Below are 57,671 nucleotides of genomic sequence, written 5' to 3'. Positions count from 1 at the left end.
TCTTTGGAACGGGAGTAAACTGTCTTCTTTGATCGAAAAAAACCTTCTAAACGAGAATGTCTTCTTCGAGGACGTGCGCAAAAAGATGCGCCGAACACTAGTTGTGCTATCGGATTATGGTTACGACCTTGTCCACTACCGTGAGATGCTCAACCAATTCCTTTTTAATGATGATTGGAAGAATTTGACTGGCGCGGCTATAGAAAAGAAAGCGCTAAAAAGTCTTTCGACCATTCCGGTCTGCCTAGGAATGATTCACGAGTATTCAAAAGAATCTAACAATTCCAAGCATCCGCTTATGGCCGCAGAGTTTGCATTACTGCGAGTCTGGGATTTCATTCGAATCCACAAGTTGGAACAGAACGAAAAGGTATTTGCAATTTATCATCAGCTTTTTGCCATGTACGAAAAGTTCGGCGCAGAGTATTTTGAAAAAACAAACCCCATGCGTACGTACCAGATGGTATAACCATTCATTGTCGAAACTCGATAAATGCTTCGGAAGTTGTATTTGAACAAATCGGCATTTTGAGTTCATTGGGTCTTTCTCAGGTCCTCTGGGGTCTGGCCGCAAAAAGCCAGACGCATTTGGATAATGCAAAGGCCATTTCTGAATCGTTGAAGAATGTTATTTCAAATAACGGTATTTCAGGATCGCCGTGTTTCGACGAATTGACGACTGATCTCTCACTCGCAGCGTTCTTTTTATACATTTGTGGTGAGAACACTTTTCTTAAAGACTGGTTCTTCAAGCTCGTACAACGCTTCTCGTATTCTTACTGCGTGATGAACAAGGGATTTCCAATCAGTTCCGATTCGATAGAAACGCTTGTTGAATTCGAGAAAGAAAAAGGCCAAACGAAAGAGGAGATGTCTTCAACCTCAACATTATTGGCGCTTGTTGGTTACTGGTGCGTAATACTCGAAGATGAAGAGTTGTATCTGCAACTCGTAGACTTCATTGAAACCAAATTGCCTCACTGTACAGTGCAAATGTGGTTTCCAAGAGTCGGAATCAAAGATCACTTTTTTAAAGGAACCGTCTCCCACGAGTTCGGAATTGCTGAGGCACCCATTCATTTTCCAAAAGATCTCGCGGAATTGCGACAGCGCCTGATTAAGTTCATCGGATTCGCAAAGCAATCGGATGAATTCGAAACTGACTGGAACGAGTCACCTCCGGCCATCGAGCTCATCGCCTCTCGGCACTTTCGAACTCCCGTCGTTCCATTTTTTTGGTTGAATCACGTAGCGGAACAAAAGGAGCCAGCAGCTGTATCTCCCTATTTGGTCACCTAGGGGCTAAAAAAATGAAGCTCAGGACGGTAATGGAGACTGCTGAATTGGCCAGATATACTCTGTATCCGCTGCTGATTCCACGGAGACGCAGATACAGAGCAAAAGATATCGGCTCTTACTTGCTTGCAAAAACGCACATAACTTTGGAGCTGATTGCCGTTCAATGCACCGTTTACTTTACACTCGCCAATCACAAACTTCCCATCGAGGTTGGCAATAAGATCCACCTCCATAATGACTTTGTTTTGGGCGTCGAGGATCTCAATCTCGGTTTCGGCTTCTAAGTACCATTTCGCAGTCTTTTTCAGAGAATCAATTCCAAGAATCGTCAACTCACTTGTGTTGTCGAATAAGCCGTAAATCAGAGGGTTCAGGCCGTACAAGAACCTTGGTTCAATCGCGCCCATTGTTTTGAGATTTCTTTTCCACTTCGCGGAGCATCTGTCGCACGTAAATTGTCTGCTATATTCTTCCTCAGAATAAAAATCTGCCCAGCCGCATCTCTGGCATACGAGGCGCTCGCCCCTAAGGATGATCCCCTTTTCAATCCACGAATCCACCTTTTCTTCATTCAGGTCGGCAAGTGCTGGGGTGAACGCACCGGCTATCGGATGACTAAAGTAGAACTTTTGTGCCAGCTCGAGCCCAGAGGAGTTCAGTAAGCCAATTGAGTTCCGCTGTTGGGCCCGCGTTTTCTTGTCCATGCGGAATACTTCAAAAATTCGCTTAGTATCACGCCTAAAAAAATCATCGCTAAAATTTTCAGTGGAACCCCACAGATCAAGAACTGAACTCACATTCAGCGTTTTGATTGTTTTTCTTGGTCGCAAACTGAACTTGCTGAGAATAGAAGTGAAGTCGTCAAAAATTGAAGGTTTGATCAACTTCGGGCCGTGCTGAACGCTGTCTATATCTTGACTGCCGTAAATGAGGTGCTGGACAGAATTGAACGAGACTCCGCCATCGCATGAACGTCGAATATCTCCGGTTAAAATAGCCCGTGGGTTCTTCCAAGCCGCCGTAGGTGCATCAGTCAACGGGTGTGAAAGATAGGAGTAAGAGTCTGAAACTAAAACCGACATGAACTTGGCGGTTGTAGCCGTCGGCTTGAAGTGTTTTGGTCCAACAATTGGAACTCTTTGTACCGATTTCTTTTCCTCGAAGATCAGGGACGACTCTGTAGAGTTATTGATCTCGGCCAACTCTTTCCAGTTAGCTAAATCATCGAAGTCACTGAAATACCGAAAGCGGCCATTGCGAAACCCCGAATACGTTTGACCAATCCATCCGAGGACGCCATTTACAAGAGTTTCAACCTGAGCTTGAGGTAAAGAGGCCGAGATCACATAAGCGTCATCTTGCCTGGAATCGTCGCTTAAAATATGATGAAGAAGATGCTCGAAGTCTCCGGGGAAACCAGTTTGGTTGGCTGCGAGCATACTGGGCTTGATCCAAAATACTCCGTCATAAAGATATTTGAGAGAAGTAAACAATGCCCAATCCGCCGTCGAATCACCGATGACTACAAAGTACGGTAAGAAATAATCCACCTGCGGCCCTGCCGCCCAACGTCCCCCAAGAAATTCTAAGGAGTGCAATAGCGGACTTGCAGAGAAGTTATTTCCGAATCGGCTGTAGGCGATTTCTCTTGCGGACTGTTCGATTTGTTGTGGAGTGATTTGAGCTTGATTGACAATAATTTTTTGCCCCGCACAGTTCGCGGAATGACGCCCGAATCGTCCAAATTGAGAGAAAAACCAGATGTCGTGATCAGCACTGCCGGTCAGTGGAAATTCATCTAAGGTCAGGGTACTAATCGAGGCCCCAATAACATCCTCGATTTTCATTCCGTGAAATCCACGATGAATCATGTTTGGAGTAGTGACTGTTTGGGCATTGAATTGAAACCACTCTGTTTTTGAACTTGTGTGACTCAGAATCGTATCCAATAGCGTATTGGGGAAATTCCCAATGCTCACTACGAAGTCAGGGTCATATTTTTTCAGAAGTCTCAACCACCGATCAAAATCTGGATGAGCGTCACCTTGTGGGAAAATTGGGAAGAAAAACTGGTTTGCACCTGACCAGTGACTCGAAGTCCATGGCAAAATGTGATCCAAGATGAAGGGAGTCGGAAGGTCGTGTGGAACTAGAAATACATTTCTGAGTGGACGAAGAAATGCATAGAAATCATTGGCGCTGAGCGACTGCTGAGACATGAGAACTAGCCTCCGACTTCATCAAACGCTTGCCTGATAAATTTCTTCGCCTCTTCGAGATCAGTCTCTGAACGAATGATATATTCGAAATTCCCTGTACCATAGTGACCAATTTCGCTTACATCGCGGGCATTCTCTGGCATTGGTGAGAAGTCTTTCGGATTGAGCTTGAGAAATAGGGTGACCTTGTTCTTGCCTGTTTGCAGGCAAGTGAAATTTTGAGCCGTTTTATAGGCAACATAGAATTTCTTCGGAGCTTCCTCGATCGCGGCGTCGATTGAAAGAATGTATTCGCGAAGGTCATGAACCCATTCCACAACTTCTTTGTCTAGGTTTTCGATATGCTCTTCAAAAGTGTAAATTCCATTGGCGCGTGAAATTGCTGCTTTTTTTCCCGCTTCGACAGAGACTGGATTTTTACCTTCTCCATTCGAAAAGGAACTTTTTCGAAAGACTTCCTCAAGGTAGAACGTACCATTTTCAAATAATTTATATTGCCAGAGTTCGATATTGGCGCCCATCGCTTTCACGGCATGAAGATCATACTTTTTATACCCTGGTGCTATGCAAATGACTCTGATTTCTGACCAATCTACTTCCACACCTTTTCCTAGCGTCCGCTCTGTGACTACTTGAAAGTCGCCTCTGTGATCTTGCATCCAAGATAAATAGAAAAGACTTTGATTGATTAAATCCGAGGACTCTTCTTTTTTGTATTCGATAATCACGGGATTGCTGTCTTCAGAAAGAGCTAAAGTATCTATTCGTCCAGCATGCTCAGTCCCAGTTGGGAACTCAGACGCAACAAAACGACAACTGAAAACGGCATCAAGGTTCTTCTCAACGAGTGCCTGAAGATCTTTCTCCAATTTGAAGTTTATGAGCTTTACTGACTCAAGGCTTTTGCCTTTGACGTTGAAAATGGGCATCGCTGCAAATTCCTCCAGAGCAACCTTTCGACATTCCTTCGGATTCTCTGGAGACTAGATCCACCTTTGCGCCTGTCAGCACCACACTTTTAACCCTCTTTTTTGAGCGCAATATACAAAGGTCCAGTGGATTTTGCGCCTAATTTCAAGCGGTACGAATCTTTAGAGTATCCGGGCAACCCCCGGCCTTTCTAACCCTTAGGAGCTTTTCGCAAGTTGAACGATTTGTTTGATTGAGTGCCGTCTATGATTTGTGGCTTTCGGCCATGACCCGTCGGACTTCGCTCATTAAAAATTCTCTGCCTTCGTCATCAAGGTCATCGAAGGTGACTACACAGTCGCCCACAATGTTGACCGTCTGTATGACAGGACCTCCATTTTCGATCGTCGCGAACACCTCACATTCGGTGTGTTCGTCGATGAAAGTGGTGAAGCGGATTTCTTTGCCCTTTTGCATGATTAAATAATCACCAGGCTTGCGAAAAAATGCTCAGAAAATTTAATTTGCGGCGCTTGATTTACTTGGCATTAGGTACAAGCGAGAGTCGACAGGAATCGCCAACAATGCGGAAATCGAACAGCGAGAGAAGTTCGGCGCCAATGAGCGCCTTAACTCCTGCTGTTCCAGAAACGGCTACAGTTGTCTGTATTGGAATACCACCGATCGTCAGTAGAATCTTGTACGTCGGCGCATCGAGCGACCCACCATTAACAGTGTTGACGCCGAAAGATCCGATGTATGAAGCCTCATCAAGGCTAATCTGATCTGCAACGAAGGCCGGGATCACCACTGAAAACTGACAGCCGGTATCAATGACAAACTCAACCCCGCGAATTTCTTTTCCGTTCGAGGTGTTTTTCAAATTTCCATCGACGGTAAATGTCCTCGCCGCGCGAATAGGACATTGTAGAGGTGAGCTCGTTTGTCCGTGCACCTCGGCAACAATGGTTTTCTTCGGTGGTGGTTGGGCGGGCCCTTTCTTCGGGGTTAGGGCATTCACTGATCGCATCGCTTTCAACATCGCTTTGTGCATAGAGTTCTCCTTGGTAAAAGATTGGCGTCACGAAACGAGTCGTGAACTGATATTGAAATTTATCGTGTTTTAAAAAATCCCAAAAAATTTATCCTTTTTGATTCAACTCTGGGCATTTTTAAATTTGGGCGTTCCGAAATAGCCCCAACTAGAAATGTAACGGAGGTTTTAGGTGACGGGTTCTCGTCTGCGTCCAGCAGCAGGACAAAAATCGAAAGACATGAACCCAGCATCTACTGAGGCTCCCGCCGAGGCTTTGCCTATGGGGATGATCGAGATCCCGATCAATGTGAGCGGCTTCTCGCACGCGACTCCCCAAGAGAACACAATTGGTTCAAGCTTGGATAACATGCACCACAAACTTCACCTGGTGCTTCGAGATCTTTTGAAAAAGAATGGTCAATCGGCCCGAAAAGCTGCGAAGGCCTGTGGAGTTCCACTTTCTACCTTCAATGGATACTTGAAGCCCGACAGGCATCAGATTGACCCGAATCACCTTCTTGCGATGGCCAAGTATTTCGGCGTTAGTTTGGATTACCTTCTTAGCGGTCACCAATCGAATCCTAAAATTGATTCTCTTCCAACAAAAAAACTATTTAGCCGTTGGGTTAAGCTCACAATTGAAGGTGTCGCGGACGAGGACGACTTTGATTTCCTCAAGGGCGGTAAGAAGTGAACATACACTTTGCTACCTCGATCATTTTTTTCGTTGGCTGCTTCTCATTTGCGAACGACAAATCAAGTCCAAAGCCAGAGCAATTCCAAAAAACGATTGGCTATTATGGAATAAATCTTGGGCTCGAAAAGAGTCAGCTTCATGCCACATTGGAAAAACTGGGCATCCACCACTTAGGACAAGAGGAACACCTCAAGGTACTAAATCAGGGCAAGCTTGCTTCGGTCATTTTTCAATACAAAGACATTTGTGCGGATGATCCCAAAGACCTTGGAAAAGGTTATGAGCTAGTGATCTGCACATTCACTTCAGAGAAGGCCAAAGCGCAAAAAACAAAAGGGATGGCTCTGGTTTTTGCTGGTTCGAAGCTCTTTCGCATTGAGGTCAATCTCACTGAAAAGACGACCAAGGAACTTGATCAGTTGATGAAAGAGGCGACTGCGCGTGAAAAAGAAAAATTGAACGCCATTGGGAAAAGCAATTTGCTGTTTTCATTTTTCCATTCCTCTACTCACAGAAGGCCGACCCAGCTTCGCAACGCATTTTTCAAAAGGGTCAGCAGGTATTCTCGATCGTGACTGAGACTGCTGCCACCTACGCTGTTCTTTTAGAGCCCACAGTTCTGTTTGACCATCAAAATAAAAAATAAAATCACAAGGAGATTCTCATGAAATCGATATTTCAAATTGGCTTGCTGCTAGCAGCTTTTTCGGTGGGATGCTCATCCACCAACTCAAAGAAGATTGCAGAGATTCAAGGCAATGTTGGCGAGGAACGAGTACTTTCAAGAATCGACGAACTTTCATCGCGGCCAGCTTGGCTAAAAGAGTCCGAGCCTTTCCGAGTTGAAAGTGGCAAGGTTTACTCGATGGGCATGACTTCGCTTCCTGTCGATGACCGTGTTGAAGCTGGTTTTCGAATTGCTGAGAACAATGGGAAAGCTGCGATCTCCAGTGCTATAGAGCAACGCCTCGATTTCGTTTTTCAGAATGCTGAGGAAGGTACAGCAATGAGTAGCACGCAAGCTCGCTACATCGGCGCCGAGGCAAGCAAGCTCACCACCAATAGTCTACGACCAAGCAAAAGATATTGGGAAAAGGTCGCCACCACTCAAGAAAATGGTCAGGTCGGCGTTCAGTACCGCATTTTCGCTCTCGTCGAAATGCCCGAAAACGATTTCAAGGCTGCCATCGTCGATGCTATTCGTAAAAGTAAAGGCAAAGCCGGCATTACTACGGAGTTCGCAGAGAAAGTCGACAAACATTGGGACCAATTCGTTGGTGGAAAATAGTCAACTGTCCCAAGGACAATCAAGATGAATAGCTTCACTACGGCGGTCTGCATTTTGTTTTCAATTGCTGCTGCGGCGACGCCGCCCGATTGGACTCGTCAGAATGGAATCCAGCAAAGGGCGTCGATTCTGACCGTGGTCACCAATGGTATCGGTCCATCTTTGGATCTTGCAAGACGTTCAGCAATCGACCAAGCAAAGGGAACGGCTGCAGAGCAAATAAACGGATCTGCAAATATTCGTAGTATGAGTATTGAAACTGAGAAAACAGCAAGTTTCCACTCCGAGGTGTCGAGCACCAAAAATGTTGAAGGCCTCATTTGCAACCCACTGAATGAATACAACGAGGAAAAGGAAGGCGTTTATACGGTTTGGCTAAAATGCTCTTTCGACACTAAAAAGATACGCGTTCAAGTAATCAATGAAACCGAAGTACCGCAGGGAAATAAAAATTCTGTGGCAAGCGACGAAAGCTCAGTGAAAAGCATAGAAGTTGTCGATCGTAGTGCACCATCTTCGGGTCCTACAGCTAGCAAAATTTCGTATGGTGAAAATCGACATTTCTTGCTCTCAGTTGTTCCTTCTTGCGAATCGATTTTAGTCAGGGGCAAGCAAAGTAGAACCATTCATTGCAAAGGCAATCCTGTCACAGTTTTGGTTTTGCCTACAGACACCGAGATAATCATTCGCGGTCCCTCTGGCTTTGCGCCCAAACATTTGAAAGTGCATGGAAAGCAGTCTGGTAGCGAATCAATCGAAACCATGGAGGTCTACCTTGAAAAAATGTAGAATGCTCTTTTTGTCATTATGCGTTCCGTTTTTTGTGGGGTGCACGACTGAACCTGTCCGCGAGGCTCCAAGTATTCCGCGTTCAGCCAAACTGCCGGAGCCACATTTGATTCCTAATACAGTTTACGTGGGGATTTCATCAATAATCGAATCTGGTTCATCCAGAATTGACCAAGTTGAAAAAGTCAGAAGTAGCTTGTGCACTGGAGTAAGCCCGCGATTGTCGATAAAACGAACTTTTACATATCGGCCTCCGACTACTACCGGCTTAGCTATAGACGAAGCTCTTCAGTGGCGTACCCTTCATTCGAAGGGTGCCCGACATTTCCTAAAAAATGAATTCTTCTATTACTCGGGCCAATCATACCGTGGAGTCAGTCAACCCGAAAATCTGGAAGAACCGCTAGCTGTGGATCAACTTGATAATGTCGACCGAGAAGCCTATGAGCTTAGAAACTTTGTAAATGGGCCTAGCCTACTTTTGAAAACGTACGCCGCACGCTTTTTGAAGCCACTATATTTTCATGAAGGTGGATATGCTGACATGCAGTTCTTGTTTCAAAAATTTACGTTCCGTGTCCCTCTTGAAGTGGTAATCAAATTCGAACAAATAAACCCCACACCAAATATCAAGCTGCCGGCGGCTAACCACTACTTTGGCTATGATCGCGACATATTTTCTCCGAAGCTGGCAATGGATCACCAGGATTTCATTTGGAGATGGATCGCTAAAAATTCCACTTCAATCGCCGAGGCTGCAACAGAAAATGGAGACATCCGATTCGTTACGGAAATGAATTTGGAATTCTTTTGCAAATATTCAGTTCCGGTCACGGAGCTAAGAAGCCGCTGAGTCAGAGCGTCTCTGTTCGCGTGGTTGCTGCTTGGCGAGCTTCCTCCGATGACGTGTCGCCGACTTTTTTTCTTCATATTTTTGAGTTTTCGCAGCAACCCGAAATTTCTTTTTCATTTGCAATGACATCCAAATTCCAAGAGGAATTCCCAAAAGGGACAGATAGACATGATTCTTAATTATAATAGCGTCAATGATGGAGTATGGAACAAGTACCACCGAAAGAATCCAAGACAGTCTCAATAATTCTTGTCGCAAGAATGTCCGTCGCGATTTCGGGTAGCTATAAGCCTGGCGCACAACCCAAACCAGATAGAGAGGAACTGCGGCGATCACGAAAAAAACCAAAATGATCGGCAATGCAATTGCGAGCCCAGCACCGGAATGATTTCGATAATGCGACCGCGTGGGAAAAAAGTCCCATGATTGTCGATTCACTTTCTGGATTTGCACCCGTATGCGCTCTTCTTCCGCTGACCTTTTCACAAAACCATTCTTTGACCATCTCATGACGGTATAGATCGGAGAAACTTGAAGGGAACTTCACGTTCTTCAGTGTTCCGAAAACGACCGATTTCGGGACAGTCGTTTTCAAAACTATCACCATTGAAATCGTTGCGTTTTTTGCGGCTGATTTTTAGGGGTTTTCGGAACGGTCTGAAGTGCCCGAGAAATCGAACCTCGACTTACGCCCAGCTCCTTTTGAATCGCCGTGTAGCTTCGACCCTGGGCTCGCAATTCTTGAATTTTAGCGTCGTCTCTAGTTTTTGGTCGCCCAAGTATTTTCCCAGATCGACGAGCGTGTTCAAGACCGAGCATCGTTCGTTCAATCAAAAGACCTTTTTCAAACTCTGCGAGTGAACCAAGGATCTGCGCAAGAAGCCGTCCTGCTGGTGTGGTGTAGTCGATGTTGTCTTTCGTCGCCACGAATTGAATGTTGATAGCTTGCCATTCTTCAAGAGTGGCAACCAAGTGCCTGAGACTTCGAAACAGGCGATCCATTTTCACAACTACAACAACATCAACTTTGCGTTCGCGAACTAGAGACAACAACTCCTTGAGTCCCGGTCGCACATCTGTTGCGCCACTGAATCCGTGATCGACAATTTCATGGGCGATAGTCCAGCCGCGAGCTTCGCAATAGCGCCTTAGTTCGTGGACTTGAACGTCAGGATTTTGATTGTGGTGGGACGTGGACACTCGGGAATATGTTGCGACTTTCATCTGGACCTCCATACCAAAAGATTATCGCCAGTTTTGGAACGAAAAGCACAAAGTTTTGCATATCTATTAACTGTTTGAAAACAAACAAAAACACACGTCTCGAATTTCAAGAGATTACTAAAATTTGCCGACAAAATGAGGTGGGCAGAACTAAGAAAAAACAAACAACCGAAGATCGTGTTTACAACTACATAAAAAAATATGTTCGCTGCCGAGATATTCACTTAAAGCCCGGCGAGTATTCTACGGACTATAATGAAGTGATCCGCAATACGCGTACTCAGTCAGAGCTAGCAAAAGATCTAGGTCTGGCGAAATCATCTGTAGCTCGAGCAATAGGTGAACTCTCACTTGATGAGAAAGTCCTGGTATATAGATTCCGCAAGAATGGTGTCTACATTCCAAAAGACGATTATGACCCTGACGTTCATGTTTCATCAGTCGCGCGCGTTGCATATAAATCAGACCACGAAAAATATATCGGCGAGCGGATACTAGAAACTGTAAGCGGAAGTCTACTGGCATCTCGAGATATTCTTCAGCATCTGTCAATTTCATTTAAGTCACCAAAACTTGACGACCATGAGCTACGCCTTCATTTTTCTGTTGGCAGTGCGCTTCTAACTTTCACTGTTGGCAAAGGGGTTTTTGGGAAAAGTGGAGGTCTGCCAGTCACTGTCTTCCTTTCCCAACACAGTCCCCTTGATGTGTCTTCTAATAACTTTGTTCCGACGGCAGATCATGTTCGCGCCTTTGGAAATCAGCTAATCATTTTACGTCTTCCGAATCAGTCTCTTCTGCTTCCATCTAAGTCCGGATACGGTCAATCATTTGAAGGCCGTTGTATACCGGCCTTTGGCAACATAGCTCTGACATTTTATCCCACGGGCAATGATGTTTGGGTTACTCAGTTGCTAGGGCTTTGGAGTCCCACATACGCAAAATTGACTGACCAGCATCTCTTGTCACGGACTGAAGTCGACGAGAATGATAGAGCAAAAAATATCGGACCAGATATTCTCAACTTGGAACGCTGGAGCCGACAAGGCCGAATCTGGCCAGAACCGCTTTCTAAAATTTCTCGTGGTCAGCCGCCTAAACTCAAAGAATTTTTTCCGCGTGAAGATCAGTCGCGCTATACTGGGGGGCATTCTCTGCCAACGATTGGCTCTAAGAAACTTCAGACTCCTAGGATATTTGATCTTGATGCTTGGCTAGATGTGAGTCGGATCGTATGCGGATATTCTGAGCCAGCTACGAAGTCTCAAATCGAAACGTTTAAATCCGAAATGGACGCGAGGACGTGGTCCTGTCAAACTCCATGTGTCTTGGGCTTCCGCCATTTCCACTTAGCAGTCACTCGTTAAATAAAAACTGTCGTCACCGTCCAACCCTTTAGGACGTCGAATTTCTATCCTAGTTTCAGGCAACGCAATCACGCATGCCTGAAACTAGGAGGATTTGATGCACACATATCGTTACGCTTGGCCAAAGCAGGATGGCACGCAAGGGACGCGCGAGACGTGTTCCGCAGAAGACATGCTGAAATTTATCAGCAATGGCGACAAGGATCGGACTCTCTACGCAGAAACTCAGGGTACGTTCTTGTACATGGACATGAGCCAGGGCCTTTGGGTACGGCTGACTTTTGCAGGAGTCATTCGGCATTTCTTGGAGGAGATTGAAGCCCAGAGAAGTATCGAAGACGATGTTCGATCGATAAAACAGTCCGAGCAAGAGAGCGCCTAACAACCTGCGGGGGCGCTTCGTTCGCCCCCTTTTCTTTTGAAAGGGAAATTATGAAAAAACAAAATTGTCAGGATGAACTTCAGAGTCTGTTGAATTTAATGTTCGATGAAGGAGAAACTGTGTGTTCCTCTCCCACAGTTTACGCGACTCCATCGAAAAACCAGTCCGAGGTATCAACCGATGATGCCTTTGTCTGCATCAACCCAATCAGCGGGTTTAGACGTGTTGCAGATGTAACTGCATTTCGGTCGTTTCTGATTGAAATCGACCCAAAGAATTGGGATCAGGTCGAAGAGCATCGGCGGACGCAGCTTCTTGAACACCAAAAGGCGTACGTCAAAAACTCCGACCTTCCCTACAGCGCAAGTATTTTTAGCGGAAACAAGAGTTTTCATTTTCTCATTGTTTTGAGTGAACCTTTCCGTACCCATGAAGAATACAAGCTTCACTTCCAATGGCTGGCCAATATCCTTACTGAAGTAGACGCCCAAACGGGAAACGCCATTGTAGGAGTACGAGTACCAGGACACGTCAGACATGAGACTGAAAAGCTGCAGCGTCTCGATACGATTAAAGACCGTGTGACGCGAGAAGAATTTTTGGTCTTTCTGCAAAGGCACCCCGAAGCACGTCCACGAGAACGTAAGGTCTCGCCGAACATTGAGAGACGAACACCTGACTACCCAGTTTTTGTCCCACGAGAGGGAGAATATGGCCGTCTTAGTCAGCGAACTTCATTCTTTCTGCAAGCAGGAGCCCAACAGGGTGTGTGGCATCGTGAGTTCACACTGGCTGTCAAAGATTTGAAGGCCCAGAACTATACGATCGAAGAGGCTGAAGCCTTGCTAACAGGCATCGATGGATTTCTTGACGAAAAGAGCGTCAAGCAACTCCGATACGGCTATGAAAGCTTCGATTGGGAAATGAGTTTTCGACCGTTCGAAAATGAGTGCGATAGCAGTAAAGGGGGTGAATCATGAGAGCCGAAGTTAAACAGCTCATCGAAAGCCTTATGCCAAATGGATACGACCGCTGCAGGGCAATCAGCAGGATTTCATTGGAATTCGAGATGACTTCGGAAGAAAAATCCTACTTCGATACGACCTTTATTAAAACTACCGTTGGAGATGACAAATTGTCTGGTAGCCGCAAAGTTCGGGTTGTGCAGGAAACGCTCGCTGAGCGTTGGGCCGGAAAATATCTCGTCTATCGAGATAGAGTTGGCAATGCCACTTATCTAAAGCGCAACGCAGTCGATAACACCGTGGCCGAAGTGTCCTTGGACGAACTTCAGAGGCAGGCGGCACTCGTCTTCACAGGAACCATTCTTGATTGCCATCCGACGGAGACCAAAGAACGAGCTATGGGATGGGTCGAGCGCACAGAGCCAATCACGGAACTTCCTCCTAGTTTCGCTTGGAAGAACCATCGAGGTCTAACATTTAACCGATTCGACTTTGAGGTTGCAGATCTTCCAACGCCACTTTTTGAAGACTTTCTTTCCAGGCTCGAAACAAATCGTGAAGCATTCATGGCGTTCGTTTGGAGCCTCTTTGTTCCCTCCGATCACGGACAGCAATACCTCTGGATTTTTGGAGAAGGACAAGACGGCAAAGGCGCCATGATAAGACTACTCAGTCGCCTGCTGAACGATGCTTTTGTTGCGTTGGATGCTAAGGATAGGTATTGGCTTGCGAGCTGTGTCGGTAAAAGGCTTGGCGCTTTCAACGACATGGTTGATGTCACATTCCCCATGCGTAGCCAATTCAAACAGGTTACCGGCCAAGATCCCGTTAATGTTGAGCAGAAGTACAAAAGGTCATACAGCACGGTGCTGGACACGAAGTTCATTTTCACCACCAACAAGGAACTTCACATCACGACACAAACGTCTGATCTTCGTAGGTGTATCTACGTCAAAATGACTAAGAATCCTAGCTCTCCCCGAAAAGGATACGAGGATGATTTGTGGGAAGAGCGCGCCGGAATTCTGCACAAGTGCAAGTCTGCTTACGAGAAGATGATGCAGGAACACGGCGCCATTGTTGTAGACCAAGATGCTGCAAAAGAAGTCGGCGAACAAGCTGAGCTCAAATTTCAGGTCATGTTCAATCAGAAATTGAAAGCCGATGAGACGTCATGGGTCTCGCGAGTGGCACTGCGAAGACATCTCACCGACAAACACGGAGTCATGTTGTCGAATCAAGACTACAGCGAGTTTAAAGAATGGATGAAACGAACGCACGACGTGTCTGAGAGGAAGATCGTCGACAATGGACAACAGCTAAAGATCTATCAGGGAGTTGCATTGGTCACTGAAACCCACGGAGTGGTTGTCGAAGGAGGTCCAATCAAGCGCAACGTAAAATGAGTCCGCAATGTCGTCCGGACATTCCCGGATGCTCCAGTTCCGTCTGGCCCTCGAAATCACCAAGCAATTTCAACAAGTAGAGCCGAGGGCCAGACAGACCGGAGAAGATCAAAAAACTTTCTAGAAAATTTAGTCAAAAAGTTAGCGCCAAAAATATACGGCCCGTCCGGCCAGGAAATCTCAACTTGAGACAGGAACAAAGAGAAAACAAAGGAATCATAAGTTGGCGTCCAACTCTCTTGGACGCTCCTCCGGAAGAATGGAATCAAGCAAGGCAACAAAGCCAAGCGAAACCAAGGAGGATCAGATGGATACCAAGTACACATGTCTCACAGGCAGCTCTAGCACTTCGATAAAGAGCTCAAAAAAGAAAATGAGAATCGCGGACCTCAGCAAGCACCGCTACTTCCGTGAACCATGGGCTCTAACATTTGCTGGTGGTGCTGATTTTGAGGAGCGTCGCCCTCGTGTTACCAGCAAGGACCCGGTGCCTGAGTTTTTGGGCGTCAGTCGTATCGCTATCTCGCGAGAGGTGCGCGCCCTCGTTCGCTTCATTCGCTTCTCCGGTGGGCTTGAGTCTTTCGTCAGCCAGCAGGCCTGGCTTGCGAAGGGCATGGGTAAGGTTCCCGCCGGAATCGACCCAGTCGCTTTTGTAAGGCATCGCTTGGACTACTTGCTGTACTTGACTCACATGACTGGTGCCGGTGCAGCCAAGCGTCGGCTCAGACAGATTGTTGGCCGTCCTTCGCGCTACTTACTACCTATTCTTCAGCGCTCGCCCGAGAACGTGGCTTCACTTCGCAAGTTGAAACGCGCTCCGAAAGTCGAGACTGTCGCCCAGTATCTCACTCGAGGCGGCTCGATCAAGGTTTACTCCGCGCCACAAGTGTACCTGGACAAGGATGGATGGGCCCATGGAAGGGTCCGACTCATCCGCGAGATCGTGGCTGGCCAGGTTCAGATAGCAGCCTAATTAACGAATTGGCATGGGCGTCCAACATCTTTGGACGCTCCTCAGAAAGAATGAATTTCACTGGCAATAACGCCAGCTAAGGGAGGAACAATGAAAGCAAAAAACGTAAACAAGGCCAGCAAAGCCAACACAAGAAAAGTACCGCCGAAGTTGGTGAAAGTTGCTGCTCACATGATCGATAGGCTCAGCGGAGAAAGAGGTTTGATCAACTTGCACCTCAGACCTGGCATCGGCCCAATAGCGCGAGCGGTAAGGAAGACGCTCCCTCGGAAAGGCGTTTCTCGCGATCAGATTGAACTTGCGGTTATCGCAGCATTTGAACAGCTGATGCGTCGGGAGATTTCGGAATTCCTCTCTGACGACCGGGGCTACTTTGCATACTTGGGTGAGTGCACACTTCATCAATACGCCAAACGGCGCAAAGACTAGAACATTTTTTGAGCCTTTTAGTTGGAAACTGGTGATTATCCGCGCGGCGGTCCCGATGGGCAGGACCGCTGCACTAAACAAGGAGTATGTCATGCGATGGGAGAAGCGAAAGGACCGATACGGGAAGCCATACTACAGCTTCCTCCAATGGGACCCCATCGCCCGCAAGAACCTGCGTCTTAAGCGGTCCGAAGTACCTGCCACAATCATGACTGACTCAGCGGCGACAGACTTCTGCCGCCTACGCGAAGCCGAAGACGAGGCATCGAAGTTTCGCATTCAGCGCAAGCTTGCCTGGAATAAGAAATTCTATGACTTCGAGAAGTTACTCGAAATTTTCGAAACAGAATCGAAAGTTCGCGCGCCCAACTCATGGCAGGCGCCGGTCTACTATCTAAAGCAATACGCCTTGGACTTTTTTCTGAACCACAAGCAGTGTAACAATTTGAACAACTGGCCCCTCTTCTTTGAGGAGTTTCGCGATTGGTTGATGACAGTCGACACAGGCAAGCGCACGAAAAGCGATGGCCTCGCCTACAGCAGTCGCAATAGCGTGATTGGGGCAGTGAACCTGTTTCTCGATGTCATGGCGAGAAAGGGCAAGTGCGAGCTACCTCCGAAGTGCCGTAAGTTCCCTCGTCATTTGATGAACCGTCGGACTGCCGAGGATGTCATCTCAGACGACGAGGCCAAGATCATACTCCAGTGCCTAAGTGACCTTGACGAGAGTGGGCTTGCTGCGGATTTTTTTCTCGTGCTCATGCACACGGGGCTTCGACTCGGTGAAGGGCTTGGACTCTCGCTGGCTGATTTTTCGCCAGGTATGCCAGAGGTTGCTCTCATTAAAGGGGCCGTCCAGAGACACGGATTGAAGTGCTTCGGCTACATTGCGCTGGAATCGCAATTGGCATCCACGATCCATCCAAGAAAATCCGACGGCACGGTTCCGAGAAAACCACTCAAGGGTCGCAAACGCATCGACGCTAAAGGCAGTCGCACAATTCCGGTTCTCGACAGTGAGGCCTTCAATGCGCTTGCGCGTAGATTCAACGATCAGTCCGAGCTGCTTGAGAGCAAAAAATTTGGTATCTCCAAGAGCGACTACCTTCTTTTCGATGGTCTCGAGAAAAATCGTTTTTCTCGCTTGCTTCGCGAAGCTTACGAAGGCACGTCGTTCAAACACAAGTCGCCACACTGCGCGCGACATACATTTGCCACGAACCTGGCAGGCATCACACAAGCTGACACAGGGTTCTGTCGCCTTGTCCTCGGCCACAAAGACGAAGATACCACGCTAGGCTATGTTCATTTGTTCGAGCAGATCAACCGGCAGGCTCGCGCCAAGGTTCTGGTGAAGTCGAAGATTGCACTGGTCGACTAACTAGCTTTTTGTATCAGATATCACTGCTGTCCGGCTTAAATTCTAAAACAGAGAAAGCTGTAACCCAGGCGGATGTCTGGTTACACGAGGCAGATCGCCCAGAAGCCGCTTTAGTGGCTCTTTTAAAAGTAACAACGTCCCAATTACCGCCATAGCATCGGGAATGGAGATGCTCGACTTGGTTGCGAAGCGAAGCATTTGCACGAGTACAAATGCAATTAAGGCAACGAGAATCTGGGCCTTTACAGCATTGACGGTAGTTCCAAGGAATTTTTTGATCCTCAAATGCTGCTTCAAAGTTTTGAAGAAAAGTTCCACTTTCCAACGGGACTTATAGAGATCACAGATGGTCTGCACGGCCAAATCAAACCGATTCGTTAGAAATGTCAAACGCTTGCCCGTGTCCGGGTCCTTGTATGTGATACGCCTGAGCTTCCCCTTGTAGCGCTGGCCGACTTGGCTTTTTAGGTAGATGACTTGATCGCAAATGTGGCCTCGTATCCGGTTCGTAGGGCGACTCTCCACAGCCTTGAACTTAAGGTTGGACTTGCTACGAGAAACAAAAAAGACATCAGTTTGGTTAAGCTCATTCATCCAAGCAAAATCAATATAGCCTCGATCAAAAACCACAGTTGATTTTGGAGGAAATGAGATCTCCTCGCGAATGGCCCTTATGTCGTGAGCTCGCCCCTCAGTGATGACCGCGAACTGAGGTATGTCATTGGCAACATCAATAGCAGTATGAAGCTTTGCAGCCCCTTTATCGTGGTGAAACAAGGCCCATGGACATAGGTTCAAACAAAGCTCGATGGTTGTTGAGTCTAGGGCAAAGACCTCTCCTTTAAAGCGAAACCCTGTTTTGTTGGGAGCAACTTGGTAGGCTCGACCTAAACAATACTGAAATAGATCTTCAAGAACTTCTATTGGCCTCGCCCTGTTGGCGTCGGCAAGAGTGCTCTTGCGAACGGGGCCAAATCCCATTTTTGCCATCTTGTTATCACTAGTTGCGAAAACCCTCTCGATGGCCCGAATGGAGTCGTGTCCGGTTAATTCGCCGAAAAGAAGGGATCCAAACCAAGTCCAGCAGTCCAAGGTGCGAACGCCCTTGTCGCCCTCATTCTTATATACGATCGACTGGAACTCAGTTCGTGGAATTAACTTGATAACTTGTTCAAAAACGGTAGGTTGTGCCATGGCTTGATCTCCGGGAGTACTTGGACAGGATTTGTGTGGTTACGATCCCTTCAAATACCCTAGAATCAGGCCTTTTTCAATTTTATGCTAAGCTCCGAACCGGACATCAGTGATCAGATATAGGACCTCAGTCGAGATCTAAAAAAGACTTAAACCTCCACATTCAATACAACATTTTAACTTATTCTGACTTCACAGTAGAAATAAATCTACCGGAGTAACCTTTAACAAGGAGTCAATTTATGAAGAGTTTATTCTTAGCAACCACAGCAATTATCGTTTTGGCCTCCACCAATTCTTTTGCCAAAAAGGCAGAACGTACCGAAGCCGAGCGCACAGCCATGTCCCAGTGTCGCCAGGCTAACCCACGGCCTGAGCGTCCCGAGCGAGGTACGCGTCCTACGGAAGAGCAACGGGCTGCGGGTGACGCCCATAGAGCCGCAATGAAGACTTGTATGGCAAATGCGGGATTTGATTTGCCCGATCGACCACCAGGACATAAAGGTCGTCACCACGACAAAATGCAAAGTGGTGAGGCCGAAAGTGATTACCATGGAAACTCTGATGTGTCACAATAGTGCAATGTTCGTGAAAATTTGAGACTATAAATTATGACACGCCTTTTACTCGTTGAAGATGACCACCAAATCGCAAAAGCCCTAGGAATCAACCTAGGGCTTAGCGGCTATTCAGTTTCAGTTGCTCATACAGTGGCGGATGCGCTTAGCAAGGTCGCCAATGAAGAGTTTCAAGTATTTCTTTTAGATATCAATTTGCCCGATGGAAATGGCATTGATCTGTGTCATGAAATTCGTGCCCTTGGAAATGAAAAACCAGTCCTGTTTTTAAGCGCAAAAACTGATGAAGAAACAGTCGTCAAAGCGATGAACATCGGAGCTGAAGACTACATTCGTAAACCTTTCGGTGTTGAAGAACTAAAAGCTCGCATCGCTCGTGCTTTGCGGGCTCAGCCATTGCCACGAAATATAGTGAAAGCTGGCCCTATCACGATGGATTTGGCACGAAGACAAGTTCTCATCAATGGTGAAATATTAAATCTCAGTCGACGTGAATTCGATATTCTCACAATACTCGCTCAAAAAATCTGGAGACGTCATAACTCGTGAATCTATCCTATCCTTCTTGGAGCAAGATCTGAAGTATTTGACCGGACGATTGATTCGCACATTAGTCATCTCAGAAGTAAATTAAAAGTCCTTTTAAAGGATTCACTTCAAATTAGTTGCGTTTATGGAGTTGGCTACAGACTAGATTGGAAAAATCAAAGTGAAAAATAACACCTATTTTCGCTTTGTTGCTTTTAGCACTTTTGCTGCAATTTTACTCTCTGTAGTCACTTTGCTCTTTATGAATCGCCTTTCGTCGGTTTCCTCGACTGTAGATCGCGATCGCTTTTTGGTTCTCTATGCCGAGTCGATTGAAGAGCTCATAGCGGGCAGGGTTGATCTAACTAAAATTGAAAATCCGTTGATGCGACCCCCGCCACGGCCGGGACATAAGCCGCCGATAGGGACCCCTCCATTTGAAAATGACGACCGTCCTCCTCGCCATGATTTCAATTCACCGGACCGTCCGCCTCGAAGACCTTTTAAGCGACCAGAATTTTGGTTGGTTGATGAAATCGGGGCTGAGCTTTTTAGCTCTCAAGGCACACCACTTCCTGTTGCCCTGAAAGACCTTCCAAGGCCGGAAACTATCCATGAGGTTTTAGAAAAGGCAGATTTTTTTAGACTGCGATCAGGATTTCAAATTGTTAGATTGGATCACCCTACGCCACTGTTCCTGATCGCCAAAGATCCAGAGCGACCTTCCATTCTTCAGCTATTCGCAACTCAACTGATCGTCATTTTTTTAACTGTCACTCTTGCATTTTTGACCTCTGTTTTCTTTTTATTTGTTTACTTAAGAAAAAATGCCGAGAAAGCTCGTTCTGTGTTACGTAGTCTTGGTCAGGGCGATTTGACTGTACGATTTAAGCTTAAAAAATTTGATGAGTTCGGTGGATTGTTAGGCGAGTTCAATCAGATGGCCGATAAAATCCAACACCTTGTTCAGCAAGTTCACCATACAGAACAAACGCGAAAAAACTTATTGCAAGAGCTCGGACATGATTTACGTACTCCCTTATCCGCCTTAAGAACGGCTTCTGAAACCTTAAAATTACACAATAGCGCCCTCAACGAACAAGAGCGAATTGATTTACTCAATATGATTGAGCAAGAAACCATTTACTTCGGGGAGCTGCTAGAAAATCTCTTAGAAGTCGCGTCCCTAGACGAACCACAATTTAATGCCAATTCAACTTGTATTGATCTAGCTAAAATCCGGAGAAATCTCAAATCTAGTTGAAAGTTGAGGGCACCAGCCTTTCGTGGAATGATTCCACTATCTTACAAAAGAAAGGCACCCTCATGAAAAGAAGTACCAGACAGAGAAAGCAATCCGCAAATCAAATTCAGCAGCTGTTGGGCGAAGACAATTTTGCATTGAAAGTTGCTCAGACAATCCGTTGGGGAAAAGCATCGATCGACTCACTGAATCACGAAATAGGACGGATGTTGGTGGAGTCGATCCTGCTGATGGATCGGAAAATATAGCAGGTCCCGATTACGCGCCGACAGGGGATATTTATAAGTGGGCCTCCCAGCGAGGGTCTGCGTTTATAGGTGACCAGAAAGTGGCGGTCATGGTGCCGCGACTTCGCGGCACTCGGGGTGAGGTCACTCTTCCCAGCTATGCAAAGCTCAGAGAACGTGGTCAGTTCTCAGAGGAGCTGCTGACGAAGATGATGTCAGGCTTATCGGCGCGCCGCTATAGCGAAACTGTACAAGACGCCGCACGCGTTTGGAGTGTCGCCATCGTCGGTCTCACGCCACTTTGTCGAGGCCACAAGCAAACAGTTGAAACAATTTTTAGAGCGAGATCTCTCTGAATTTGATCCCTTTGCCATCATGCTGGACAGCGTTCATCGCGGAGGAGTTGCATTTATCACCGCGCTTGGAATTTCAGTTGCGGGAAAGAAAATGGTGTTGGGCTACTGGGAAGGCGCCACGGAGAATAGCGACATTTGCAATGAATTATTGGCGGATCTTGAACATCGCAATCTCAACTTGACCGCACGGGTGCTATTTGTAACTGACGGAGGCAAAGGTCTTATTAAGACTCTTCGCAACAAGTTCGGAAAGAAACTCATCCATCAACGTTGCACAATTCACAAGGATCACAATCTACAAAAGCACCTCGCCAAGAAATACCGCAAGCGGATCCATCAACAATACGTGGCGGCTCTTGGGCATGGGAAATATGAAGACGCCAAGGCGGCACTGGAGACTTTGGAGCAGGAATTGATGCTAATCAATAGCTCAGCTGCGATGTCTCTCAGAGAGGCCCTTCCAGAGCTTTTAACCTTGCATATTTTGAACGTGCATAAGGATCTTTATAAAGCTCTTCATACAACAAATGGAATCGAGAATCTATTCTCGTCGGTTCGTCATCGAGAACACAACATCAAGAATTATAACCCAGAATACAGAGGGGAAGCGGCGAAAAGGAAAACTCTCGCAACGCTGGTTGGCGGCCGTGTTCCTGAAAGCGGAGGAAAAACTTCCGTACGGTGAAGGGATACATGCACATCAAAACTGTGATCGCAAGAATTGAAAAATTGCAAATGGAAACCGTTGACAAAAAAATAGGAAAGGCAGCATAGTCAGACACGATTTCACGAAAGCGGTTCCAGATTTTCAACTAAAAATGAGACATCTCCTAAAATCCTGAATCAACAAGTTCATCGAAAGCAAGTCTCGTCTAAAAAGAATTGGTCAGTAGCGATCGGAAAAAATTTACCGCAAGAAGTGCAAATCCAAGGTAACCTCAATTTGGTAGAGAGGCTCATTTCAAATGGCCTCAATAATGCAGAAAAATTTGCCGTTCAAAATATAGAGGTTAAACTTAAAGTAGAAAATGAAACGATTGTGATTCAAATTACAGATGACGGACCCGGCCTTAGTGAGTCTCAACTCAGGGGTTTGGTACTCGTAAACCTTTTCAAAATCGAAATATGCAAAATGGTCACCCAAATTCTTTGGGTTTAGGCTCGGTCATCATGAAGTCAATTGCTGAAATTCACAACGGAAGTGTCTGTATTGAGAATCAATCTTTCGAAGGGGAAATTGTTGGTGCATGTCTCACGATCTCACTTCCGGTTGCTTGAGAATTCCTCTCAGTGAGAGAATTTCTTATAGAAAATGTGCGCTTTCCTTCTTCTGACCCGTCGGGGAAAATGGATTGCTGGAAACTTTATTCCGCACTCCAAACCGGTGGAGCCTGTGGTCCCAGAAGAATTGACTGATAGCCTTTGCATAATTGTTTAAAAAGTATACCCTGATGCTTTAAAACTCGAAATGATATTGGAGACATTTTTGATGAAATTTACAATAATAGTTTTTGCTTTATCTATAATGACCATGAGTTGTTCTCACTCACCACCACAATTAAATGCACCATTGAATGGTCCAAAACGTCTAAAGGTAAGCGTATGGGCAGACAATTGGTTTAAAATGTATATTGATGGCAAAGCTGTTCTTGAAGATAGCGTACCGATAACAACTGAGAGATCTTTCAACTCTGAAACTTATATTTATGAAGGTGATTCCCCAGATGTTATCGCGTTTATGATAAAGGATTTTAAGGAAAATGACTCCGGACTGGAATACATCGGAACTCGAAAACAACAAATGGGCGACGGAGGTTTCATTGCACAGATTTATGATCAATCGTTATCAAAATTTATTGCTGTTACAGATAAAAATGCAAAATGTCTCGTAATTCATAAAGCACCTTTAGATAAAGCCTGTGCTCAAGAGGCTAACCCGATTTCTGGTAAATCTCCATGCACTTTCAAAAAAATCCCAGAGCCAGAAAATTGGATGATGTCTGAGTTTGATGATACATCATGGCCCAATGCAGTCGAATTTTCTGCCAAAGATGTTAAACCAAAAGATGGTTACGATGACGTGAGTTGGAGTAAGGATGCAAAGCTCATCTGGTCAAGTGATTTAGAACAAGATAATACTTTACTCTGTAGAATGCATTTAAGTTCCTCTAAAAAAAAGATTTCAAGACAATGTGATAAAATTAAAAACTCTATTGAACAAGCGGGGTTTAGTAAAAACGTCCAAGTGTCATGTGACAATGCACAGGCGAAATTAAGTTCAAACACTTATCCAGAACATGAATTAATGAACGGAATTGTAAACACAAATGAACAAGTTCCTGTTCCAGCAGGTCATTATACAGCGCCTATCCCATTAGAACCTCATTTTACAGGAAAAGCAAAAACACGAGATGCTGCTTTAGCAATTGCGGTTAACGGTGTGCCTATCTATGACTATACTGGTGGCGGAGAGATGACAGAAGCGGATCTTCATCATCATCAACTTCATCATGATACGGTCTTAACACAGCAGCTAGATGAGTGTGGTGGGCATGCAGGTCGTGGTGATGACTATCACTATCATAAAAGACCAAACTGTATGATTGATTCTATGGAAAACTCAAAACAAGATGATAAAATTATTGGATGGGCTTTCGATGGTTACCCTATTTATGATTTAAAAAACCCTGATGGTTCAATTATTAAAAAAGGCGAACTCGATATTTGCAATGGGAAATTAGACAATTTTTTTGGTTACCGATACCACACATCTAAAGATGCACCCTATATAATTCAATGCCTAATGGGTGAAACGCCTGACCTCAGAACACTACCACGTGTTCCACCTTTAAAGTCTATAAATGGTGAAGGAAAAATGGCTGGTCGCCCTCCTCGTGAGGGTGTTCAAAATTTAAAGTTTACTCAGGATAAGACGACTGGAATTAAGCGTATGGATTATATTTACCAGGAAAAGCCCTATTATATTCAATTTAAAGAAACAGAAAAAAAAGACTGTTATAACTTTGAATCTAAAACTGTTACCAGTGAAGGTCATGTTGAAACAGGTGTTTACTGCAGATGACGGACCTGGCCTTAGCGCATCTCAACTTGAGGGGTTGGTACTCTTAAACCTTTTCAAAATCGAAATAGGCAGAATGGTCACCCAAAAAACAGTACCTAAGTCACAATCGTAATACGTGTTCACAATTCCTCTACATTCCAGTTTTATAGTCACCTTAGGAAAGCGAAGGTGATTATGAGTTTCGAACGAAAAATCTATCTCGGAATTTTTGTTACCCTATTAATTTTTATTCCGGCGATGACTATTTCAGTCTACTCACTTAGGTATGTCGTTCAGACTCAGAGTGAATTGGTTGACGTAAATCTGTCCCGTCTCACGTAACGGGACCGGTATGACGCAGACAAATCTCACACAAGTGGACCGGTTATGTGGGGTCAAAATCTCATATACTTGGACCGGCCAAATGCTTAAAAATTAGGCATAGAAACATCCACCTGAACTTCATGCAAGAATGACCCCTAAAAGGGAGGAAGCATGAAGCGAAAAAGGAACTCGATTTTAGGGAGAATCACGGTGGATCGAAAAATTGTCGAACAGTTTCGAGCGGGCCAATCGGCTTCGCAAATTTCCAATCAACTCTCCAAAGGCAAAGGCTATGTGATCAAGGTCCGAGGCCTTGCGGTGGAGTACGGATTCTTAGAACAGATCAGTACAGAGCCAAAACTCTTTCGGTCGACTGATAGGAAATTGCCGAATTATCCGGAGGCCCTTTTTCCGATCATAGATCTCCGCAAGTCGAAACCAGCAGAAGCCGACGCTCTGCTCGATCCGCACAAGAATGGATCTTGGAGCGACTCCATCTGGGTTGGTCACCACAGACAATCTTCGAAGAGATTCCGGTGTCGATTCCACGTGCAAGTTTTACCGCTATCTTGAGAGGCAGCATTTTCAGTCCGACCGTCTGCTTCGGGGCTCATCACCTGAAATCATTCACGCCCCCGGGGAATGCTTGCAGGTGGACTGGGCGAAGGCTCTCGATGTGATAGATCAGGACGGTCGCAAACGTGCCATATGGGCCTTTATCGGGATTTTGGGTCACAGTCGGTACACGATGGTTCGAGTGATGGACAAGTGCGATTTTGTGACAACGGTGAAAGCGATCCAATCAATGCTCTTTGAGGTTGGTGGGGTTCAAGGAAAATCACCTCTGACAATCCAAAGGTATTCGTGAATCGTGCCTCGGAGCATGAGCCGATTTTGAATGCCGGTTACGAGAGATTTGCATCGCATACCGGTTTTACGATAGAGGCCCTCCCTCCGGCGGATCCACAGAAGAAGGGCAAGGTTGAACGTACGGTGCAATTGGTTCGGCGGCTTTTTGAGTCCTTTGATTTGAAGGAATTTTCAATCGAGAAAGCCCAAAGCCATATTGATTTGAAAATGAAGATTGCCAACTGTCGCAAGCACGGCACTCATGGCGAGAAGCCTGTGGAGGTTTTTGTTCGCCGTGATGGATATGTGAGGTTTTTGAATAAATACTATCGAGTTGACTTGAGGTTGTCGGGCCAGAGTGTGACTTTGATTGGTAACGGAGAAAAGCTTTCGATTTACTGCGCTGGGAGGCTACTGGAAGTCTATGATGTAATCAAAGACAAGTTCCAGCGCCAGGCGTGCAAGGATCACTACAAATCCTCGAACGAAACGAATTTGCAGAATCACGCCCATTACATCAAGCAGGCAGAGGCTATCGGCGGCAATGTCGCTCGAATGATCCAGATCATTTTATCGAGGGGGGAAGGTTTTGTAGACACTCGGGTGGTCTGGGGAATCCTGACGTTGAACAAGAAATACCAGAATGCCTTGATCGACAAGGCCTGTGCGTCTGCAATTGAAATCAGTTCGATCAGTTTTCGCACGGTCCACTCGTTTTTGAAGATGACACCAAAAGTAAAAATGGAGACTGAAAATTTTAATACAACGGGCGGCAAGTTCACAAGGCCGATGAGTGAGTATAGGGCTCACTTACGGGTCGTGAAATGATGTGGCCAAAACCAGAGGGAGCGTGGAGTGAGCATAGAAACAATCCGTCAGCAACTGACGATGCTAAGGCTACCGTCGGCAGCTGAGAATTTAGAGTCGGTTTTGGCAGCCAGAAAAATCAAGTCCGATTTTTCCTGGCTGACGACATTGTTTGAGCATGAGCTGAATACGCGCAAGGAAAACGCGATTGAACGTAGGATTAAAAGGCGACATTCCCAGAGAGGAGAACATTGGAGCAGTTCAATTGGAGTTTTAACAAGAGGATCAATCGCGAGAAGATCGAAGAGCTTTCGAGTTGCAAGTTCGTAGAGGAAAATGAAATTGCATTGTTGCTTGGAAGTCCAGGAACTGGCAAAACCCACTGCGCAATTGCATTAGGCATGAAAGCCGCAGCACTGGGCCACAGTGTGTTTTGTTCGAGCGTAAAAAGACTCAGTGCCAAGATCCGGATGGCCCGGGAACGGAACACTTTGGATAAATTGTTCAAACAAATTTTGACGTCCAAACTTTGGATCCTTGACGACTGGGGCGTAGTGACGATGCCACGGGATGTGAGTGAAGAGATATTTGATCTCTTTGATCGACGCAAATACAACTCGGCGATGATCTTGACCAGCAACCGAGATGTCGAAGAATGGCCACAAGTCTTTAGTGATCCGATCCTAGCCAATGCGGCGATCGATCGGATGTTTGAGCAGGCTAAAATCGTGGTATTTGAGGTCCAAGTTACCGCATGAAAGGACGAATAATTTTGCCAGATATTGACATCGAAAAAACTGAAGTATAGACCTCCAAAAATCAGGCGTTCCAGTTATGTGAGATTAGCCGGTCCAAGTATGTGAGACGGGACAGTAAATCAGACGCGAGTCATTGAAGCAGAACGCTTGAGTGGTCAAATAAATCTGTTGAACTCAATCTTACCTATTTACATCTTATCTGCGGAACCTCTGTTGGCTAAACGCTTCAAAGAACTCGGCACTTACTTTAGACAAGGACTAAGTTCGATCATTTCGCCAACTAGTCCCGAAGAAAAAGAATTACTGGATGCTATAGTGAATACAAATTCCACGATGATCGCAAGCGGGACCGAGGCGATCAACATGCGCCAAAAGGGGCGAACCGCTACGGAAGTGCATAATTTTATGGCGCAACGCCGAGATACCAATCCCGCAAATCTAGAAGCTATCGATAAGTTTATCCAGTTGAGAAACGCCGATCTCAACCAGGCTAAATCACGCATGCGAGCAATTTCTGATCACACTGTTGGCTGGCTTTTGATTATGTCGGTAATCGCTTTCTTTTTCGCACTTGCGATCGCCATTCTTCTTATCCGCTTGGTACGTGCAGAAAAAGGCGTGGCCGAAGCCCGCAAGCGGGCGATGGAAATTCTAGCGCATGACCTAAAAAGCCCAATCGCCACTTTAAGTATGAGCCACGATTTGCTTCAAGAGAAATCCACTGAGACGGAATTGGCTGCCATTATGAAACGCGCTTTAGAATCGATAGAAAGACTCACAGGCGATATTCTAGATCGTGGAAAACTCGATGCCGGTCAAATGCGTATCAGTAAAAGCGCTTGCGACATACAAGTCTTAGTAGAAGAAATAATTGAAAATCACCTGCTGCAGGCTAAATTGAAGGGGATTGAGTTGCATTCGCACCACGAATCGACTGCGAAAATACTTTGTGACCGTAATCGTGTCGAGCAAGTGCTCAATAACCTCATCGGAAATGGCCTAAAATTCACACCGAGAGGTGGCGATATTTGGATTCGCACCAGGATCAAGAACAACCTAATGGATATTTCTGTCACAGATACAGGTCCCGGAATCCCAGAAAAGGAACTTGGCAGAGTTTTCGATCCATTCTGGCAAGTGACCGGAACCAGCGTGAAAGGTTCGGGCTTAGGATTGTCAATTGTCAAAAGTCTCGTTGAAGCGCACGGCGGAACCGTCACTGCGAAAAATGCGCCTAATCAGGGAGCCGAATTCACGGTTCAAATACCCGTTTTGTAATGTCATCAATAGGAAGTCTTTCCTCTCATAGAACATGGGTTTTCTTTGGAACAGCTGCTAGACGACCGCACTTCACTTGGCTCTGCCAGTTCAGAGCTTGGCTCCTGTGATTTATGGAATCAACTCAAACCGGCTCGGCTGTGGCGTTGCCGACCTAAGATCAACATCGCCCTCAGACCCTGGCCACAATTTCTTGTAAGATTCGAGCCACATCTCATAATTCTGCCTCTTGATTTCATTTCGCGCTGATTTGGCGAGTCCGTTTAGCTTGTCCATTGCAGACTTTCGTAGACGGTACAGGTCCATTTCGCTTTCAGGATTCCGCTTGCAGTGGCTAAGGACAGTCAGCAGATCCAACGCGTGGATCGACAACAAATTTCCAACGAGAGAATCATCGCCGAACCAAGCCACGCGAGTTCGGTGCGCTCCCTCTAGCTTCGCGAGCGAAGCTTTAACAAGGCCAAGCTGAGTTTCATTAAGACCGAACTTCAAAAGGCGCAAGTGTGCCTCCGACTCACCGCCGGTGAGCGTGAATCATTTTGCATTGCGAATTTTTGTGATTGCGTAGCGAACAGCATGCGGGGCTCCCTCAACCTTTGGGAATTTCCACGAACCAACGAACCTGGAGAGCCAGTCGTCAGAATTTCATTTTTCGATTTTATTAGTGATTTCGATCAGTTAACCAATTTCTCCAGGTGCGAAATTGGTTGCGGGGGCCGGATTTGAACCGACGACCTTCGGGTTATGAGCCCGACGAGCTACCAGGCTGCTCCACCCCGCGCCAGAAGATTCTTCTCCGGGCAATCTTGAAATCTACCATCCAGAGAGAGTCAAACTTGTAACCGCAGGCCATATGTCTAGTCAAGCAAAGGTCGCCGACAAAACTAATGTTAGTATGCGTCAGAAAAACCTAGGTACACCGAAGCTTGGTCCAGTTGTGCGCCAACAAAGTTCATTTGTCGGTCCTAACTTTCCGATAGGACATGGAAATGAGCCAGCATGATGGATTTTGCAAAGTGTATAAAAAGGAGCCATTAGCATTCAATGAAGGCATTTTTAATTCATGCTCAAACCAAAAAGAAGTTTCGGGTTAAGACGGAAACAACCATCGGTCGGATGGATTGTAATCGTTCCTACCCTGATGACGGACGAATGAGCCGCACACATTGTGTCTTACGTAGCACTGATGAAGTCTTTACAGTTGAAGATTTAGAATCAAAAAACGGAGTTTTGGTCAATGGAGAACTCATCCCATCTCGTACTCCAGTCAGATTACGAACGGGAGGAAAACTTATAGTTGGCGATCAGGAATTCGAAGTCCTGATCACGGGCCAGACTGTCGAAATGCCAGCCGGAATGCCCACTCAAATTGTCAAAACAACGGATGACTTCAGCAATAGCAATGGCTTCGAAGACCAGGCGAACTCGTCAAATCCCAAGGGCTCCCAGCTCGATGACTTCTCAAGGACCGAAGTTCCCTCAGAAAAAATGGAGAAAACTGTCCCCGATGGAAATACCAACCTATTTCAGTTTGGCCGAGAAGCTTCAAATAGTGGGATAGCCAAGAATTGGGATGAAGAGGCGGAAAACAAGAGTGCCAGCATGATTACAGCCCCAAGTTTCGCCAGCATCCCCAATCTCGGCGTGGCGGATGATACAGGCAAATCTCAGAATCTGACTCCGCCAAGCCCCCCACCAGCGCTCGTCAAGGCCATAAATACAACTCCTCATTCTGAGGCGCCTATCGTTCCAACGCTTGATCATGCAGTGGAAAACGCAATCATCATTGATCCGAGTCTTCTTAAACTAGCTGAGCCACAGACCGAACAGTACACCAAGGATAAGAACCGCGGGAAAAAGAGATCTAAAAATAGCGATCCAGTCGCTCATTCCCAAGGAGGCAATAAGTCCTCTGAAGACAAAGGAAGCAAGGACGGTTCGCTTCTTATCCACTCTTCTGATTTCAGCTTATGGCAAAGCGCTCTGCTGGGCCTCATCATTGGTCTCCCCGTACCTTTAATTTATCTCCTGGATCAGGAAAATCGCTATCTGTTAACTCAGACTCAAGATCCTATAGTTCTCAGCAGATGGCTCGGTGTCCTTATTCTTCCCGTATTGTTTGCTACCGGATTCATACAAAAAACGCGGATCCACACCGGCTGGAGAACCGGAGCAAAATCCATTTTTCTTTCTCTGATGGCTCTGTCGATGATCGCACTCTTCCACCTCATGGGAATAGATGCCATAGAGAGGACCAGCGACTTCGATGAAAAACGATTTACTTTAAAGGTAAAGAAAAGTTGCATCAATAAATACAAACCAGAAAAATGCTCGGAAGTTGTATTTACCTGCCCTCAATGCCTAAAGAACCTCGGATTTACTGAACGGCAAGCACTGCTTGAATCAATCTACCCATTTGTCGAAGAGCTGACGAAAAGAGAAAATGAATTGACTAGGCTCCCGTCACATCAGCCGACTCCTCAAAATGGTCTATCCAAAACACAATCAGTAATATCGAACAAACAAATGCTTCCTTCTCACCCCCTCCTGCAAGGGGGGACTCAACAAGACAACCCGACAAAATCGAAGCAGCCTGTTGTAAAAAATTTAACAGGAAAAGCGATTCCCTCACAAAAACAGGTTCACAAATTGAATCCAATTCTTCCTTCAATTCCAAAACCAGGTTCTGACATCAAAAACCACATCCAAGCCCAAGATCCAACTCCAACTCTGGATAAAGCAAGCCAAGCCCCCAATAAAGATATCTCCGATTCAGAAAATGTCCAAATTCCAAACGAGATCGGCGAATAGGTCTTCAGAAGAACAGGCACAGCCCTGGCACTACGATCAATTATTTCTCCAAATAGAGCTACATTTCTCAAGAAAATCAATAACAATGCCTTTTGGACGATAGGTGGCTTCCGCTATACACCTGTACTCAAGAGCTGGGTCCAGATCATGAAGACTTCTGACAACTTGCTCAGACATTCCAATCAGCCTTTTTTCTTTACCCTGCCGCTTAATTCTCCAGGCCGGGGACAAAAAGAAAACATCCACTTTTAGATTTGCTCCATCTACTTGAAACTCTCTCTCTTTTAGGAGCAAATTCTCTCGTTCGTGATCGATCTCTCCGCAGATCGCCAGCTCTCCCACAAATACCAAATGAGAAACTAAGACAAAAAAAATAACTATCCAAAACTTTTCGCCCATTATTTTCACTTCAGCCCTCATTTTCTTCAATCTGTCAAAAAACTTGAAAAGAGCCAAATTTCGGCACTCTATCCAGCTATTCCAAATGATCAGAGCATTTTCATCTGCTAATGAGATCTCTAAGCAGATATCATGCCCAATCCTGGAGGTTTCACTTTTCAAAATCCAAGGATAGTTCTCCTTTGCACCAAGTAGGCATTTCAATTTGCAATAGAAAATCTACTTGTTTCCAATAATCAGCCATTTTACCAGCGATAAAGAGAACTTATCTAGCTTTCCGAGTAAAGCCTTCATTTAAAGACAGGATCCAATTGGCCCTCAGAAGAGAGGAAATTTCGATTTATGAGGGCTCTTGGCGCAATACTTGCTCGACTGAGTTCTCAACTATATTAAAAGGGGGATACAAGTGATCAGACAGAAACGAAACCGATCATTTATCGCAGGTCTGTTGACGGCCGTTGGAATTGTGGGACTGAGCGGCTGTTTAGAAATGGATCAAACCATTATTTTGAATCGGCCAGAACATATTGTTGTCGGCAATCCAACTCCAACGCCGAGAGACTTCAAAGCAATCAATGATAACCACAAGGTGTTGGTTGCGATTTTTGATACTGGCGTGGATTACAACCATCCTGATCTTAAAGAGAATATTCACTTTGACCTAAATGAAGCTGGACAACCCGTGGCTTGTGGCTACGATTATTATGCCATGGATGAATGGGCTTCCTATCGGGTGGTCGACACAGATAAATACAAGCTTGAGGATCGAAGAAAGGAAACTCAAGACGAAATATTGAAAGACACATCGGCCGAGGATTTTAATAAAAAAATCGCACTCCAAAGAGAAAAAATGGAATGCGAACAAAATGAGCTAGTCAAAATCGATCCTAGATTACAGAAGTACACCGAAGCCTATCGAGGACTCGAGCAGGAGGATGGAACGACTTTACACGGCACCCACGTGGTAGGGCTCATGACCTACGATACCCCTGAAATTGGAGTCGTTCCCTTCCGCGTGCTTCCATATTTTCAGGATCAAAAGGATAAAAAAGACAATAACACTGGTGAGAGGGACCGATTTGTTCAAAACTTTAAAGATGCTGTAGAAAGAGTCTCAAAATACAGAGACGCTCAGGGACGAAAAATCAGAATCGTAAATCTTAGCCTCGGAGGAAGCTTTAGCCGTCCAAACGGCGAAGGGGCCCAAGAAATTGAGAAATTCAATCGGTACGTGAAGATCGTGACCCAGGAGCTTCGCAAAATCATTGAGGAACATCCGGATATCCTTTTTGTCGGAGCTGCGGGTAACGATGGGGGCTGGAGCGACAACGATGCGCGTGTTCAATATCCCTGCGGGATTAGCGCAGATAATGTTCTTTGCGTTGGAGCTACAACTAAGGAAGGAAGAAAGACCACCTTTACCAACGTTCCTTTGAATAATGTTGAGCTGGTATTCGCACCCGGATTTGAGCTTAAGTCTTTGAGCCCTGCAGATCGATGCCCATTTCTAGTGAAATTTATGGATGGCATTCTGAACGAAGGATCAAATGGAAACCTTTGTAAAATAGAAAAAGCCACCCAAAAGTGGGTGTCAAACAACTCAGCGATCGACGGACGTCGAGAAATGATCAAGACTCTCTATAACACATGTTCTGATAAAGAAAACCAGTACAGCCTCATGTCTGGAACATCCATGGCAACGCCTGTGGTAGCGCGTATTGCAGCTAAACTTCTCATTGATAAACCAGAGCTTTCAACGAAGGAACTTATCTCGTTGATAAAGGAGAAGGGCACACCGACCGATTCACAGACATTTAAAACTTGGGTGCTAAAAATGGATCGGCCCTCTTGGCAAAAACCTGAAGAAGACGATGTTGTGAACCGGGTCGCTTCGAGTTCAGGTCGGGTACCCTCAATCGCTGGCCTCAATTTAGAGAATGCTCTGACCGCAGCCCAGATGGAGCTAGTAATCAAAGCATCAAACCAGTTCCAAGGTATGAATTTTAATCTGACTATGGGGAGATCTGATCTTAAATAATATAAACTGACTGGCCTGTTTGCCTCGACAAATAGTTGACCCCTGAACTCAATTTGGCGAAACAGGCCCGTACTTCAACCTTGAATAGGCACAGAAACGAAAATTTGCGAGGTTTCAAGAGGGGGACCTCCGTCGGGTCGGGCAATTTGAGGCCCAAATCAAAATAATGGGGGGAACGACATGCCTGCCTCTCGGCAAGGCCGCCCTCCGACCGAGTTTTTTCAATTAAATACCAAACCTTTTGCGCAATTCGATTCCATAACCTAATAATAGTTTTTAAGATTCAAAAGGGCAACTCCATGAACATTTGTGTTCTCTCGCGGAATTCAAAACTCTACTCCACTCGCAGACTTGTAGAAGCTGGCCGCGCGAGAAATCATCACGTCGAAGTCGTCGATCCTTTGCGATGCTACATGAATATCACTTCTCACAAGCCTGAAGTCTACTATCGTAAAAAGAGCCTCGATTATTTTGATGCCGTTATTCCAAGAATTGGAGCCTCCATCACTTTTTACGGATGTGCAGTGGTCCGCCAATTTGAAATGATGGGTGTCTATAGTTTGAATGAATCCGTTGCGATAACGAGGTCTCGAGATAAACTACGGGCTTTACAAATCCTTTCCCGTAAAGGCATCGGACTGCCCGTCACAGGATTTGCTCATAGCACTCGCATGACCAAAGAACTCTTGGAAATCGTTGGAGGCCCACCCCTCGTTATTAAGCTTCTTGAAGGCACGCAAGGAAAGGGTGTCGTTCTTGCTGAAACTCAAAAGGCTGCTGAAAGTGTGATCGATGCCTTTCGTGGGCTTGAAGCTTTCTTTCTTGTCCAAGAATTTATCAAAGAATCTTCGGGAACTGATATCCGAGCTTTCGTTATCGATGACAAAGTCGTGGCTTCTATGATGAGAAAAGGGAAAGTTGGAGAGTTTCGGTCAAATCTCCATCTGGGAGGAACCTCTGAACTCGTAAAATTAACACCAGAGGAGCGTAGCACGGCTATTCGGGCCGCACGTGCCATGGGACTTAATATTTGTGGTGTAGATATTTTGAGATCAAATCACGGCCCCCTTGTAATGGAAGTGAATTCCTCGCCAGGACTGGAGGGGATTGAAAAAGCAACCTCAAAAGACATCGCAGGAAAAATCATCGATTTTATCGAAAAAAATCACAAGGATGGGAATAACAAAACAAAAGGAAAGGGATAGACTCAAAGAATCTACCCCTGACTTTCTCAATCAAAAAATCGACCCAAGATTATTCTGGAGATTCAGAGCCACCACCTGGGTGACCTTCTTCCATGCCTTCAACTGGAGCGCCCTCATCAATGGGTTGTTCAGGCATTCCTTGCGAGGGATCACCTTCGAGAGACTGTTGAGAATCAGGAGCAGCCTCAAGCGTGTCGGTCGCGGCAGGTTCTTCGTTCTTTTTGTTACACAAACAGCCAGAGGCCAATGAGAAAGAACCAACCAATAAGATCATCGTCATCACAATACGCATTTCATTTCTCCTGTCACCCCCGAGGCCCTACTTAGGCTCGGGATAAAGATTAAGCTCACAATTTAATAACCGAAGAATTTACCATAATCACGAAAAAAATGACTCACTTTCTGAGGGATTCAAATAGTATTCCTTCAAGAGGGTTTGAACCATTTTAAAAAAAGGCCCGACTTTTCCCGACCCGACTGGCTTTTTTTCCCACTCGGTCACAGGCAAAACACCCATTGTTGTTCCGACCATAATAATCTCTGAGGCTTGATCAATATCCGATCTATAAAGACGAGCCACATTCACACTTTTAACAAGAGAATTCGCGCCGACCTGAGCACGAACCAGATTGAGGACGCGCAAAAGTGTCGTTCCCTTCAAAGTGTAGTCAAACAAAGGAGCTACAACCTCTCCTCCGCTTGTAAACAATAAAACGTTTTCTGTAGATCCTTCAGCCAACTCGCCCTGTTCAGTAAAGCAAAGAGTATAATCAAGCTCTCGATCAACTGCCTCTTTTTTCATCATTACGTTGGGGAGATAATTACAAGTCTTTATTTGGCAATAGGGAGCTGACTTAGCCAATACTTGGCTGACACCCGCTTTCACTCCCAACTGATATTTGACCTCTGGATAAGGCTGAAACCGAGTCATCACAATATAAAGCTGACTGCCAACACATTCGTAAGGATTTGTTGTAAACCCACCGGGGCCCCTAGAAACATACAACCGAAAAAGAACATCAGAATCCCTTGGAGCCAGAGCTATCAATTCAAGACATATCGAAAAAATTTCAGATGAATCACTTGGAAGAGATATCCCTATGGCAGAGGCAGAGCGCTCCAGCCGAGCAAGATGAGCCTCAAACTCTAGGATATGGCCAGCCTGAGTTCGAAAAGCTTCAAAGACCCCATCTCCACGATGAACGATGTGGTCGTCAATTGGCAAAAACATCAGGGATGGCTCCTCGACAATTCCACCAAACCAAGAGGAGTACATGGCCAAATAATTACCTCGAGCATATTTGGACTTTTTTCTTAGCTCGCTGAGCACCTGCTCTTCAGAGATGACCCTCATCTATCCCTGCCGACTAACGCACACTGATGAGATTTTTGATTTCACTCAAGCGCTTCTTTTCATGATAAGGGACATGTACGCCAGAACTGCCAGAATATCCCACGTAGACACTCTCTTCCAATCGCTCATAACACTTACGAGCCAAGGGGCCTTTAGGCCACTCACGGACGCAAGATTCAAAATAAAACTCATGAAGATTCCAGGACCCTAAATCTCCAAGAACCTCGTAGCTTTCACCCAATAAAAAATAGGCCTCGGACCGCTCGCTGGCCTTCTTTAGACCTGTCAAACCGTCATGAAGAAGACTAGTGGCTACCAAATACTCGACGTCGCCCCCATGATCCTTACGAAAACCCTGAGCGAGACGGGCCTTGCGAATCTCATCTTTAGCTGACTTAATGGAGTCCTTCTTAGCAACCGATTGACCCGCTTTCGTTTGAACAGACCAGGATTCTAAAGATTTTTTCCATTTTCTCACATCTTCAAGCAAATAATAGGGAACTGTTTTTCGCTCCACAATCTGATCCATTTTTGCAATGGCCCGACTCGGATCTTTACGTACTCTGATCATCATTGAGAGATAACGACGAAGAGCTCTTTCCATTTCGAAGGGAAAATCGCCACTGTCATTTTTATCATCTATAATGCTCTCCAGGACTGAAAGAGCCTCATCATAACGACGACTCGCAACCAATAGATCCGCTTTTTCCAAGCGATTGAGCTTCAGCCCTGAAAAATCCATTTTATCACCTTGAAACTCGGGACCCATCGTGGTTCTCGTGTGGCATCGAAAGCAGTGCCCAACAACCGATTTCATTACACTTCTTGAATACTCTTTGTGGCCTAACTCAAAACTATCCTTGGCCCTACCTAAATCAGTTTTGAATCGATTCAAACTAAAAGTAAACAGGGGATCTTCGCCAATAAGCTGCTTTGATCTCTCGGGAGAGATCTTATGTACTCTCTTAGAGAAATCCGTCATACGAGCGATGATTCTCTTTTCATTTTTTGGATCTGTAAAGTCTCCACGATCATATATAATCGGGATCATCTCCTTCATCACTTGGTCAAGATGCTGCATCTGCCCCGACCAATTTTGAGTCTCCTCCACCTTTGTGGGCTTAGACTCGCAAGCACTCAGCCCACACAAAGCCAAAAAAACAAACACCAGCGATTGAAATTTAGCCATTTTATCCCTCAAAATTGTCATTTAAAAAACACAGAGAGGCAGAACCAGACTTTATTAATATACACTTAATATCTAACAATCCTTGAGTTGAATCAACAGATCTGGTCAAAATTCATTTCTATTCACAGTATCATTTTTTTCGCAGAGCACAATCGAACGCCCAGACTCTTCGGTTATTCGCCATCTTGGTCATATGAGCTTCAGGGCCATATTGCCATTGTCATTGGCTTGCGCCAAAGTGGCGATAGCCGCTTGCTGCAAGATTTGAGAGCGGACTAATTCAGACGAGGCGTAAGCAAAATCAGTATCACGAATGCGCATCTTAGCTGCACTCATGTTTTCCTCGTAAATCAACATGTTTGAAATTGAGTGATGCAATCGTGTGTCAATCGCACCGATATTGGAGCGCATTTCGTTCACACGAACCAAGGCGACATCTAACAATTCAAGGGCAGATTGGGCGCTTTTCTTTTCAGAAAAATCGATTTCATCTAGCTTTAGAGAACTCAATTGTGCATTGTTCTCTTCAGAATCAAACGCAATTCTGTCTTGGAAATCATCATTAAAAATTCCCACCTGAAACTCAAAAACTCCCGATTTCCCATCGAGTAAATGCGCATCTCCCCAACGGGTCACCGCCGAAATACGATCTATTTCCTCCTTCAACTGAATAACTTCTTTTTGAATAAATCCCCGCTCGACATCACCAATCGTATCACTTGAGGCCTGAATCCCCAATTCTCGCAGACGAATCACAAGATTCGCAATTTCATTCAGGCCTCCCTCGGCAACTTGAACCATAGAAACCCCATCGTTCGCATTGCGGTTGGCTTGACGAATGGAGCGAATTGTCGATCTGATCCCCTCTGAAACGGACAGTCCGGCGGCATCATCGGCCGCCTTATTTATTCGATCGCCGCTGGCCAGCTGAGCCATTGCTAAGTCCATCCCTATCCCCGAATTAAATAGCTGGCGACGCGCCTGAATTGCCGCTAGATTTGTTGAAATTCTCAATCCCATTTGTCCGACCTCTGCCCGGTTTATCTCGACTCACCAAGAGCCTTGCTCTATCCATCGGAGGTCCAATCTGATTTTTGACAGGACATAAGGGGAGTTGCCGGTCCTTTGCCCAAATTCTAGCCTATTGTCTCACAAAGACAGTCCAGCAAAGCAGTCCACCAGTCGAGCCCGCCAGGCTGTTTTCTAGACTAAATCATGGAATCCAATTGGTCCTCCACTTTCGAATGACCTCTGAAACCATCGACTCAATTGGGTCTTCCCCCGAAAAAACCTGATCTGCGTGAGCCTTAGATGGCTCCACATAAAGATCATGCATCGGTTTTACTTGGGTTTGAAACTGGACTTTGACCCCCTCGGGAGTTCGTCCCCGCTCCTCAATGTCTCTGGCCATCCGACGCTGAAATCGCAGTTCTTCTGAAGTCTCAACAAAAACCTTAATATCAAAAAGAGGTCTCAATTCAGGCGAATGCAGGATGAGTATCCCATCAACAATGACTACCAAGTTTGCCACCACAAAAACTCGATCTGAAATACGCCGATGATTAGAAAAATCGTACTGAGGAGCATAAATAGATTGCCTTGATCGCAGAGCCGCCAAATGAGTGGCCAACAAACTAAACTCTAGAGACTGAGGGTGATCAAAATTGACTGCTCCACCATCGTGATCAAATTTGGAACTCTGATCAAGGTAGTACCAATCCTGATAAATTAAAGAGACCAGGTTCTTTCCCAAGTGTTCGGAGAGAGCGCGCGCGAGCGTCGTCTTTCCTGACCCACTCCCCCCGCTAATCGCGATGACACAGGGGCGACGCACCGTCGAAATCAAAAGGTGTCCCCCGTCCCATAAAGGCGATCTCCCGCATCTCCTATGCCAGGAACAATATAACCCATTTCATTCACCTCTGGCTCAACGCTAAGAGTGTAAATCTCAACATCAGGGTGCCACTCATGCACTTTTTCAAGCCCCGGACGGGAAGCAATGATCGTCACAAATCGAATTTCAGAAACCTGATATTCCTTTAGGCGACTAATTGCTGCCACAGCCGTATCACCCGTTGCAAGCATGGGATCAAGCAATATGACTTTGGCACCTTCCATCTGTTTCGGAAGGCGAAAATAATACTCCACGGTGCTTTTAATAAATTTATCCCGATAAATACCTATGTGCCCAACTGGGGCGAAAGATAAAAGTCTTTGCATTCCTGCAAGCATTCCGTTTCCGGCCCTCATAATCGAAACTAAAACCACGCGATCAGAAATCCGATGCCCCTTCGTCAAACGCATAGGTGTTTCAACATCGACAGGTTCTAATTCGAAATTTCGTGCAACTTCGTAAGCCAGGAGTTGACTGACTTCTTCCATTAATTCACGAAACTGTCGGGGGCGAGTCGTCTTATCTCTCAACTGACACAGCTTGTGCTGGACAACGGGATGACGAACAACATGACAAAACTCTTTTACCGGAACTTCTGACATCGAATTCTCCTAAAAAACAGTTCCATCACTGGTTAACATCAAAGGCGGAGCTCCATCCGCTCTCTTTTCCTTTGCCGCCTTGCGTCCCGCCCACCACGTCCCACCTTCAAGAGCTCTCACCAAAGGAAACTCCTGTGGCGAAACACCCCGTAAATCACACAGACCCAAATGAATTTTGTCAATGTAATAGATCGTAAGAGCTCTCCACTCGACAATCAGTGGACTATCTGGGCGATGACATTGAGATGCCGCCTCTGAATCCTTTAAAACCAACAATCCTCGATCAATTAACAATCCCCCATTTCGATATTCTGGGAGCCCGGTCAGTTCGTTCAATCCTACAACCTCAAATCCAGCTTCTTCGAGAGGAGTTAGCAGTGAGTAGACCATCCACTGAGTGAGCTTATGAAACGGCTGTAAGGATTGCCAAGAAGTTCTATCTCCAAGTGCCGGATGAAACCAAACGTCCCCCAAATTATAGGTGCCAAGTGTAAATCTCTCAGGCCAGATGGGGCTCAAAGCCTTTAATAAAATCTCTAACAAATCGATGGCAGGTAATTTTCGACTTGGATATTTTCGAATCAAAAGATCCAATATGTGTCCCGGCCGTGAATAAAAGCCACCAAATACTTCCTTATTTTCTTCTACGACATGACCGAGAGAATGGATCAATTTCAAGCGACCATCCACCCCAATCAAAGGATTTCCGATAGAAACTTGAAAACCAAGTTCCAATCGCTCCTTTGTGAGATGCAAAAGGCCTCCGCCATCGGCCTGCAGCTTAGTCTGAGGCTCGCTGGAAAAGGCTCCTCTGACAAACATATCTAGAGAGGCGACAGCCAAGCCTTCTGAACGCGCAACCACTTTTCCAGTTTCAGTTTCAAAAAATTGCCACTGAGATCCGGCTCCCGCATCTAACAGAACAGAGACCATGATCAGATCTATTTTCGCTCTCACCTTTTCAAAACGATCAAGACCATTCAAATTCTTTTCGAGATAAGCCAACCGATCGACTCCGCCCACCTGAAAATGAGAAAAACGAGAGTGGTAAGGGATTTGGCCATTAGGATAGCGCAATTCTATGACCTGATTGACGTAAGCCACTATTTCTGGAATCAACTCTTCACAGATAGCAAACTGGCCCTTTCCGGCCACACAGTATTTTTGCAACCGAAGTGCCTGGGATCGAATGCGAGATGGTGCAAAAATTTCCTCCAAGGCCTTTTGACTAAACGGCAAATGAGAATCAATCATGAAGATTTCGACCTTTCACCTTTTGAAGCCCTGCTCCACTCAAAGATCCCTCTGGAGAAAAATATCCCGCGGCTTTTTTTGCTTCCATTTCAACCTTGGCGTCTTCAGGTATCCGATCCTCAGGTATCGAAACTCTCGTATTAATCTTAATGCCACTCCCCACTATAGCGTCATATTTCATATCACTCATTGAAACAAAATTGTCGATTTTCTGTATCCCCAACCAATGCAGAACATCAGGCATCAACTCTTGAAGCCTCATATCCTGCACTCCCGCCACACATTCGGTGCGATGAAAATAGGTTGACGCTGAATCTCCGCCGGTCTGCCGTTTTCGTGCATTGTAAACTAAAAATTTTGTTACTTCTCCCAGTGCTCGACCTTCTTTCCGGAAGTAAACGATAAGACCTGAGCCCCCTCTTTGCGCTGATTTGATGGACTCTTCAATCCCATGAATCAAATACGGCCTGCAGGTGCATATGTCGGACCCAAAAACATCTGAGCCATTGCACTCATCGTGAACTCGCACCGTCAATTCAAAATTGGGGTTCGAAACTTTGCTTATGTCCCCGAAAAAGTAAATGGTCGTGCTTCCTATGGGAGGCAGAAATACCTTCAAGTCCTCACGAGTGATCAGCTCAGGAAACATTCCTCCGGTGTCTTGAAAGAGCCCCTTACGCAGATCTCCCTCAGATATACCATAGCGCTGTGCCAATCCAGGCAAAAACCATACTGGCTCAATCGCTGCCTTTGTGACACTCACATCCAAATTCTTTCCTACCACCTGACCATCAACCTCCAAACGCCCTTCAGCAACAGCTTCCTTTAGCTCCGGCATGAAAATATGGGCCTTTGTAATGGCAATCGTGGGACGGATATCTTCTCCTTGATTCAATAGGGCTTTGTAGACCTCAGCAACTTGCGCACCCCAGGGATCCATCGAAACAATCTTATGAGCGTTCCACCAGTTAGGAAATGGACCGATAGGAGTGCAGGGACTGGTGTTTGTCAAATCCGGACGAAACTCTCTAGGAAGATGCCCCGCTGCTGTGGCCAGGGCTCGGTAGACTGAATAGCTCCCACTGTGGGTCCCGATGGCATTGCGCTTTGGGGGGTCAGTCAGAGTTGCGATAACTGGGCCTCGCAACAAAGGATCCCTCTCTCCCCAATGAATAGGTCTAACAGATTTAAATACCTGACTTGGATGAGAGGTCAGAATCACATGAGAACAAATCGGATTTTTTTTCATGGTGCCCTTCCTTGGTCCATGTCGATCACTCTTAAAGTCTGGCTGCAAGGCTCAGGTGGAAGCAAGCAAAATAATGATTCTTAGACATTTTCCTTGTAATCAAAACCTCCCATTGTTCCTCCGGCCGTGACAGAATACTCGGCGATCATGTTCGCAACAAAGGCACTCATGGAAACCCAAGCCAAGCCAATAACCCAGTAGGAGGCTCGACGATTCCTATGACGAACTGACAAATTAAGTACCTTGGCTTCTGCTCGAAATGGCTTCAGCGCCTTGTTTCCATATATCTCAAGAACAACAAGGTCTCCAACCATGATCCTCTTTTGACAGTTAAAAATCTTGGCGCCGATCCCCTTCGAGCTGATATTACGACCTTCTCCTTTAGAAATGTACTCTCCATCCTGATTCAATATCATCATTGGCCCGACTGCCGGAACACGCTGCTCACTCCGTCGACTGACAGTCATGGCTCGTTCCAAAGCCTTGGCATCAAGAGCCGGAGAGGAGACAGCCTCGTCTGGCAAAACCTGTGTTTTCTCCGAATCGGCTGATTTATAGCGAGGCAATGATCCAAATGCAAACGAGGGTGATCCCGGCAAAAGTGATGACGTCAGTGATTGCAAAGGCGCCGGAGCTCGAGCTGGAACTGGAGTTGGCGTGGACGCGGTCACGGGAGATAAATCGGACAGCATAAGATCCCGCAATGGAACCTGAAGATCTAGAGTCTTCTCGTCCAGAACTTCAACAATCTGATCCAGTATCCCTATCATTGGCTTTTTTTGATACACACCAACCCACCCTTTAAAATCGTGATATGATCGCCCATCAACTATTTGCAGCAACGAGCGGACCAACAGATCTCGGAGATTTCAACTCTGATTCTGAAAAATCCGACCAGGCTTGTTTCACTGTAAACAGTCTTTTCAGTTTTTGGTGAAATATTGAGGTTGTCAGGATGAGACTCAACCTGAGCGGTCTGTGCCAAAAAAATTCTCAATAACTAGAAAATATCGCTTCCGGCCCAAAACAAGGAGGCCTTCGTTTCAGTGCTCTTGCTTACGTAGGATGTATCTGACAAACGGGTACAATAGCTCAGGGTCCAATACAGACCTGAGCCAAAGATACTGCTTCCGAGTGACACCTCAGTCGAGGAGAATTTGACTTCATCTATCATGTAGGATTCCATCTTCTTCTCTGTATCGGTCGAATAGTCCGCCCGAAAGACAAGAGGCTGAAGCGGCCAGAAGCCGGACTTACTCGAATACTCAATCGAGATTTGGGTGAATATGTGCTCCCCGTGAGCATTGACTTTAGCCTCATCTCTGTTTAGCACCTCTGGCGAACGCTGACCCGAAACCTCCAAGAAGAAGTGATCATCCGCTCCAAAAGATCCCAAAGCAAACCCAAGAAAAGGGGCCACCCACTGACTCTTAGCCAAAGTATCACCAAACTCTCTAACAAAGTCGGACCCCATTCCCCATCTGAAACTATCGCCCCAATTTCCTGAAATCCCAGCTGAAAGAGTTTGACGACGCTCGCGAACAACTTTTTCGACCTGAAATGAATTTACTTGCCGATATTTCAGGCCAACTGGAAGACCATAGATACGCAGACCGGCCTGCAGGTAGTAAGAATCAATTTGCCGATTCGATTTCACTTCAGGAATTCCTGCCATCGAGGTCGTTGTGATCTCTCTGTGCTCTGGTGCCAGACTGAGCTCATAAAAAAAATCGGATGCCATCTGACCCAACTGTATGCGACCAAGCTCGGCGTTTGTTCTCTCCGTATAAAGACCTTGGCTCAGGGTCTCTTCTTTCTGAAGTCCGTAAGATAACCCAAACCACGAGGTTGGTTTTAACATCATACGCAAGCTGGGGTTGATGATTTCGCGAGTGTAAATTCGAGATGGCGCGCTCACTTGAGCCATCGAATCGTCCTGAGAAAAGGGCGAGAACAAAAAAATAACCCACAAAAACTTTACGGCACCCAACAAATCCTTTTTCTTTCTGCGAGCCCTTGCATAAAAGCAAGTGAGAGCCAAACAACAGAGGAGAACTGCTATGAAAGGAATCCAGTTTTTGATAACGAAGACCACCAAATACAGAATGGCTCGGGTCACCGTCCCCAACACAGGAATTTTTGCGATCTTGAAGGCGAGAAAAGGAGAGTAATCATAATAATACTGAATGATTCTCCGGCCAAAAGCTGAATTCTTCAGCACTCGATCCCTAAAATCACGCAAGCTACGAACCTCTGAATGAAGATAAGATCCATGTGCGGCCGTAGCAATAAAACAATGAAAATCCTTATTATCTGATTTACTCACACAACCAGGATTGATGCCAGGATCGTAGGCTGAAAGAGAAGTTCTAAAATTTGCAATATAGGGATAAGATTCGTTCATTCTCTGAACCGAGTGAGAATAGTGTTCTATGCCAAACGGCACTCCATTGTGATATATTCGGGGATTTGAGAATCGGCTCATAGAAGTGCAAGTAATTCCTGCATCATCACACTGATCCGGATAGGCCATCACATCCAGATATTTATTAATTAAATCCACATAGCCATAGCCAGTGAGAGAGGTTGTAACTTCATGAAGTCCTACTCCCTTTTGATATCGGTCATGCTCTGATCCCAAGTTGTGACCCCACTCATGGGCCATTGTCCTCGCATCACACCAGTAGGAAGTGACAGAAAAACCGTAGGCATCATTGTAAAAATCTTTTTGGGACAAGTAGGCCAAACCACAGTACGTGGCCGTGTTTGTGACCAACTGAACCAGATCTGCACCGTAGGTGTCCCTCAGTGTATGCGCACTATCTATTTGGCCGTCGCTTGTATTTGCCAGTTGAGCCAAATCCGTCGATGTATTGCCCGTCTCCGTATAAGTGATTGGCCCAATGTAAACCAGCCGAAAACGAAAATCAGCACAGCTTTCGGCCAGCATGACATTCGTGGCATCAACTCTTGCTCTCAGTGTCTCTTCCACTGCCGAGAATCCTGCCACATCGTCGGTATAGAGAATCATCACGTCTACAAAATGATCTGCCGTGACAGTGGTGACCAAAGAGGCAGATCCAATTTCACCTTTTTTTATCTTTGGCACGGAGGGGATTTGAGGATTCGGTCCCTCATATCGCCTTTCGCCCTGCTCAACCAAATAAGATTCAGTTCCCTCTCTATGAACAAAGTAACTATTGCCAGCGACAAGAAGGGTTCCTGAGAGAATTTGAGTCTCAGTATTATAAACTAAAAACGCCTGGCTCGAGGAATCAGCTTCTGCCTGCAATTGAAGATGCAAAAGCGAATTTTGAAATTGTATCTTCACAACTTTTGTTTCGAGAATCCCCTCTCTCGGTAGATCAATTTTTACAACCTGACCGACCTGAATCTCCTGAATAGCCGCAAAGTTCAGGGGCGTGTCCAATGAGAAAATCTCTTTGATCTGAGGCCGAGAAGAGAGCGAGGCATTTCTCTTGAATGAGTCAAGGTGGCGAGCAGTGATGAGAGGTTGCAGCTCCGAGGTTGTGAATTCAGAAGGTGCGTTTAAGGATGTTGCCAAAGAAACTTGGCAATAAAAATTCAGTGCGCTCAATAAACTGAACAGTGAAAGAAAGCTGAATAAACCAAAGGCACCCATTTGTCATTCCCCCAATGATCCAAACAGCGAGTTCTGAAATTCTCTAAACTCGGCCGGAAATATGAAAGGTCACCCCCGGGTTTTCCTTTTCAAGCCAACGAAGGTCCCATTCCTTTTCAAGGAGTACCACGGCCTCGTGGTTTTCGTCCTCAAATATTCTCGCAGCCCCCTTGATTCCCTCTTTCATGGGCTCGCCCTTCTCATTGCGTGGCCAACGTGCGACGGTATAAGACGATCGCTCTAGTCGAACGTCCAGTTTGTATTCATCATTGAGACGAAACATCAAAACTTCCATTTGAAGTTCACCAACAACTCCAATCACCGGGTCCTGAGGACCAACCACTGGATCAACAAACAACTGAATCATACCTTCTTCAGCCAACTGCTGAACTCCTTTTTGCAGCTGCTTTCGCTTGAGAGGATCCTTTACTGACAACCGACCAAAGATCTCCGGAGAAAACCGAGGAATACGATCAAATTCGACATTTTTCCCATCCGAGATCGAATCTCCAATTTGAAAAAATCCAGTGTCAATGATGCCCACAATGTCACCAGCATAGGCTTCATCTACGGTCTCTCGTTCTCGCGCCATAAATTGGTTTGCATAAGCCAGACGCAGCTCTCGATCCAATCGAAGGTGGCGAACTTTCATGCCTCGTTCAAAGCGCCCTGAACAGACCCTAATAAAAGCCACCCGATCACGATGCTTCCTGTCCATGTTCGCTTGAATCTTAAAAACAAATCCCGAAAAGAATGGATCATCTGGCGCGACATCTCCAATCGAGGTGTGCCGAGGTCCGGGAGCCGGTGCAAACTGTGCAAAAATCTTCAAAAAGATGTCAACTCCCCAATTGTATTTTGCGCTTCCAAAAGTCATAGGACTCACTCGGCCGGCCAAAAAATCCTCTGTTGAGAAGGGTCCAAGGGCAATTTCCAAAAGTTCCATGTCCTCCTGAAATTTCTCGAAGGCCTCATCACTCACCCATTGCCGAATTCTTTCGTCCTGGTAGCCTGTCACCTCCTGAATCGCGGGTTTTTCCTCTCCGCGAGTGTAGAGGTAAACTCGGTTTTCAAGGCGATGATACAATCCGCGAAATCGATCTCCCATCCCTATGGGCCAGGTCAGAGGATGACATTTTATCCCGAGGGTGTTCTCCACATCGTCGATAATCTCTAAAGGTTCCTTGCCTTCCCGATCCATCTTATTCGCAAATGTGAAGATCGGAATTCTCCTCAAACGACACACCTCAAAGAGTTTGCGAGTCTGGGCTTCAACCCCTTTTGCCGCATCAATGAGCATTGCAGCAGAATCCGCAGCAATGAGAGTGCGGTAAGTGTCCTCACCAAAATCTTTATGACCAGGGGTATCGAGTAGATTTATTCTCAATCCCATAAAATCTAACTGCATCACGCTCGACGTGATTGAGACCCCCCGCTGCTGTTCGAGCGGCATCCAATCTGATACGGCAGCCTTTGTCCCAGCTTTGCCCTTCACTTCTCCGGCCTTGCGTATAACACCACCCTCAAAAAGAATTTTCTCAGTAATTGTGGTTTTTCCTGCATCGGGGTGCGAAATGATGGCAAAGGTCCGCCGCTTCTTAATTTCCTCAACAATATTTCCGAAACTCATGAAATTCCCTAAGATTTTTGTTTTAAAACAGGAGAAGACACTAACTGAAGTCCCCGAACTCTCCTAGCATAGATTTTTTTGCATCGAAAGCTCCGCTCCCCCTCGACACCAAATTTTTAAGGAAGGCATTCAAAATCTAATGCTTTGCATTGAACATTGCGCTAAAATCTCGTCTTACCTATCCTGGCGAACTCGGAAATGCGACTTTTTTAACGACGTATCTCCTTTCGGCTGCGCGCAAAAAATTGGTTCAGTGAGGCCCACAAGAATATGGCTGATAAAGAAAAAAAGTACGATGAAAATGTTCCAGGGCGCTACTACGTAGATAAGGAATGCATCGCCTGTGATGCATGCTGTTTGACGGCGCCAAATCATTTTGGTATGGACCAGAACGATGGGCATGCCTTTGTCGTCGTGCAGCCCTCTACTCCTGAAGAGGAGGCCTCCTGCAAGGAGGCGATGGATGGCTGCCCCGTCGAAGCCATTGGCAACAATGGAGACTGAGGCCTGCCTTTGACAGTCTAGCCGTGGAAGTCCTTGGTATCAAAGACCATATGTCCACACCGGAAACCTAAAACTCAACAAGGAGCCGTGTGATGATTCGTTTTTCACTTCACTTCTTAACTTTATTGGCTTGTCTCCTGGGCAGTTCTGTCTGGGCCAGCAATTTAACTAAACCAGAATATGCTCCTGTAGCAAGCGAAGCTGAGCGAGCAGGTGACCCAAAGTATCTCCGATTTCCAGGTTTTGGCCGGATAGAAATCATTGAGGAGGGGAAAGTTAAACCTGAGCTCCTCGCGCTTTTAGAAACGGAGAATTGGTCAAAACAAATATCTTCTAAAAATATATCAAAACTCCAGGTACGAAGTTTTGACCTTAAACACAAAGCATTCGCGACACTGGTTCTCAGGTGATGACACGACTTTGAAAGCAAATCAGCCCTTAAAGAAATAGGCGTAACGGAGCAGAGAGAAAAAAGTAGCTCAGAATGAACTGGCCCACTTGATTAAGGAGTGCCCTGCCAGCCAGATTTTCATCTTCAAAATTTCGCAAGGGGTAACGCCAAAAGGGAATCCGCTATTTAAAGAAGCTGTAGCGGATAATATCAAGCCTCGTCCTGAAGTTGCAGATTTGGCTGTCTGCGTTGACGAGTCGAAGCGGCTCAAGAGCATTCATATAGTGCAAGATAACAGAGAGATCTATTTTTCTAAAATTGAACGCAGTGACAACTCTAAAATCTCAAGCCTTACGATCTCGAATTCTGATAACGATCTAGAGCGGCACAGTTGGATCCAAAAGGAAGAGGGTATTATTCGATATCTCATTCGGTTTGTTCACAACAATAAGGCAGTTGAAATTTATTCGGACATTAATCCCGATAGGATCGAAATCGACACTGACCCCACATCGAATTGATTCTATGGAAAGAGCACATCTCTGGCTGGGGGGACAAATGAGTCGATCAAGAGAGCTCACAAAGACTCAGTGAGCTCTTCTCCCACTCGCACCGCAATAGGTTCGCCTGGTTTAATTTCGGAACGAAAAAAACCAGGCGGATAAAGCGTGACCACCGTGCTGCCCATATGAAAAATTCCTAGCTCTTCGCCAGGATTCAACTCTTGTGGGGGATCGTAGTTCTTTTCGATAATCTGGCGAGAGGCGCATTGATTGGTCTGTAATTCGGGGTCAAAACTCACTGACATTTTCCCGACGTTTGTGGCCCCTACCATGACGAGAGCGACCGTTCCTCGCTGAGTTTGTATGTTAAAAATCAACCGCTCATTGCGAGCAAATAGCCTAGCGATATGGTTGACACTCCAATTATTCACGGGCCACAAATTTCCCGGAACATATTTAATACTCTTTACGAATCCATGCACCGGAGAATGCACCCGGTGATAATCAGTTGGACAGAGGTAGTAGGTGAGATAATGTCCGTCCTCCCATTTCGCAGCAGCATCTGGATCGCTCAAAAAATCCTCAACCAAGTAAGACAAACCCTTCACTTGAAATAAAAGCCCCTTTTCAATCTTTCCTCTTTGAGTCAAACTTGAATCAGCCGGATGGACAATACCCCCCTTCGAAGGCCGAAGCCCTGGTCTCAGCTTTCGAGTGAACAACTCCCCAATACTCAAATAGGATTCTATGGGGAGTTCTGCCTCCTGCAAATTGATTCGATACCTCTTTGCAAACCAGCGCACAGTCCATAACGCAAGGGGGGGAGGCAATCGAAGATGAACAAGCTTGCCCACCCAATAGCTCATCAAATTTTTTGGGATCAAAAATAGCGAGCAGCCTATGAAATGTTCTTTGTAACTCATGTCTTGAAGAGTTCACTCATCCAGATCTCTGAGTCAAGCGAACACAACAACACAGGCCAGCGCGCTAAAACTCTCTTTTTTACAACAAAAGTCCACCTATCACTGAGCAGTTTGGCCGGTAGAACTTCCTGTCTGACCATCGTGTCGTTGGCGATGAATTCTCTCAGACTGACGATCTTGAAGTTGCTCGAGCCTTTGGGCTTCTGCCGGATCCACATAACCGTCCCGTTCTGCACGTGTCTGAGCTCTTTCTACTCGCTGCTGCCCTCTTTCTAATCTTCTCGTCTCTGCTTCGTTGAGCTCAGAATTCGCGATTCCCTGATTCATTCGGTGTCGTTGTCGCTCCTGCCTTCGCTGATCTCTTCTTTCTTGAGCGTCTGTTGCAATTGCCGAAATAAAAAACACTATCGCTAAGAATGCCTTAAAACTCATTTGGGTCACTTTTGCCTCCTGTCACTTATTAAGAAGATTAAGCCGATCGTTTCTCTCTCCTCTCGCTATTCATTCTGCCTAATTTCTCTGCAGTATTCATGCCTTGGTTACAAATCCAACTACTCGATAATATTGCATTTATTTTAAATCAAGCGACTAAGACCCAGCCGGACGTCGTTTCATTTTCCATTCTGGAATCTCTTTTCCAGGCATGTTATTAGCAAGCGATTCTGTCCGATTCTGCCCTTCTGGTGAGGTTCATAAATTTTTAAAGACGCTGCGCATTAATGGAGATCAAATACCCAGCAAAGACAGAAAAGAGGAATAGGGGCGCTCGACCTCCAAAAAACCTGAGTTTCGGATAGGATGTGTGCTACCGAAAAATATGAGTCGAATTTTTCACAATATAAAACTAGGAATAGACGAGGACTTGGAGGAAAAACTCTCCTGGCTAGTTCCTAACTACGGCAGCTATCATATCATGCGCCAGTCAGTCGATGCCCGGAGGCGCCATTCTCCTCATCTCATTTATTCGGTGGAAGTATTCGAAGAAAACGAAACACCTCCAGACACCTCTATCAAGGTCGAAAGAGTCTCGTTTAAGGGCGACCCCGTGATCATCATCGGTTCGGGCCCTGCGGGCTGCAGCCTTGCGGTTGAATGATCTTTAAATTTCATGTCTTGAAGAATTCACTCATACTGATCCCTGAGTCAAGCGAAACAGCCCATACTGTGGTGATTCCCAAAAACCCCTATCGAACTACATCTCCGATGCAATGAAGCGCCGAACAAGATCGTTCACATCAGTTCTGTAACGCCGTGAATTTTCCAAAGAACCCATGTGGATCGCCAAAAAAACTTCGCCATTTCGGTTAAATCCATAGGAAGAAATAACCAGAGGTTCAATGCTGCCTTGGATCTGATATCGATAGATCACATATTCTTGGCCCCTTGAATTGACATCCCATTTGTCGATTTCAATTCCGTCAATTCCACGTAAGACAATTTTTTGGGTGAACTTGGAAATGGCCTCAGAGCTTACCTTCATTGATTTTGGAGAGATCTTTAAATAGTCGGATTTCTCAATTCTTATTATTCTTACCTTTTCTGTACCTTCATCTTCCTTTCGAGACATTATGTAGTTCTCGCGCACCGGGTAATTGATTTCCTTAGCGGCTAGCTTCATTGCCAGCGGATGGGAATTGATTCTCCAGGCAGAGCTTTTCTCAACCAGTTGTGCGGAAGCAATATTGACGGTGGCAAACCCTATCGAAAAAGCTGCTACACATATGCTTCCAATTGGACCGCTCATTTAGCTCCCCTGGTTGAACGCGAATTTTTTGCGATTCCAGTACCTAAAGATCCTTTTTCAGCATCCTTCAATACAAATGTGAAATATTTTAAAGCAGAAGAAAAGCTTGCTTCGTTAGCTCCTGAGGAATTCGAGCTTATTTCGGCTACCTTAATTTCTCCTTCCCGACCTGTGCCGGCCAGCTCATAAATAGGTCCAGGGATCAGCCCTCCAAGCAAAACAACTCTAATTTCAAAAGCTGATTTTGTTGAACAAATTTTTCCACTGTAAGTTTCTCCGGCGACATTGATTTCAATAAGATCACGATCACTTAGCTGCACCTTAAATCGCTTTATTGGAGCACTCCCTGAATGATCAGATGCCTCGAAGACTTTGACCGATAATTGTCGATCAGGAAATAGTGTCCTCCAATTTTTGCCGAAAGTCTCTCTCGCAGCTCCATCAATTTTATTTAACTCAGACAACTTGCTAATACAAATTTCCCCTTGAGCCGATAAACTAATGCCGAAAAACAAAATAATTTTGACTGTCATAAAAATGATTTTTCGACTTTTAATCATAAGCCTCCGCACTTTTATTAAATCTTAAGGTTGACTATGGTGCTAACTGGTAAAGGGTATGCACGAAAAATACCAATTTTTTTTGACTCAAATCATATATATCAATTTTGAGCAAAACACTTTAGTAGAACCCATTCGCCTGTTGAAGGCTTTGACATCTGTAAATGATGTGTCGTCGATTGAAACTACCAGGCGATTCTGTCCGGGTCTAATTCCCAAGGAACACACACCTCTAGGCGCGTCAATCTGAGAGGTGACTTCTTTGAGATTTCAATCTTCAATAATTCTGGGTTTCATGTAGGATATGTGCTACGGGAAAATATGAGTCGAATTTTTCACAATATCAAATTAGGAATTGACGAGGATCTGGAGGAAAAACTCTCCTGGCTAGTTCCTAACTACGGCAGCTATCATATCATGCGCCAGTCAGTCGATGCCCGGAGGCGCCATTCTCCTCATCTCATTTATTCGGTGGAAGTATTCGAAGAAAACGAAACACCTCCAGACACCTCAATCAAGGTCGAAAGAGTCTCGTTTAAGGGCGACCCCGTGATCATCATCGGTTCGGGCCCTGCGGGCTTATTTGCGGCCTTGCGGTTGCTCGAAAGAGGAATCCCTTGCCGGATTTTCGAACGAGGCTCTGATTGCGTGAAACGCCTCAAGGCAATCAATCACTTTTGGCGCTATGGTGAGCTCGACCCTCGAAACAACGTCTGCTACGGAGAGGGTGGGGCCGGTTTGTACTCCGATGGCAAACTCATCACTCGAATCAAAAGCCCCCATATCCCCTATGTTATGCAAAAACTCGTCGAATTCGGAGCGCCCTCTGAGATCCTCTATCTGGCCAACCCCCACGTTGGATCGGATCGCATCAGACGAGTGATTCCTCAGCTCCGGCAACACTTACTCAAACTGGGATGCGAGATTTTTTTTGATACTCGAGTCACTGAACTGCTCACCGAAAATAAAATGATCATTGGGGTAAAAACCGAGCATGACCAAATCTTTCGAAGCCAACAGGTCATCCTGGCGACAGGTCATAGCGCAGGGGATGTTTTCGATCACCTTCTCGAATTGGGCGTGTCAATGGAGGGCAAATCCTTCGCTGTCGGCTTGAGAATTGAACACCCCCAAAAATGGATCGATCAGATTCAATTTCGCGAATTTGCAGGGCATCCCAAATTGGGAGCGGCGAACTACAAACTTGCGGCTCATCGTGAGGAGGAACAGACGGGGATCTATAGCTTTTGCATGTGTCCTGGAGGATATACTCTCTCGAGCGGCACTGAACCTGACGGAATCGTCGTCAACGGGATGAGCAACTACCGAAGAAACTCCGCCTTTGCAAATTCGGCTATTGTGGTCACGGTTGACTTTGAAAAGAGCTTTGCGGGAGATTTAATGGGAGGGATCAAGTGGCGCCGCTCGCTTGAACATGCGGCTTTTCTCGCTGTTCAACAGGAAGGCGGAGGACGAGCGCTTCCCGTCCAAAGAGTGACGGATTTCTTAAGTCAAAAGCGAGGCCCCGCAATTCCCTCTTCCTCACCCAGTGGAGTCGTTCCCGTTCGTCTCGATGAACTTCTGCCATCGAATATCTGCGAATCCCTATCCTGGGGTCTCGAATCTTTTGAAAAAGCGATGAAGGGATTTATCAGTCCTGAGGCCCAATTTCATGGCATTGAATCACGAACCTCTTGCCCATTGCGAATCACCCGAGACCCACAATCTCTTCAGTCCATTAGCCACGCGGGCCTTTATCCAACAGGAGAAGGCGCCGGATACGCTGGAGGAATAACCAGTGCTGCTTGCGATGGCATCAAAGTCGCCGAAGCTATTGCGAGTCTTTAAAGACTTCCAAATCCTTTTCAAAATTGTCGAAGGAGACGTTTCCGATTTTTGAGGAAGGCTTTTTATCAACAGCCTTTACGGGAAGACTCTCCCAGGATTCCTTTTCATCAGGCTGTTTTCCAGTATCAAAAAAGGTATTAAAGGCTGTCTCGATCTCAAGCTCAATCGATGAAGGGTCCTCCTCAGGTGATTTGGCAGAGCTGGCTTCTTCGGTAGGACTCAAAACCTCAGAAGCTGCCTTGGCCTCTTCCAGTGATTTCTCATAGCGCTCGAGCCACTTTCTATCTTTGGCTTCAACGGTATCACCAAGCGTGATCGCATCGCGAACATCCTGAGCTCTTTCTTTGTCGCGCTTTTCTTTGGCCCTCAACTTTTCTTCTTCAAAGAAATTTGATGAGGTCGTGATAACTTCCAACTCTGAAGATATTTTTAATAACTCTTCTTCGCCTTCGGAATACGTGAAACCAGCTTCTCGCGACAAATCACCCGTGATATCCTCAAGACGCTCATTTTTCTTATCAAACTCAGATATCTCGCCGATACCCTCCGGAATCAACTCATCAATTTCGCTGAGCGATGGCAATTCACGAATATTTCTCAATCCAAAGGTTTCCAAAAATTTACGCGTCGTCGCATAAAGCATCGGTTTGCCAGGCAATTCACTTTTTCCAGCGAAATTAACCAAAGACTTTTCCATTAAACCACGCAGGAGGTGCCCCGACTCGACACCCCTGATTTCGTCAATGCCCCCTTTTGTCACCGGCTGTTTGTAGGCAACAATAGCCATCACTTCAAGCGCTGGACCTGAGAGTTTGAACGGACGAGTCTTCACCAAGCGCCGCAAGTAGGGAAGATTGTCAATTTTCGTTCGAACCTGAAAACCACTGTTGATTTCTTCAATTGTTATCCCTCGCCTCATACCGGCAAATTCGACAGCCAATTGGTCGATAGCCCAACGAATTTGCTTTGAGGTCGCAGTTGTTCCTTTAAAGACCTGTCTCATCTGTGCCATTGATATTGGCTTTTCGGTGGAGAACAATAGGCTCTCAACAATTGAAATGACACGATCATCTTCAATAAATTCAGCATCCTCTACGGCTGCTGACTCAAACCCTTCAAGTTCAGTGCCCTCTGCTGAAAATTGCGAAGCTTCCTCTTCAGCAGACAATTCAGGATCGTCCTGCTCCTCGCTGTCACCAAGCGTCACAGCCTCCTCATCCAGAAGAGGAGTCGCTAGAATCAGAGATGGATCTCTTTCGAATTCAACCCAACTGTCTATTTCCGAATGAACAGTTTCTTTGTTCTCGTCTTTTTCGGCATCTTTATTCATGATCATCCACCTTATCTCATTTGATCTTTTTGAAAATCCTCTTCAATGAGCTTCTTCTCTTCCTCAAAAATCTCTTCGTCTGTGGCTCCGTCCTCCATTGACATCTCGGCCTCAAGCACTTCGGGGGAAGGACGATCTTCCATTAGCTTGTCTGCAGCTTCTTCAGGATCAATGGAAATCCCCTGTTGAGCCTCTACCAAAAGCTGTTCTGCCACTTCGGCCGAATGAGAGTTATCGTAATCTTCCACTCTAGCAATCACATCGCGGTCGACGGCATTCTTAGCCTGAATCCGAATTTCTGCCTGATCATCAGCCTGAAACAAAGAAATAAATCCCATTTTTGCCAATTCGAGAAGCGAAATGAAGGTCACTAAAATCTGATTGCTTCTTTTTTTCTCCCGAGCATCAATTAAATCAAAAAAACCGACAATCTTGCCTATGACAAGAGCATCCTTAATCTGCAAAATCCTCTCGGAAATAGAAAGCAGGGCGTCTGCCACAAAATGAACACCCTTTTTCATATTTCGGACAGCGGATCGATAGGAGGAGATCAGCGCAAACAGTGCATTTTCCTCAACAAGAATTTCACCCACGTCTGGGGACCCCAGATCAAGCCTCTCACCTCTCAAAAACAAATCACGTCCCACCAGAGGACGTTCATTGAGCCTGTGAGCCGCATCTTGATACTTTTGGTATTCGAAGAGCTTTGAAACGAGCTCCTTGCGAGGATCCTGATCTTCATCCACTTCTCCCGACTCATTGTACTGAGGAAGAAGTAACTTAGATTTAATTTGAATCAGGGTTGCGGCCATTGCCACAAACTCACCTGCATTCTCCAAATCAAGATTCTTCATTGCCTTAATAAACTCAAGATACTGGGAGGTTATCTGATGAATATTAATATCGAAAATATCCATCTCTTCCCGACGGATAAGATGAAGAAGAAGAGCCAATGGACCTTCGAATCTCTCTAGATGAATAACAAGACTCAAAGCAAATTCCTCACTTCAAATTTCTAATTAATGACACAAACCAGCATCAATTGAATCAAGAGATTCTGGAATTGGCAATCAAACATCTTACTTTATACGATCATCTTAGCGAGACCATCTGCAAACTCAATGAGATAATCTCGGAAAAAAGCAACAGGGTAGGCAAGAAAACGAAATCCACCCATCATAAAAGCACCAATCAAAACCATGTTCAACATGTGTTGGTGTTCCTCCAATTTTCTGTTGACCTCATCAGGAAGAAAGCGAGCAAGCACCTTTCCCCCATCGAGAGGATGAATCGGAATCAAATTAAACACTGCGAGCAAAAGATTAATCCAAATAAAACCAACCAGTAAGCTCGCCACAGACTCTCCAAGTGACGGGCTTAAAAACGGGTGTGCCAACCCCAAAACAAAGGCCCCAATCACGGCCAAAATAACATTTGAAAGAGGGCCTGCCAGAGCAATCCAAAACATGTCTTTTTTAGGATTCTTTAAATTCCTTTCATTTACCGGAACAGGTTTGGCCCATCCAAACAAAGGCCACTGAAAGGCGATCGCCATGATTGGCAAAATCACCGTTCCGAACCAATCCAGATGGGCAAAGGGATTGAGCGTCAGTCGACCCATCAGCTCCGCCGTCCGATCTCCCTTTCTTCGAGCCACCCAACCATGGGCAAACTCATGAAAGCACAAAGCGAACAGAAACGGGACAAAGAAAATTGCGACTTTTGCGCCAACTTCAACGATATTGAAATGATTCATGCTTTGAGCTTATACTACGGGAAGGGTCATGACGAAATACCTTTGCGCTTTTCACCTGATTTTTTTATCTTGCGGAGCGCTGGCTGATTACGGCAACTACAATTCCATCTTGATTGGCGAAAGGGCTGCTGGCTTGGGAGGCGCCTATACCGCCTTCACAGGAGATCCTTCGGGATGCGCCTTTTACAATCCCGCTTCCTTAGCTCGGATGGATGGGACAACTCTCAGTGCCGCCGTCAATGCATACAACAAAACCGACGCCCAGTTTGGCGATTTGGACTCCCTCGAATCCGCGGCCATGCGAGTCAATCGCGGATCCATTGTGCCGATCCCCGCTTCTAGCGGCACTGTCTACTCCTTTGGAAATTTTGCCGTTGGCCTAAGTATTCTATTTCCCGACTAC

Annotated in this window: 63 protein-coding genes and 1 tRNA gene (2 of these 64 running past the window's edge); 36 read left to right on the top strand and 28 right to left on the bottom strand. The window is 45.8% G+C overall.

The window, feature by feature from the left end:
• Both IPL83_02520 and IPL83_02515 read left to right on the top strand, forming a co-directional pair.
• Positions 1-469, top strand: the 3' portion of a protein-coding gene (locus IPL83_02520) for a hypothetical protein (GenBank protein ID MBK9038029.1). The gene continues 425 nt to the left of window position 1, outside the view; 469 of the gene's 894 nt are visible here — the last part of the coding sequence; the start codon falls outside the window, past its left edge; it ends in the stop codon at positions 467-469.
• 59 nt (positions 470-528) lie between these two features.
• Positions 529-1,299 carry a hypothetical protein gene (locus IPL83_02515; GenBank protein MBK9038028.1) on the top strand — a complete coding sequence of 257 codons (771 nt, stop codon included), beginning with the start codon at positions 529-531 and terminating at the stop codon, positions 1,297-1,299.
• Here IPL83_02515 and IPL83_02510 read toward each other — a convergent pair.
• The 4 genes from IPL83_02510 to IPL83_02495 all read right to left on the bottom strand — a co-directional run bounded on the left by IPL83_02510 (position 1,296) and on the right by IPL83_02495 (position 5,481).
• The gene (locus IPL83_02510) at positions 1,296-3,518 is read right to left on the bottom strand and encodes a hypothetical protein (protein ID MBK9038027.1); all 2,223 of its coding nucleotides are present in this window, start codon (positions 3,516-3,518) and stop codon (positions 1,296-1,298) included. The genes IPL83_02515 and IPL83_02510 overlap by 4 nt on opposite strands.
• Positions 3,519-3,523: 5 nt before the next feature.
• The gene (locus IPL83_02505) at positions 3,524-4,447 is read right to left on the bottom strand and encodes a hypothetical protein (protein MBK9038026.1); all 924 of its coding nucleotides are present in this window, start codon (positions 4,445-4,447) and stop codon (positions 3,524-3,526) included.
• Between the two features lie 244 nt (positions 4,448-4,691).
• Entirely contained in the window at positions 4,692-4,904 is a 213-nt protein-coding gene (locus tag IPL83_02500) for a hypothetical protein (protein ID MBK9038025.1), read from the bottom strand.
• Positions 4,905-4,965: 61 nt separating this feature from the next.
• On the bottom strand, positions 4,966-5,481 hold the full coding sequence (locus tag IPL83_02495) for a hypothetical protein (GenBank protein ID MBK9038024.1): 516 nt from the start codon (positions 5,479-5,481) through the stop codon (positions 4,966-4,968).
• Between the two features lie 172 nt (positions 5,482-5,653).
• Between IPL83_02495 and IPL83_02490 the strand changes: the two genes are divergently transcribed.
• The 5 genes from IPL83_02490 (at position 5,654) to IPL83_02470 (ending at position 9,090) form a co-directional block, all read left to right on the top strand.
• Positions 5,654-6,157 carry a helix-turn-helix transcriptional regulator gene (locus IPL83_02490; GenBank protein MBK9038023.1) on the top strand — a complete coding sequence of 168 codons (504 nt, stop codon included), beginning with the start codon at positions 5,654-5,656 and terminating at the stop codon, positions 6,155-6,157.
• Positions 6,154-6,735, top strand: a complete 582-nt coding sequence (locus tag IPL83_02485) for a hypothetical protein (GenBank protein ID MBK9038022.1) — start codon at positions 6,154-6,156, stop codon at positions 6,733-6,735. Before IPL83_02490 ends, IPL83_02485 begins: the two co-directional genes overlap by 4 nt.
• 89 nt (positions 6,736-6,824) lie before the next feature.
• A complete protein-coding gene (locus IPL83_02480; GenBank protein ID MBK9038021.1) occupies positions 6,825-7,448 on the top strand; it encodes a hypothetical protein in 624 nt (207 codons plus the stop codon).
• Between the two features lie 24 nt (positions 7,449-7,472).
• A complete protein-coding gene (locus tag IPL83_02475; GenBank protein ID MBK9038020.1) occupies positions 7,473-8,237 on the top strand; it encodes a hypothetical protein in 765 nt (254 codons plus the stop codon).
• Positions 8,224-9,090, top strand: a complete 867-nt coding sequence (locus IPL83_02470) for a hypothetical protein (GenBank protein ID MBK9038019.1) — start codon at positions 8,224-8,226, stop codon at positions 9,088-9,090. The genes IPL83_02475 and IPL83_02470 overlap by 14 nt, the downstream gene beginning before the upstream one ends.
• Here IPL83_02470 and IPL83_02465 read toward each other — a convergent pair.
• Positions 9,076-9,576, bottom strand: coding sequence for a hypothetical protein (locus tag IPL83_02465; protein MBK9038018.1), 501 nt, complete (start codon positions 9,574-9,576; stop codon positions 9,076-9,078). The two genes, IPL83_02470 and IPL83_02465, sit on opposite strands and share 15 nt — an antisense overlap.
• Before the next feature lie 114 nt (positions 9,577-9,690).
• Positions 9,691-10,314 (bottom strand): recombinase family protein, encoded by a 624-nt coding sequence (locus IPL83_02460; GenBank protein MBK9038017.1) that lies wholly within the window; start codon positions 10,312-10,314, stop codon positions 9,691-9,693.
• Between the two features lie 140 nt (positions 10,315-10,454).
• On the opposite strand from IPL83_02460, the gene IPL83_02455 reads away from it, so the two are divergent.
• The 7 genes from IPL83_02455 (at position 10,455) to IPL83_02425 (ending at position 17,217) form a co-directional block, all read left to right on the top strand.
• Positions 10,455-11,681, top strand: a complete 1,227-nt coding sequence (locus IPL83_02455) for a hypothetical protein (GenBank protein ID MBK9038016.1) — start codon at positions 10,455-10,457, stop codon at positions 11,679-11,681.
• A 97-nt stretch (positions 11,682-11,778) separates the two neighbouring features.
• Positions 11,779-12,063 (top strand): hypothetical protein, encoded by a 285-nt coding sequence (locus IPL83_02450; protein MBK9038015.1) that lies wholly within the window; start codon positions 11,779-11,781, stop codon positions 12,061-12,063.
• Positions 12,064-12,113: 50 nt separating this feature from the next.
• Complete coding sequence (locus IPL83_02445) at positions 12,114-13,043, top strand: hypothetical protein (GenBank protein ID MBK9038014.1); 930 nt, start codon at positions 12,114-12,116, stop codon at positions 13,041-13,043.
• The gene (locus IPL83_02440) at positions 13,040-14,434 is read left to right on the top strand and encodes a hypothetical protein (GenBank protein ID MBK9038013.1); all 1,395 of its coding nucleotides are present in this window, start codon (positions 13,040-13,042) and stop codon (positions 14,432-14,434) included. The genes IPL83_02445 and IPL83_02440 overlap by 4 nt, the downstream gene beginning before the upstream one ends.
• Before the next feature lie 307 nt (positions 14,435-14,741).
• On the top strand, positions 14,742-15,407 hold the full coding sequence (locus IPL83_02435; GenBank protein ID MBK9038012.1) for a hypothetical protein: 666 nt from the start codon (positions 14,742-14,744) through the stop codon (positions 15,405-15,407).
• 90 nt (positions 15,408-15,497) lie between these two features.
• Positions 15,498-15,836 carry a hypothetical protein gene (locus IPL83_02430; GenBank protein ID MBK9038011.1) on the top strand — a complete coding sequence of 113 codons (339 nt, stop codon included), beginning with the start codon at positions 15,498-15,500 and terminating at the stop codon, positions 15,834-15,836.
• Between the two features lie 91 nt (positions 15,837-15,927).
• Positions 15,928-17,217 (top strand): tyrosine-type recombinase/integrase, encoded by a 1,290-nt coding sequence (locus tag IPL83_02425; protein MBK9038010.1) that lies wholly within the window; start codon positions 15,928-15,930, stop codon positions 17,215-17,217.
• A gap of 42 nt (positions 17,218-17,259) precedes the next feature.
• Here IPL83_02425 and IPL83_02420 read toward each other — a convergent pair whose 3' ends face one another.
• Positions 17,260-18,411, bottom strand: coding sequence for an IS4 family transposase (locus IPL83_02420; GenBank protein ID MBK9038009.1), 1,152 nt, complete (start codon positions 18,409-18,411; stop codon positions 17,260-17,262).
• A gap of 242 nt (positions 18,412-18,653) precedes the next feature.
• Between IPL83_02420 and IPL83_02415 the strand changes: the two genes are divergently transcribed.
• The 13 genes from IPL83_02415 to IPL83_02355 all read left to right on the top strand — a co-directional run bounded on the left by IPL83_02415 (position 18,654) and on the right by IPL83_02355 (position 28,441).
• Positions 18,654-18,989, top strand: coding sequence for a hypothetical protein (locus IPL83_02415; protein ID MBK9038008.1), 336 nt, complete (start codon positions 18,654-18,656; stop codon positions 18,987-18,989).
• Positions 18,990-19,022: 33 nt separating this feature from the next.
• Positions 19,023-19,538: a response regulator transcription factor gene (locus IPL83_02410; protein ID MBK9038007.1), complete on the top strand. Its 516-nt coding sequence runs from the start codon at positions 19,023-19,025 to the stop codon at positions 19,536-19,538.
• Positions 19,539-19,709 carry a winged helix-turn-helix domain-containing protein gene (locus IPL83_02405; protein MBK9038006.1) on the top strand — a complete coding sequence of 57 codons (171 nt, stop codon included), beginning with the start codon at positions 19,539-19,541 and terminating at the stop codon, positions 19,707-19,709.
• Positions 19,699-20,781: a hypothetical protein gene (locus IPL83_02400; GenBank protein ID MBK9038005.1), complete on the top strand. Its 1,083-nt coding sequence runs from the start codon at positions 19,699-19,701 to the stop codon at positions 20,779-20,781. Before IPL83_02405 ends, IPL83_02400 begins: the two co-directional genes overlap by 11 nt.
• Before the next feature lie 160 nt (positions 20,782-20,941).
• Positions 20,942-21,364: a hypothetical protein gene (locus IPL83_02395; GenBank protein ID MBK9038004.1), complete on the top strand. Its 423-nt coding sequence runs from the start codon at positions 20,942-20,944 to the stop codon at positions 21,362-21,364.
• Entirely contained in the window at positions 21,282-22,049 is a 768-nt protein-coding gene (locus IPL83_02390) for a transposase (GenBank protein ID MBK9038003.1), read from the top strand. The genes IPL83_02395 and IPL83_02390 overlap by 83 nt, the downstream gene beginning before the upstream one ends.
• A gap of 1,467 nt (positions 22,050-23,516) precedes the next feature.
• A complete protein-coding gene (locus IPL83_02385; protein MBK9038002.1) occupies positions 23,517-24,446 on the top strand; it encodes a YHYH protein in 930 nt (309 codons plus the stop codon).
• 174 nt (positions 24,447-24,620) lie between these two features.
• The gene (locus tag IPL83_02380; protein MBK9038001.1) at positions 24,621-24,767 is read left to right on the top strand and encodes a hypothetical protein; all 147 of its coding nucleotides are present in this window, start codon (positions 24,621-24,623) and stop codon (positions 24,765-24,767) included.
• 153 nt (positions 24,768-24,920) lie between these two features.
• Complete coding sequence (locus IPL83_02375) at positions 24,921-25,322, top strand: hypothetical protein (GenBank protein MBK9038000.1); 402 nt, start codon at positions 24,921-24,923, stop codon at positions 25,320-25,322.
• A gap of 73 nt (positions 25,323-25,395) precedes the next feature.
• Positions 25,396-25,617, top strand: coding sequence for a hypothetical protein (locus IPL83_02370; protein MBK9037999.1), 222 nt, complete (start codon positions 25,396-25,398; stop codon positions 25,615-25,617).
• Positions 25,614-26,426 (top strand): hypothetical protein, encoded by an 813-nt coding sequence (locus tag IPL83_02365; GenBank protein MBK9037998.1) that lies wholly within the window; start codon positions 25,614-25,616, stop codon positions 26,424-26,426. The genes IPL83_02370 and IPL83_02365 overlap by 4 nt, the downstream gene beginning before the upstream one ends.
• A gap of 230 nt (positions 26,427-26,656) precedes the next feature.
• Positions 26,657-27,163, top strand: coding sequence for an ATP-binding protein (locus tag IPL83_02360; protein MBK9037997.1), 507 nt, complete (start codon positions 26,657-26,659; stop codon positions 27,161-27,163).
• A gap of 147 nt (positions 27,164-27,310) precedes the next feature.
• Positions 27,311-28,441 (top strand): HAMP domain-containing histidine kinase, encoded by a 1,131-nt coding sequence (locus IPL83_02355; GenBank protein MBK9037996.1) that lies wholly within the window; start codon positions 27,311-27,313, stop codon positions 28,439-28,441.
• Between the two features lie 111 nt (positions 28,442-28,552).
• Here IPL83_02355 and IPL83_02350 read toward each other — a convergent pair whose 3' ends face one another.
• The gene (locus IPL83_02350) at positions 28,553-28,942 is read right to left on the bottom strand and encodes a hypothetical protein (protein ID MBK9037995.1); all 390 of its coding nucleotides are present in this window, start codon (positions 28,940-28,942) and stop codon (positions 28,553-28,555) included.
• 203 nt (positions 28,943-29,145) lie between these two features.
• Positions 29,146-29,222 (bottom strand) — tRNA-Met (locus IPL83_02345).
• Positions 29,223-29,485: 263 nt separating this feature from the next.
• Between IPL83_02345 and IPL83_02340 the strand changes: the two genes are divergently transcribed.
• Positions 29,486-31,252 (top strand): FHA domain-containing protein, encoded by a 1,767-nt coding sequence (locus IPL83_02340; GenBank protein MBK9037994.1) that lies wholly within the window; start codon positions 29,486-29,488, stop codon positions 31,250-31,252.
• A 36-nt stretch (positions 31,253-31,288) separates the two neighbouring features.
• Here IPL83_02340 and IPL83_02335 read toward each other — a convergent pair whose 3' ends face one another.
• Positions 31,289-31,813 (bottom strand): hypothetical protein, encoded by a 525-nt coding sequence (locus IPL83_02335; GenBank protein ID MBK9037993.1) that lies wholly within the window; start codon positions 31,811-31,813, stop codon positions 31,289-31,291.
• Positions 31,814-32,057: 244 nt separating this feature from the next.
• Between IPL83_02335 and IPL83_02330 the strand changes: the two genes are divergently transcribed.
• The gene (locus IPL83_02330; GenBank protein ID MBK9037992.1) at positions 32,058-33,689 is read left to right on the top strand and encodes a S8 family serine peptidase; all 1,632 of its coding nucleotides are present in this window, start codon (positions 32,058-32,060) and stop codon (positions 33,687-33,689) included.
• A gap of 299 nt (positions 33,690-33,988) precedes the next feature.
• The gene (rimK, locus tag IPL83_02325) at positions 33,989-34,894 is read left to right on the top strand and encodes a 30S ribosomal protein S6--L-glutamate ligase (protein MBK9037991.1); all 906 of its coding nucleotides are present in this window, start codon (positions 33,989-33,991) and stop codon (positions 34,892-34,894) included.
• Between the two features lie 49 nt (positions 34,895-34,943).
• Here the strand turns inward: rimK and IPL83_02320 are convergent, their stop codons facing one another.
• From IPL83_02320 to IPL83_02270, 11 genes are all read right to left on the bottom strand, one after another.
• The gene (locus IPL83_02320) at positions 34,944-35,186 is read right to left on the bottom strand and encodes a hypothetical protein (protein ID MBK9037990.1); all 243 of its coding nucleotides are present in this window, start codon (positions 35,184-35,186) and stop codon (positions 34,944-34,946) included.
• 87 nt (positions 35,187-35,273) lie between these two features.
• Positions 35,274-36,248, bottom strand: coding sequence for an aminotransferase class IV (locus IPL83_02315; protein ID MBK9037989.1), 975 nt, complete (start codon positions 36,246-36,248; stop codon positions 35,274-35,276).
• Positions 36,249-36,261: 13 nt separating this feature from the next.
• Entirely contained in the window at positions 36,262-37,437 is a 1,176-nt protein-coding gene (locus IPL83_02310; protein ID MBK9037988.1) for a hypothetical protein, read from the bottom strand.
• A 189-nt stretch (positions 37,438-37,626) separates the two neighbouring features.
• On the bottom strand, positions 37,627-38,457 hold the full coding sequence (locus IPL83_02305; GenBank protein ID MBK9037987.1) for a flagellin FliC: 831 nt from the start codon (positions 38,455-38,457) through the stop codon (positions 37,627-37,629).
• Positions 38,458-38,650: 193 nt separating this feature from the next.
• Positions 38,651-39,283, bottom strand: coding sequence for a uridine kinase (gene udk, locus IPL83_02300; GenBank protein MBK9037986.1), 633 nt, complete (start codon positions 39,281-39,283; stop codon positions 38,651-38,653).
• A complete protein-coding gene (gene upp, locus IPL83_02295) occupies positions 39,280-39,933 on the bottom strand; it encodes a uracil phosphoribosyltransferase (protein ID MBK9037985.1) in 654 nt (217 codons plus the stop codon). The genes udk and upp overlap by 4 nt, the downstream gene beginning before the upstream one ends.
• A gap of 9 nt (positions 39,934-39,942) precedes the next feature.
• A complete protein-coding gene (locus tag IPL83_02290; protein ID MBK9037984.1) occupies positions 39,943-41,187 on the bottom strand; it encodes a DUF1688 family protein in 1,245 nt (414 codons plus the stop codon).
• Positions 41,180-42,436, bottom strand: coding sequence for a GTP cyclohydrolase II (locus IPL83_02285; protein MBK9037983.1), 1,257 nt, complete (start codon positions 42,434-42,436; stop codon positions 41,180-41,182). The genes IPL83_02290 and IPL83_02285 overlap by 8 nt, the downstream gene beginning before the upstream one ends.
• A gap of 80 nt (positions 42,437-42,516) precedes the next feature.
• Positions 42,517-43,224: a PilZ domain-containing protein gene (locus IPL83_02280; protein MBK9037982.1), complete on the bottom strand. Its 708-nt coding sequence runs from the start codon at positions 43,222-43,224 to the stop codon at positions 42,517-42,519.
• 212 nt (positions 43,225-43,436) lie between these two features.
• On the bottom strand, positions 43,437-46,079 hold the full coding sequence (locus IPL83_02275; protein MBK9037981.1) for a hypothetical protein: 2,643 nt from the start codon (positions 46,077-46,079) through the stop codon (positions 43,437-43,439).
• Positions 46,080-46,122: 43 nt separating this feature from the next.
• Positions 46,123-47,709, bottom strand: a complete 1,587-nt coding sequence (locus IPL83_02270) for a peptide chain release factor 3 (protein ID MBK9037980.1) — start codon at positions 47,707-47,709, stop codon at positions 46,123-46,125.
• Positions 47,710-47,979: 270 nt separating this feature from the next.
• Here IPL83_02270 and IPL83_02265 point away from each other — a divergent pair, with 270 nt between their 5' ends.
• The 3 genes from IPL83_02265 (at position 47,980) to IPL83_02255 (ending at position 49,125) form a co-directional block, all read left to right on the top strand.
• On the top strand, positions 47,980-48,213 hold the full coding sequence (locus tag IPL83_02265; protein MBK9037979.1) for a ferredoxin: 234 nt from the start codon (positions 47,980-47,982) through the stop codon (positions 48,211-48,213).
• Positions 48,214-48,305: 92 nt separating this feature from the next.
• A complete protein-coding gene (locus IPL83_02260) occupies positions 48,306-48,623 on the top strand; it encodes a hypothetical protein (protein ID MBK9037978.1) in 318 nt (105 codons plus the stop codon).
• Between the two features lie 265 nt (positions 48,624-48,888).
• Entirely contained in the window at positions 48,889-49,125 is a 237-nt protein-coding gene (locus tag IPL83_02255; protein MBK9037977.1) for a hypothetical protein, read from the top strand.
• A 56-nt stretch (positions 49,126-49,181) separates the two neighbouring features.
• Here the strand turns inward: IPL83_02255 and psd are convergent, their stop codons facing one another.
• Positions 49,182-50,030, bottom strand: coding sequence for a phosphatidylserine decarboxylase (gene psd, locus IPL83_02250; protein MBK9037976.1), 849 nt, complete (start codon positions 50,028-50,030; stop codon positions 49,182-49,184).
• A 99-nt stretch (positions 50,031-50,129) separates the two neighbouring features.
• Positions 50,130-50,462, bottom strand: coding sequence for a hypothetical protein (locus IPL83_02245; GenBank protein ID MBK9037975.1), 333 nt, complete (start codon positions 50,460-50,462; stop codon positions 50,130-50,132).
• A gap of 370 nt (positions 50,463-50,832) precedes the next feature.
• Between IPL83_02245 and IPL83_02240 the strand changes: the two genes are divergently transcribed.
• On the top strand, positions 50,833-51,126 hold the full coding sequence (locus tag IPL83_02240) for a hypothetical protein (protein ID MBK9037974.1): 294 nt from the start codon (positions 50,833-50,835) through the stop codon (positions 51,124-51,126).
• Between the two features lie 96 nt (positions 51,127-51,222).
• Here the strand turns inward: IPL83_02240 and IPL83_02235 are convergent, their stop codons facing one another.
• On the bottom strand, positions 51,223-51,774 hold the full coding sequence (locus IPL83_02235) for a hypothetical protein (GenBank protein ID MBK9037973.1): 552 nt from the start codon (positions 51,772-51,774) through the stop codon (positions 51,223-51,225).
• Positions 51,771-52,334, bottom strand: a complete 564-nt coding sequence (locus tag IPL83_02230; GenBank protein MBK9037972.1) for a hypothetical protein — start codon at positions 52,332-52,334, stop codon at positions 51,771-51,773. Before IPL83_02230 ends, IPL83_02235 begins: the two co-directional genes overlap by 4 nt.
• A gap of 321 nt (positions 52,335-52,655) precedes the next feature.
• Between IPL83_02230 and IPL83_02225 the strand changes: the two genes are divergently transcribed.
• Complete coding sequence (locus IPL83_02225; protein ID MBK9037971.1) at positions 52,656-54,182, top strand: FAD-dependent monooxygenase; 1,527 nt, start codon at positions 52,656-52,658, stop codon at positions 54,180-54,182.
• On the opposite strand, the gene scpB is transcribed toward IPL83_02225, so the two are convergent.
• From scpB to IPL83_02210, 3 genes are all read right to left on the bottom strand, one after another.
• The gene (gene scpB, locus IPL83_02220) at positions 54,166-55,518 is read right to left on the bottom strand and encodes an SMC-Scp complex subunit ScpB (protein ID MBK9037970.1); all 1,353 of its coding nucleotides are present in this window, start codon (positions 55,516-55,518) and stop codon (positions 54,166-54,168) included. The two genes, IPL83_02225 and scpB, sit on opposite strands and share 17 nt — an antisense overlap.
• 5 nt (positions 55,519-55,523) lie before the next feature.
• Positions 55,524-56,504 carry a segregation/condensation protein A gene (locus IPL83_02215; protein MBK9037969.1) on the bottom strand — a complete coding sequence of 327 codons (981 nt, stop codon included), beginning with the start codon at positions 56,502-56,504 and terminating at the stop codon, positions 55,524-55,526.
• A 92-nt stretch (positions 56,505-56,596) separates the two neighbouring features.
• Positions 56,597-57,268 carry a site-2 protease family protein gene (locus tag IPL83_02210; GenBank protein ID MBK9037968.1) on the bottom strand — a complete coding sequence of 224 codons (672 nt, stop codon included), beginning with the start codon at positions 57,266-57,268 and terminating at the stop codon, positions 56,597-56,599.
• Positions 57,269-57,296: 28 nt separating this feature from the next.
• On the opposite strand from IPL83_02210, the gene IPL83_02205 reads away from it, so the two are divergent.
• On the top strand, positions 57,297-57,671 hold the start of the coding sequence (locus IPL83_02205; GenBank protein MBK9037967.1) for a hypothetical protein. The gene runs 864 nt beyond the window's last position; the window shows 375 of its 1,239 coding nt (coding positions 1-375); it begins with the start codon at positions 57,297-57,299; its stop codon lies off the right edge, out of view.

The sequence above is a fragment of the Bdellovibrionales bacterium genome (assembly GCA_016716765.1).
Taxonomy (GTDB): Bacteria; Bdellovibrionota; Bdellovibrionia; order Bdellovibrionales; family UBA1609; genus JADJVA01.
Note: the sequence above shows the minus strand (reverse complement) of the source record. Positions and strands in the feature narration are given on the sequence as shown.

Coding starts and splice junctions, on each gene's coding strand:
- rimK (MBK9037991.1), top strand. CDS start 33,989: ATGAACATTTGTGTTCTCTCGCGGAATTCAAAACTCTACTCCACTCGC.
- IPL83_02495 (MBK9038024.1), bottom strand. CDS start 5,481: ATGCACAAAGCGATGTTGAAAGCGATGCGATCAGTGAATGCCCTAACC.
- IPL83_02235 (MBK9037973.1), bottom strand. CDS start 51,774: ATGAGCGGTCCAATTGGAAGCATATGTGTAGCAGCTTTTTCGATAGGG.
- IPL83_02425 (MBK9038010.1), top strand. CDS start 15,928: ATGCGATGGGAGAAGCGAAAGGACCGATACGGGAAGCCATACTACAGC.
- IPL83_02380 (MBK9038001.1), top strand. CDS start 24,621: ATGAGTTTCGAACGAAAAATCTATCTCGGAATTTTTGTTACCCTATTA.
- IPL83_02500 (MBK9038025.1), bottom strand. CDS start 4,904: ATGCAAAAGGGCAAAGAAATCCGCTTCACCACTTTCATCGACGAACAC.
- IPL83_02375 (MBK9038000.1), top strand. CDS start 24,921: ATGAAGCGAAAAAGGAACTCGATTTTAGGGAGAATCACGGTGGATCGA.
- IPL83_02290 (MBK9037984.1), bottom strand. CDS start 41,187: ATGATTGATTCTCATTTGCCGTTTAGTCAAAAGGCCTTGGAGGAAATT.
- IPL83_02510 (MBK9038027.1), bottom strand. CDS start 3,518: ATGTCTCAGCAGTCGCTCAGCGCCAATGATTTCTATGCATTTCTTCGT.
- IPL83_02270 (MBK9037980.1), bottom strand. CDS start 47,709: ATGAGTTTCGGAAATATTGTTGAGGAAATTAAGAAGCGGCGGACCTTT.
- IPL83_02505 (MBK9038026.1), bottom strand. CDS start 4,447: ATGCCCATTTTCAACGTCAAAGGCAAAAGCCTTGAGTCAGTAAAGCTC.
- IPL83_02420 (MBK9038009.1), bottom strand. CDS start 18,411: ATGGCACAACCTACCGTTTTTGAACAAGTTATCAAGTTAATTCCACGA.
- upp (MBK9037985.1), bottom strand. CDS start 39,933: ATGTCAGAAGTTCCGGTAAAAGAGTTTTGTCATGTTGTTCGTCATCCC.
- IPL83_02475 (MBK9038020.1), top strand. CDS start 7,473: ATGAATAGCTTCACTACGGCGGTCTGCATTTTGTTTTCAATTGCTGCT.
- IPL83_02305 (MBK9037987.1), bottom strand. CDS start 38,457: ATGGGATTGAGAATTTCAACAAATCTAGCGGCAATTCAGGCGCGTCGC.
- IPL83_02385 (MBK9038002.1), top strand. CDS start 23,517: ATGCATTTAAGTTCCTCTAAAAAAAAGATTTCAAGACAATGTGATAAA.
- IPL83_02210 (MBK9037968.1), bottom strand. CDS start 57,268: ATGAATCATTTCAATATCGTTGAAGTTGGCGCAAAAGTCGCAATTTTC.
- IPL83_02340 (MBK9037994.1), top strand. CDS start 29,486: ATGAAGGCATTTTTAATTCATGCTCAAACCAAAAAGAAGTTTCGGGTT.
- scpB (MBK9037970.1), bottom strand. CDS start 55,518: ATGATCATGAATAAAGATGCCGAAAAAGACGAGAACAAAGAAACTGTT.
- IPL83_02480 (MBK9038021.1), top strand. CDS start 6,825: ATGAAATCGATATTTCAAATTGGCTTGCTGCTAGCAGCTTTTTCGGTG.
- IPL83_02265 (MBK9037979.1), top strand. CDS start 47,980: ATGGCTGATAAAGAAAAAAAGTACGATGAAAATGTTCCAGGGCGCTAC.
- IPL83_02260 (MBK9037978.1), top strand. CDS start 48,306: ATGATTCGTTTTTCACTTCACTTCTTAACTTTATTGGCTTGTCTCCTG.
- IPL83_02310 (MBK9037988.1), bottom strand. CDS start 37,437: ATGGCTAAATTTCAATCGCTGGTGTTTGTTTTTTTGGCTTTGTGTGGG.
- IPL83_02225 (MBK9037971.1), top strand. CDS start 52,656: ATGAGTCGAATTTTTCACAATATCAAATTAGGAATTGACGAGGATCTG.
- IPL83_02275 (MBK9037981.1), bottom strand. CDS start 46,079: ATGGGTGCCTTTGGTTTATTCAGCTTTCTTTCACTGTTCAGTTTATTG.
- IPL83_02230 (MBK9037972.1), bottom strand. CDS start 52,334: ATGATTAAAAGTCGAAAAATCATTTTTATGACAGTCAAAATTATTTTG.
- IPL83_02320 (MBK9037990.1), bottom strand. CDS start 35,186: ATGCGTATTGTGATGACGATGATCTTATTGGTTGGTTCTTTCTCATTG.
- IPL83_02415 (MBK9038008.1), top strand. CDS start 18,654: ATGAAGAGTTTATTCTTAGCAACCACAGCAATTATCGTTTTGGCCTCC.
- IPL83_02450 (MBK9038015.1), top strand. CDS start 11,779: ATGCACACATATCGTTACGCTTGGCCAAAGCAGGATGGCACGCAAGGG.
- IPL83_02430 (MBK9038011.1), top strand. CDS start 15,498: ATGAAAGCAAAAAACGTAAACAAGGCCAGCAAAGCCAACACAAGAAAA.
- IPL83_02315 (MBK9037989.1), bottom strand. CDS start 36,248: ATGAGGGTCATCTCTGAAGAGCAGGTGCTCAGCGAGCTAAGAAAAAAG.
- IPL83_02440 (MBK9038013.1), top strand. CDS start 13,040: ATGAGAGCCGAAGTTAAACAGCTCATCGAAAGCCTTATGCCAAATGGA.
- IPL83_02435 (MBK9038012.1), top strand. CDS start 14,742: ATGGATACCAAGTACACATGTCTCACAGGCAGCTCTAGCACTTCGATA.
- IPL83_02445 (MBK9038014.1), top strand. CDS start 12,114: ATGAAAAAACAAAATTGTCAGGATGAACTTCAGAGTCTGTTGAATTTA.
- IPL83_02245 (MBK9037975.1), bottom strand. CDS start 50,462: ATGAGTTTTAAGGCATTCTTAGCGATAGTGTTTTTTATTTCGGCAATT.
- IPL83_02285 (MBK9037983.1), bottom strand. CDS start 42,436: ATGAAAAAAAATCCGATTTGTTCTCATGTGATTCTGACCTCTCATCCA.
- IPL83_02410 (MBK9038007.1), top strand. CDS start 19,023: ATGACACGCCTTTTACTCGTTGAAGATGACCACCAAATCGCAAAAGCC.
- psd (MBK9037976.1), bottom strand. CDS start 50,030: ATGAGTTACAAAGAACATTTCATAGGCTGCTCGCTATTTTTGATCCCA.
- IPL83_02460 (MBK9038017.1), bottom strand. CDS start 10,314: ATGAAAGTCGCAACATATTCCCGAGTGTCCACGTCCCACCACAATCAA.